Consider the following 54,943-nt stretch of genomic DNA (forward strand, 5'->3'; position numbering starts at 1 on the left):
CCTCGGCAAGAAGAACAAGATCTGGGTCACCAAGGAGAAGCCGCACACGCTGCTGCGCATGGAGATCGAGGAGCTCGCCCCGGTCGAGGGCGGCGACCTCACCACGCGCACCCAGATGAACGTGAGCACGCCCGCGGCGGCCGACATCGAGAAGATGTACGACGACATCGCCTCGACCGTCAAGGACGACCTCGGGAGCTCGCGCGACTCCCGCATCGAGGTCACCTGGGACGGTCAGCTCGACATGAAGTGCCAGACCGGCGGCAAGTGCAGTGTCACCGGCAAGGTCAAGGACAACGGCGTCGCCGCCGACGGCGAGGACAAGATCCAGGTGCGCATGGACGCCAAGTTCACCAACTCCTCGCTGGGCGACAAGAAGTGCGACGACTCCGGGACCCTCGAAGTCGGCGGCACGACCTCGCTCTCGTGCAGCGTCGACTACGCCTTGGCGGCGAGCACCAACCCGCAGAGCTACCAGATCAACGGCGAGGGCCTGCTCTCGACCCGCGGCGTCAGCGGCAAGGGCAAGGACGCGCTGGCGAAGAAGGTCAAGGAGCAGCGCAAGACCACATTGGAGAAGGCGGGCGGCGCCCCCGCGAGCCCGTCCGAGGGCAACTGATCCGGGACCACTCGCGCCACCGGGCCCCCGCGCCCGGTGGCGCAGCGGAGGGAGGTGCCCGGCGCGCGCGTTCCGGGCCCCTCGTCGGCGTCCCGAGCGGATACCCTAGGAAGCCACTCCCGAGATTGAAGGACGGGACACCCTCGTGTTCGAAACGCTTTCCGACCGGCTGACTTCGGTCTTCTCCTCGCTGCGCGGCAAGGGCCGGCTCTCCGAGGAGGACATCGACAAGACGGCGCGCGAGATCCGCCTCGCGCTGCTCGAAGCCGACGTCGCGCTGCCCGTGGTGCGGGCGTTCATCGCGAAGGTCAAGGAGCGGGCCCGCGGCGAAGAGGTCTCCAAGGCGCTCAACCCCGCGCAGCAGGTCATCAAGATCGTCAACGAGGAGCTCGTCGAGATCCTCGGCGGCGAGACCCGCGAGATCCGCCACGCCAAGAACGCCCCGACCGTCATCATGCTCGCCGGCCTCCAGGGCTCCGGCAAGACCACGCTCGCCGGCAAGATCGTCAAGTGGCTCGCCGACCAGCGCAACACCCCGCTGCTGGTGGCGTGCGACCTCCAGCGCCCCAACGCGGTGACCCAGCTCCAGGTCGTGGGGCAGCGGGCGAGCGTGCCGGTGTTCGCGCCGCAGCCCGGCAACGGCGTGGGCGACCCCGTCGAGGTGGCCCGCCAGTCCGTCGAGCACGCGCGGCTCAACAACAACAACTTCGTCATCATCGACACCGCCGGGCGCCTCGGCGTCGACGCCGAGATGATGCAGCAGGCCGCCGACATCCGCGACGCGGTCCAGCCCGACGAGATCCTGTTCGTGGTCGACGCCATGATCGGCCAGGACGCCGTCAACACCGCGCAGGCGTTCCTCGACGGCGTCGGCTACGACGCCGTCGCGCTCACCAAGCTCGACGGCGACGCCCGCGGCGGCGCCGCGCTGTCCATCCGGCACATCACCGGGCGCCCCATCATGTTCGCGTCCACCGGCGAGAAGCTGGAGGACTTCGACCTCTTCCACCCCGACCGCATGGCGTCGCGCATCCTCGACATGGGCGACGTCCTCACCCTGATCGAGCAGGCGCAGCGCACGTTCGAGCAGGACGAGGTCGAGGAGATGGCGGGCGCGCTGGCGTCCGACACCGACTTCACCCTCGACGACTTCCTCAAGCAGATGCAGATGGTGCGGCGCATGGGCCCCATCAGCAACCTGCTCGGCATGATGCCCGGCATGGGGCAGATGCGCGACCAGATCAACGACGTCGACGACAAGGATCTCGACCGCATCACCGCCATCATCCGGTCGATGACCCCGGGCGAGCGGTTGAACCCGAAGCTCATCAACGGCTCGCGGCGGCTGCGCATCGCCAACGGGTCGGGCGTCCAGGTGAGCGACGTCAACGGCCTGGTCACGCGTTTCTTCGAGGCGCAGAAGATGCTGAAGCAGATGAAGAACGGCGGCATGCCCGGTATGCCGGGGATGCCGGGCATGGGCGGCGGCAAGAAGAAGGCCGCCAAGGCCCAGGCCAAGAAGGTGAAGAAGGGCAAGCAGCGCAGCGGCAACCCGCTCAAGGCCAAGCAGCAGGAGGCCGACCGCGCGGCCGAGCGCGAGCGTCGGCGCGAAGAGGGCCCGGCCGAGCAGGGCGGGCCGAAGCTCCCGCCCGGGTTCGGCGGCGGCGCGCCCACGCTGCCCCCGGGGTTCGGCGGCGGCAACGCCCCCGACCTCTCCGACTTCAAGCTGCCCAAGCAGAAGTAGCCCGGCGCCCCCGCGCGGGGGCGCCGGTCACCCGGTGTGTTCGATCCGACCCGCCGAGCCCGCTCAAGTGGCACCTCGGCCCTCTGAACGTCTGGCACAATTGACAGGCGACTAACGGTGCGCGGGACGGCCCTCTACCTTGCCGGCGCATCCACGTCCACAGCCCAGCGGTACTCCACAACCCCACGTGGACGTCGGCGCTGGGCGATCACGCCGTTTTCAGGAGAATCCACACCCGTGGCTGTCAAGATCAAACTCAAGCGTATGGGCAAGATCCGTACGCCGCAGTACCGCATCGTCATCGCCGACTCGCACACGAAGCGCGACGGCAAGGCCATCGAGGAGATCGGCCACTACCACCCGCAGGAGGAGCCGAGCTTCATCCAGGTGAACTCCGAGCGGGTGCAGTACTGGCTGTCCGTGGGCGCGCAGCCCACCGACCCGGTGTCGCACATCCTCAAGCTCACGGGCGACTGGCAGAAGTTCAAGGGCCTCCCGGCCCCCGCGCCGCTGAAGGTCGCCGAGCCGGTCGACGGCGAGGCGAAGGAGGCCGAGTTCCAGGCGGCCCTGAAGGAACTGGTCCTGCCCGAGAACTCGGCGAAGGACAAGCGCAACAAGAAGGCCGAAAAGGCCGAGGACAAGCCGGCCGAGGCGGAGAAGAAGCCCGAGGGCGAGGAATAAAGTGCTGGAAGAGGCGCTTGAGCACCTGGTCAAAGGGATCGTCGAGAATCCCGATGACGTCAATGTGCGAGCCCGCAGGCTGCGCAAGGGCAAGGTGCTCGAAGTCCGGGTCCATCCCGATGATCTCGGGAAGGTGATCGGCCGCAACGGCCGTACCGCCAAGTCGCTGCGGACCGTCGTCGGTTCGCTGGCCGGCGGGCGCTACGTCCGTGTCGATCTGCTGGATCTGCACGAAGTCCGCTGATCCGCGCCCACAGACCCGTCGGCTCCGGTCGACGCCCATGCGGTATGCGCTGGTTCGACCGCGCGGCAGGCCCGGCCTGCCGCGCGGTCGATTTGTGCCATCGAGGAGGGACGTGGCGATGCGCCTCGTTGTAGGCAGGATCGGCCGTGCGCACGGGGTGCGCGGCGACGTCGCCGTCGACGTGCGCACCGACGACCCGCGGGCGCGCTTCGCCGACGGTGCGCGGCTGTTCACCGACCCCGAGAGCGCGGGACCGCTGACCGTCGCCGGGTCGCGCTCGCACTCCGGGCGGCTGCTGGTGCGGTTCGAGTCCGTGGCCGACCGCACCGCCGCGGAGCGGTTGGCCGGTGTCACGCTGCTGGTCGACTCCGCCGCCATCGCCCCGGTGGACGACCCCGACGAGTTCCACGACCACGAGCTCGTCGGCCTGGCCGTGCGCACCGTGGCCGGCGCCGAGGTCGGTACGGTGCGCGACATCCTGCACAACGCCCAGGACGTCCTGGTGGTCGAGGGCCCCGGCGGCGAGGAGGTGCTCGTGCCGTTCGTGCGGGCCCTGGTCCCCGAGGTCGACACCGCGGCCGGCCACCTGGTCATCGACCCCCCGCCGGGTCTGCTCGACCTCTCCTAGCCGCCCTGGGGGGCCTATGCGCATCGACATCATCACCATCTTCCCCGAGTACTTCGCGCCGCTGGAGCTGTCGCTCATCGGCAAGGCCCGCGCCTCGGGGCTGCTCGACATCCGCCTGCACGATCTCCGGTCGTGGACCCACGACCGGCACAACACCGTCGACGACACCCCGTTCGGCGGCGGGCCCGGCATGGTCATGAAGCCGGAGCCGTGGGGCGCGGCGCTGGACGACGTCGCGGGCCGCGGGCCCGACGAGCGTCCGCCGCGGCTGGTCCTGCCCACACCGAGCGGGCGCCCGTTCACCCAGGCGGCGGCGGACCGCCTGGCGGGGGAGCCCCGCCTGGTGTTCGCCTGCGGGCGCTACGAGGGCATCGACTCCCGGGTCGCAGCCGACGCTGCGCTGCGGATGCCGGTCGAGGAGCTGAGCGTCGGCGACTACGTCCTCAACGGGGGGGAGTCGGCGGTGCTGGTGATGGTCGAGGCCGTGACCCGGCTGCTGCCCGGTGTCCTCGGCAACGCCGATTCGGCGGCCCAGGACTCGTTCGCCCCCGGCGCAATGCACAACCTGGTCGAAGGCCCGGTGTACACCAAGCCGCGAGTGTGGCGCGACCAGGAGGTGCCGCCGGTACTGCTGTCGGGCGACCACGGCGCCGTCGACCGCTGGCGGCGCGACGAGGCGCTGCGCAAGACCGTGCGCACCCGCCCCGATCTGGCCGAGCGCCTCGCAGCAGAGGGCGACCTCGACCGGCGCGACCGGGAGGTCCTGGAGGAGGCCCGGGTACAGGTCACTCCGGAAGCTGTGGCAGACTAGACGAGTTGCCCCTGTCGTCGGCTTTGTTCGCGTGCGCAGTCAAGACATTCCTGGCTGCCGGCCGCTGAACAGCCGCATCAACCGGGGGCGGCCGAATCCGAGCCCGGCAGATCCGCCCGCGCGCAGCGTTTATGCCCGTCGCCGCGGCGCGCAATCGATGAGGAACCGCTGAGATGCACACCGCAATCCAGGAGCTGGAGAAGGCCCAGCTCCGCACCGACGTCCCCGAGTTCCGTCCCGGCGACACGCTCAACGTCCACGTGCGGGTCACTGAGGGTACCCGCTCCCGGATCCAGGTCTTCAAGGGAATCGTGATCGGTCGCCAGGGCGCCGGCAACCGCGAGACGTTCACCATCCGCAAGATCAGCTACGCGGTCGGCGTGGAGCGCACCTTCCCGGTGCACACCCCGGCGATCGAGAAGATCGAGATCGTCTCCCGCGGCCGCGTCCGCCGCGCGAAGCTCTACTACCTGCGCAACCTGCGGGGCAAGGCGGCGCGCATCCGCGAGCGCCGCTGACCGCCCACCCGCCGCCGCGCACCGCACTGCGGGGCATCCCGGCGGCGGGCGCCGCGCTCGGCTAGGCTTCGCCCCGATGAGCGACGACGAGAACGCGATCCGGCGCCGCGGTACCGGGGCACCGGCTCCGCGTATTCCGGACGCTCCTCCACAGGATTCTGGCTCCTCCGTGTCCACGCACGGGGGGGCCAGTCGTGTATCGGGGCCCGCACGCGCGGGCACCGGCGTCGACACCGGTCCCGATCCGGGCGGCGGCGATGAGCAGGCAGCCGGATCGGCCAATACATGGGGAGAGCACGGACACCGGGATGAGCGCGAAGAGAGCCGCCAAGGGCGCGCAGAAGTCAGGTTCCTTCTGGAAGGAACTGCCGATCCTGATCGTGATCGCCCTGGTGCTGGCGTTCGTCATCAAGACCTGGGTGGTCCAGGCGTTCTACATCCCCTCGCGCTCGATGGAGAACACCCTGCTCATCGGCGACCGGGTGCTCGTCAACAAGCTCGTCTACCAGGTGCGCGACATCAAGCGCGGCGACGTGGTCGTGTTCAACGGCAACGGGTCGTGGGACGAGGAGACCGCTGAGACCCCGCCGTCGCAGAACCCCATCGCCAAGGGGTACCGCTGGGTCGAGCGGCAACTGGGCGTCGAGACGCAGGGCAAGGACTACATCAAGCGCGTCATCGCCCTGCCCGGCGACACCGTCCAGTGCTGCGACGCCGAGAACCGGGTGGTCGTCAACGGGCAGCCGCTGGACGAGCCGTACCTGTTCCCCGGCAGTGTCGAGACCCACCGGGACTTCGAGCCCGTGACGATCCCCCAGGGGCGGGTGTGGCTCATGGGCGACCACCGCGAACTGTCCAAGGACTCCAGGGCGCACCAGCTGGAGACCGGCGACGGCACCGTCGCACAGGACCACGTGGTGGGCCGCGCGTTCGTCCTCGTGTGGCCGCTGAACCGATTCACCACACTGCCCATCCCCGACACGTTCACCAAGGTTAACGGCGGCGCGGCCGCGGCCGCTGCGGGCGCCGCCCCGCTGGCGCTGGGCGCGCTCGGGGCCGTCCCCGTCCACCGGACGGGGCGCGGCCTGCTGCGCAGGCTGCGCCGCCCGTGACGCGCGAATTCCCCCAAATGCCCCCCACCGATTGACACGTGGCCCATCATGGTTGCTACGGGGGTGCCCACGGGCGGCCCCGCCGGGCGCGCAGGCGCAAGGACCGGATCATGAGGAGACAGGACACAGAACCGGGGAAGGCACGACGAAAGCGAGCGGTTGGATGAGTTCTGAGGACCTGGAGAAGTTCGAAGCCGAGATGGAGCTCCAGCTCTATCGCGAGTACCGCGACGTCGTCGGGTTGTTCGGATACGTGGTGGAGACCGAGCGTCGGTTCTACCTCACCAACCAGGTCGACCTGCAACCGCGTACTACCGACAACGGCGAGACCTACTTCGAGGTCACCATGCAGGACGCGTGGGTGTGGGACATGTACCGGCCGGCGAGATTCGTGAAGAACGTCCGAGTGGTCACCTTCAAGGACGTGAACGTCGAAGAGATCACAAAGTCCGACCTTGAAGTGCCGCCCAACGGCCAGCCCGGGGCCGAACCGGGCCCGACCCCCTGAGGTCCGCGGCGCGCGGCCGTTGCCGCGGCGCCGCCGCAATGTCACCCTGCGGCGGCGCCGCGGCTTTGGTGTGGTGGGGCCGCGGGGCCGCGGTCATGGTGTGACCCTGCTGCGGTGTTGCGGCCACGTTGTGATCCCCTCCGCGCGGGTAGGGCGAGGAAGAACCCGCCCACGCCACGAGGGGAGTCACCATGCGCGAACGCGATCCCGGCGACCGCCGGCAGGACCGGCAGGACCGGCAGGACGACGAACCGTCCGCAGCGGCGCAGGAGGACGCGGTCGGCAACCAGGCGCGCGCCGAGCCGATGCCCGCCGCCCCGGAGGAGTCCGGGGGCGCCGCTGTCCGCCGCAACGAGGAACTGGGGGCGCTGGGCACCGCGTCGGACCTGCCGCCGCGCGCTGAGGCGCCGGCCAACGACCAGGCGGCCGACCCGCCCGAGCGCGTCACTGGAGCGGTCCCCGCCGCCCAGGCCCCGCAGAACGCCCCGGGCGTCCAGGTGGCCCAGGGCGAGCCGGAGCACGACGGCGACCAGTGGCGGGTGCGCGATGTCGCCAACGCCGTCCACGGCAGCCCCGACGGCGAGGTCGACACCCGCGCCGACCAGCCGTCAACGGGCTCCGACACCCCGTAGCAGCGGGGTTCGGGCGCGGCGGATCCGGCGGAGGGCCCGGCGGGAGCCGCCGTCCTCTGCGCGACGCGCCTGCGCCGGCCGCCGTCGAAGCCGGTTGCGAGGGCGCGGCCCGCGTCGGCGCGCCGTTGCGGCGACCCGCGCTCGCGCGGCGGTGTGCTGCGCTGCTACACACCGCCCCCACCGGAACCGCCGGCGAGTTCGCGCACGGTGGCCATGTCGCTGAACGGGATCACCCGATCCCCGATGACCTGGTGCGGTTCGCTGCCCTTTCCCGCGACGAGAACGGTGTCGCAGGGGTCGGCGGCGTCGAGCGCGCGGGCGATCGCCCGGCGGCGGTCGGCGAACCGCTCGAATGGCGTGCCCGTCGCCTCCAGTCCCGGAACGATCTGGTCGATGATCGCCTCGATGTCCTCGCCGCGCGGGTTGTCGGACGTGACGATGCACAGGTCGGAGTGGGTTCCGGCGATCTCGCCCATCTCGGCCCGCTTGGTGGTGTCGCGGTCGCCGCCGCACCCGAAGACGGTGATGACCCGGCCGGCGGCGAACCCTCGGATCGTCGCGAGCACCTTCTCCAGAGAATCGGGGGAGTGCGCGTAGTCGACGATCACGGCGGTGCCGGAACGGGTCTCGAAGCGTTCGAACCGGCCGGGGATCGGCGGCATCCGGTCGAGGGCGCCGACGAGTCCGGCGAGGTCGTGGCCGAGGGTGTGGCAGGCGGCGATGGTCGCGAGCGCGTTCGCGACGGAGTACCGGCCGGGCACGGGGATCGCCGCCGGGTACTTCCGGCCGTCGTGGTGCAGGGTGAACCGGGTGCCTGAGGCGTCGATGGTGAGGTCGGTCGCCCGGTAGTCGGCCTCGGCGTCCAAGGCGTAGGTGGTCACCGCGCCCGGCATCATCGCCGGGATCGCGGCCCCCACAGGGTCGTCGACGTTGACGACCGCGTGCCGGCACAGGCCCTCGAACAGGCGCAGTTTGGCGTCGCGGTAGTTGTCCATCGTCCCGTGGTCGTCGAGGTGGTCCTGCGTCAGGTTGGTGAAGATCCCGACGTCGAGGAACGTGTGGTCGACGCGGTGGTTCAGCAGCCCCATCGACGTGGCCTCCAGTACGACGCTGTCGGCCCCGTGGTCGCGCATGCAGCCCAGCAGGTACTGGAGGTCGGGGGATTCCGGGGTGGTCAGGACCGACCGCGGCATCGGGATCAGGTCGTCGCCGATCCGGCTGCCGGCCGTGCCGATGACGCCGACAGTGGAGCCTTCGGCGAGGCGCAGGACCGACTCAACCATGTACGAGACGGACGTCTTCCCGTTGGTCCCCGTGATCGCGACCATGTCCATGTGCCGCCCCGGTTCGCCGTAGTAGCGCGAGGCGACGAGTGCGGCGGCGATCCGCGTGTCGGCGACCCGCACTGCGCACGCGGCCGCAGCGGACGCCGCGGGTTCCGCGGGGTCCGGGGAGTCGCCGTCGACGAGCACCGCCACCGCGCCGCGGGCGAGGGCCGGGCCGATGGACGCCGGCCCGCCCTCCTCGTGGCCGGGCACAGCGACGTAGAGCGCCCCCGGTGAGACCCGGTGCGCGTCGAAGCACGCCCCCGCGGTGATGGGTGTGTCCGGGTCGCCGCGGAGGACGTGGTGGTCGTGGCCTGCCAGCAGTGCGCTGAGCTTCACGGTGGTCCCTTCGGAGGTGCCGCCTCGACCGGTGGCCTCGGCACCGCCGGGCGGCGGCGCCGGCAGGCGGCGGGGCGCCGCGGTCATGAGCGGGAGGTGGGGTGAGCAAATGGGCGGCCCGGGGCGTCCGGGGAGACGGACACGACAGCTCGGCCCGGAGGGGCGGGATTGCGAGGGGGACCTCAGGTGTGGCGCCGCGCGCCGCTGAGAACGCTGAGAACCCTGAGACCGGTGCGGTCGGGAAAGACGGGAAGAGTGGGAACGGCGGGAACGGGGGAGAGCGGGTGAAGGTCGCTAGCCGTGGCCGTGCAACGCCTTGCAGCCGTAGTTCCGCACCTGTGAGCAGACGCCGGACACCGGGTCGGCTGCACTAGCGCCCCCGACGTCCGCGCACCGTACGGGGATGGCCTGGAGCAGGCACTCCCTCACCGCACGTGTGCATCTCATGGATCGAGTGTACGGCCGGGCGCCGCACCCGGGCGCCGCTCGACTCCTACCACTGCCGGTAGCAGGAACCCTGCTCGCGTATTCGGACGGAAAGGCGACGGTCGTCCGCGAACTCATCGCCGAAGCCCGGGCTGCGGCGGCGCAGTCGGCTCCGCTATCGGACGGGGCGGCGGCGGAGCGCCCGCAGACCGCCCCCTAGCCCGCCCCCGTTCCCCCGAAGGCAGCGGCCGGGTGCCAGGGGCCCTGAGGCCGGGGCCGAAACCGGACCCGGTGCTTCGCGCCGCTCGCGTACCGCGCGGAGCGGTCGCCTTCGACGCTGCGGGGTGGAGGGTGGTCGTGGGAGGGGCCGGGCTCCTTATGCCAGCGGGCGGTCACGTCCCGCCGGGCTGTCCCGTCGGGTGGGTATGAGCACTCTGCGCCATCGAACCGCGGTCCTCGGCGCGCGCGTCGGCCGTCGAACCGGCGGGCAGGATCGCGATCGCCGACCTGAACGCCACCCTCGTGGCGCGCACGTACTGTTCCATCCCTCGGGACCGCTGGATCCGCTGCGGGCCCGCCGCCGACCCGGCAGCCGCCCCCTCCGCCCTCACCCCATCCGCCACCTCCGCCCCCATCAGCGCTCCGGGGCGCCGTCCGTTAGGGAATCATGAACATCGTGACACCCGAGAGGATCGACGCGCTCCGTTCGCTGGCGTTCTCCATGGCGTACCGCATGCTCGGCCAGGCGGCCGACGCCGAGGACATCGCGCAGGAGGCCCTCGTCAAGCTGCTCGGCACGCCGAGGGTCGAGAACCAGGAGGCGCTGATCACCACGATCGCGACCCGGCTGAGCATCGACGTGCTCCGCTCGGCCCGCGCGCGGCGCGAGACCTACGTCGGCGATTGGCTGCCCGAACCGCTCGTCGCCGAGGACGCCGCCGGTCCCGCCCACGCCGAACTCGCCGACGACCTGTCGACCGCGTTCCTGGTCCTGCTGGAGACGCTCTCGCCGATCGAGCGGGCGGCGTTCCTGCTCCACGAGACCCTGGGCTTCAGCCACCGCGAGGCCGCCGCTGTCATCGACCGCTCCGAGCAGGCCACCCGCAAGATCGTGTCCAGGGCGCGCGCCCGCATCGCCGACCGCCGCCCCCGGCACGCCGACGCGCCGCGCCAACGCGCCGAACTCGTCGAACGGTTCCTCGCCGCATGCGAGCACGGTCTCGTGGACGAGTTCGTCGAACTCCTCCACGACGACGTCGTGCTGACCGGTGACAGCGGCGGCAACGTCCCACGCGGCGTCGCCATCAGCAAGCCGGTCTCCGGACGGCGGGGCGTGACGAAACTGCTCCTCGGCTTCAGCCGCTACATGGTCCCCGCGCACTTCGAGTCCAGGACCGTCAACGGGACCCCGGGTGCCGTGATCGTCGCCGAACCCGTGGTGGGCGGTGGCCTCATCGCCGTGATCGACTTCGAGTTCACCGAGGGGCGGATCAGCCATATCCGCTCCGTCATCAACCCCGACAAGCTCCGCCACCTCGGCCATCTCGCGGACCTGCACGCCTTCGCCAATGGGCGGACGCTTTGACCCGTCGCGCGACCGCCGTAGCAGCGCAACGGCGGCCTCGGTCAGCGCACTGGTCCGGGCGGGTGCGGGCGTGGGTGTGGCGAGTCCGGGGCCGGGTCCGGTTGGCTTGGTGGGTGCGGGCTCACCGCTGCTGCTCTTTCCCACCGGGGACAGGGCGCCGACAGCGGACAAGGCCGCCCAGCGAACCGGAGCCGCCTTCCGAGGACGGCCAGGACCCCGCTATCCATCGTTCAATGCGGCGGTTGATGGCGGCTTCCTGCTCAGCGAGTTTGCTCGCAGCAGGCGGGCGCCGAGCAGTGCGTACCACCCGAACCCAATGGCCAGGCTGACCCGCTGCCACAGCCCGTGGAACGCCCCTGTCTGGGCTGCGCTGTCGAACTGGTGGGCGGCGATCATCATCGTCGCGGGGGTGAGGACGCCTGCGGCAAGGGTGAGCATCGTCCACGCCCATTCCCCAGGACGCCCCATGGAGCGGTAGGCCGCGGCGAACATGGCGGCGGTCAGCGCTCCGAAGGTGGGGAACATGTTCAGGTCGTGGACCACGCCGTTCAGGGTGGGTTCGGTGGTCCCCTCGCTCCCGGGCGGGTAGCCGACGTAGGGGTCAACGGGGAAGATCCCTTGGACGACCAGGCCGATCCCGAAGAGGCCGGTGAACAGCGGGATCGCCACCGAACCGCGTCCGCCGTCCAGTTCTCGGCGAACGCCCACGGCGAAGGCGGTGGTCAGCAGGCCGACCGCGACGAAGTTGGCGGTCTGCACCCACCCGCCGTCGCCCAAGCTGAGTTCGCTTCCCCAGTGGTGCAGCGGGTCATAGCCGGGCCGCAGTGCGCCCGCGATGAGGAGCACGACGACGAACAGGAGCGGGGCCGCGCCGAAAGCGAGAAGGACCCGGGTCGCCCTGCTTGCCGCGGGGGTCGATGACGGTGGTGACGGCATGGCGGCTCCTTAGCAATGCTCAATCCTTATCGGCGCTAAGGTTCCTTATCGCTGCTAAGCTGTCAAGTCGTGGACGATGAAGGGCAGATCAAACGCACCGGGCTCGCACCCGACACTGTCGCCGCTGCGGCCGTGGAACTGCTCGACGAAGTCGGGCTGGACGGCCTGACAGTCCGTCGCCTGGCTGCTGAGCTGGGGGTCAGGTCACCTGCCCTGTACTGGCATTTCCGCGACAAGCGCGAACTGCTGGACCTGATGGCCCAGCATCTTCAGTCGCCACGGGAGGCACCGGGTCCACGTGATTCGGAAGGCTGGTCAGCGTGGGTCACCCGCCGTGCCCGCGAACGTCGTCACCTCCTCCTCTCACGCCGCGACGGCGCGCGGCTGGTCGTGGGGGCACGGTCCGGCCCCGCTGCGGCCCGGGCTTTCGACGCCGAGTTGACGGTGCTGGTGGGCTTCGGCTTCACCCCGGTCGAGGCGATGCGATCGATCATCTCCATCGGCCACTTCGTCACCGGCTTCGTCATGGAAGAGCAGGGCGCGCAGGGCGGTCGCCACAAAGACGACCCGGGTACCGCAGAGGACAGGCCGCGAGGACGAGGCACCGAGACGCCGTCAGCGTCGAACGCGGATACGCCCATGCTGTCTGCTGCCATCGCCGAAGGCGGCCCACCCGAAAGCGACGAGGCGTTCGAGCAGGGGCTAAGGCTGCTCGTGGATGGCATGGCCGTACTCCTACGCGACACCAAGGGGAGACCCCTTCGGCAGAACGCCCCCGGCCCCGAATAGGGAGTTCGGGGTATCGCATCGCTCGATGCGTTGAGCGACGATGAAGCATGCCGTTCCGCTGAGGCAACGGGGAAAAGCAGACGACCGCGACTGTCCATCACATTTCGATAACACGCCACAAGGCGCCAGGTCATTAACCCCAATCCCCGCGCACGCGGGGGTGAACCGCGTGGCCGCGCGCTCCGGCGAACAGCCCCCGCCGACCTTGGGCCTAGGGCACAGTGGTGTGCCATCACGGATACGAGGGACAGGAAAAGGCCCATGGGGTACGCGCGGCTGCTGGGGACACCCCGGATCGCCGGGCTGTGGGCCGCCCAGCTCCTCGCCGTGCTCGGCGCCCGCCTCTACGCCCTAGCGGTGATGTGGCTGGTATGGGAGACCACCGCCTCCGCGTTCCTCATGGGGTTGGTCGCAGTGCTGGAGTCGGTGCCCTACGTGATCATGGGCGCGGTCGGCCGCCGCGTCCTCGCCCGGATGGCGACGCTGCCCCGGCTGGCCGGGGTGGAGCTGGCGCGGGCGGGGATCGTCGGGGTGCTGCCGCTGCTGTGGGCGGTGCCCGAGGCGCGCACGCCCGCGCTGCTGGCCGTGGCGCTGCTGCTCGGCATCACCGGGGCGCTGATCGACCCGGTGCTGCCCGGCCTGGTCCCGGGCCTGGTGGACCGCGCCGACGCCCAGCCCGTCATGGGCCTGCTCGACCTCACCGGGCGCATCGCGCGCATCCTGGGTCCCGGATCGGCCGGGGCGCTGCTGCTGCTCGTCTCCGAGGTGCAGTTCTACTGGCTGACCGCCGGCGGGTTCGCGGTGAGCGCGGCCGCGCTGTGGGCGATCGGCCGCCACGCGGGCACCGCAGCACCACCCCAGCAGGAGGAGGACAGGGAACTGCCCGCCGCGCTGCCGCTGCTGCGCGCCCACCCCGCGGTGGCGTTCGCGGTCAGCTTGCACGGCTTCGGGATCTTCGCCGGGTCCGCCGCGGCGATCGGCATGCCGATCCTGCTGACCACGACATTCGATGGCGACGCCGCCGATTACGGGGTCATCACCGCGATCACCGCCGCCGGCGCACTGGCCGGCAACCTCGTCGTCGGCAACGCGCGGATCGGCGGCGGGTGGCTCACCGTGTACTGCGGGGCGTGGCTGGCCAGCGGCCTCACCCTGGCGGGGATGGGCGCGGCGCCGAACCTCTGGGCGCTGTGGGGGGTGGCGCTGCTGTCGGGGGCGGCGGCACCGATCTCCGGAGTGGCGCTGCACGGGGTCCTCGCCTCCCAGTTCGACCAGTCCGCGCGTGTGGCGCTGCTGGCCACCGACCAGATGGTCATCCGCGCGGCGGGCACGGCGGGGATGCTCATCGTCCCGCTCTACGTCGTGGTCCACCCGCCGCTGGCGTTCGCGGCCTCAGGACTGGCGCTGGCCGGGTGCGCCGTGGCGGGGCTGGCCATGGCACCCCGGCTCAGCCCTGCGCCGGTGCGGGTTTGAACACGCGGGCAGGCCCGCCCCATCAGGGCGGGCCTGCTGTTCAGCGGATCAGGCGTCCAGGCGCCAGTGGGTGACGGTGACGTCCTCCATGGGCACGCCGAGCTTCTGGTAGATGCGGGTGTGCATCGTGCCGAGCCACGCGTCCTTGCGGTCGGTGTAGAACTCCTCGTCGTACCAGGCCACGCCGAGCAGGACGGTGCCGCCGCCGTTGGGGTTGTCGGATTCGGCCTCCCAGTAGGTGTTCTGCCAGTCCCAGAGCATCGTCTCCTCGGGGCGGGCGCGCAGCCGCTCGTCGGAGTCGCGCAGCGACTCGATGACGCGACGGACGGTGGCCTCGTCGGGGCAGTAGTACCGGCAGTCGGAGAACGCGATGGCCTTCTTGTCGCCGCGACGCTCGTCGTCGCCGTCCTCTCCGACGAGGACGCGCACGCGGGTCACCGGCTCCACCGCCGGGTCGTACATGGTCAGGGTGGACATGGGGGGTTCCCTTCTCTGGCGGTCCGGTCACCGGGCGGCGGCCGGGACGGGTGTGAGGTGGGCGGGGTCGGTGCCGTCGCGCATCCGGCACCCGCCGGGGTGACGAAGCGAATGTTCAGGCCCACGCGCGGCGTCGCGGTCCTGTTGGCGGGGCTGAAGTGGACCAGGCGGGGGTCCATGGCCAGGCCGTGACCGGCCTCCACGGGGGCGGCCGTCCACACCCCCGGGGGCGGGCCCGCGATGGTCAGCGGGCGGCCCGGGGTGTCCGCGCGGCGGGTGCGCCGGTACCCGCCCGCGTGCGAGCCGGGGGCGACCCGCAGGCATCCCGCGTCCGCACTGGCGGGGGTGAGCGCCAGCCACAGGGTGACGGCGCGCGCCGGGTCCAGGGTGAGGTGGTCGTTGGTGCCGTCCTGGTGCGGCGGGACGACCATGTCGGCACCCGGAGCCTTGATGATCAGGAAGGTGTTCTCGATGAGCAGCGCGTCGCCGATGACGGCGCGCGCGGTCGCGGTCACCTCGGGGGAGCACACGAGGTCGCCGATGGCGGGGAGGGTGAGGTGGGGGTTGGCGGTGACCGGCGCCGCCGGGTCGATCCCCGCGCGGAGGGCGTCGACCTCGGCACGGTCGGCCCACGGGCCGACGTGGGCGTAGCCGAGCCGGGTGTAGCGGCTGATGTTGACGGGCCGCACCGATGACACGGGCATAGGGCCACCTTTAGTTACATTTAGTTAGGTAGTGATGTATTAATGGTGCGCTTCCTGCTGACACCGGTCAATAGGTAGTGACCTATCCTGGTGGCCAGAGAACGCAGCCAATGAGAGGAGGCAGCCATGGCGCGTTGGGAGACCATCACCGGGGAACTGCGCGAGGCCATCATCCGAGGGGAGATCGCCCCCGGCACCACGCTGCCGCGCGAGACCGACCTCGAAGAGCGCTACGGCGCCTCACGCACCACGGTCCGCCGCGCCGTCGAGGAACTGGAGGCCGAGGGGCTGGTGGAGAAGGTGCGCCGACGCGGCACCGTCGTGCGCCGGAGCCCGGCGCGCACACGCCTGACCCGGTCCCGCCGCGTCTACCGCGACGACATCGGCTATTTCTTCGACCGGACCGCCCAGGGCTGGCGCGCGCTGGAGACCCCGACCATCACCCGCGTGCCCGCCCCGGCCGACGTGGCGCGCCTCCTCGGGGTCGAGCCGGGCGGCGACGTCACCGCCCGCTCCCGGATCATGGGCGAGCCCGACACGGGCGAGGCTACCCAAGTCGCCGTCTCCTACCTGTCCCCCGACGCGGTCGCCGAACTGCCGGTACTTGCCGAACCCGACACCGGGCCGGGCGGCATCTACGACCGCATGGAGGAAGCCGGACACAGCCCCCTCGAATGGGAAGAGGCCATTTCCGCGCGCATGCCCAGCCCGGAGGAGGCCCGCCTTCTCGCGCTCGCGCCCGGCGTGCCCGTGCTGCGCATCGTCCGCACCACCCGCACCCCCGGCGGGCGCGTCCTGGAGGTGAACGCCACCGTGCTCAGCGCGGAGCGCTTCGAGATCGGGTACGCGATCGACCGCGACACGAGTGCAACCCCCTGATCGCGACCGTGGCCACCTTCGGCGAAACCATGACGTAGCGGGCGAGTCCGGCACAGCATCCCGATCACCTCTGGATGATCGGAGAATCATGAGGGCACTCCCCCTGGTCGGCGCCGCTGTCCTGGTCGTCGTCGCATGCACCAGTCCGCCGCCCGAGAAGGACAAGCCGGACCTCTCTGAGCAGGAGGCGTATGAGGACCAATCCCCGCGCACGCGGGGGTGAACCGGGAAGCGCGATCATGAGCGCGGCCAGCGGACCCCAATCCCCGCGCATGCGGGGATCTCCGGGACAAGTTCACGCGATGATCATCGAAGTGGAGGCGAGGACGGTAGCGGTCGGGGCTGGTCACTGTCGGTCTCCAACTCCGAGCGGCGGACCGCTCCGCCTCCTCTTGACTCCGGGTTCACACGGTGTGGTTGGGTGATCGTCGGCGCCGAGATCCGGATCGGAAGTTTGATGATCAACCGTTCGTTGTCCCCTGTATCCCCTGTCCCTGCTGCGGTCATCGCCGTGATTGCCTGGCTTGCGTCCGCTTTCCTGCTGGTGGGCCCGCTTCCCGCTGTCGGCCTGTACTTCGGGGAATGCCGGACGATGCTGGATCCGGGGATCGAGGGTTGGTGTGCCCGTGGGCAGGTGACCCAGTTGATGTACGCGGGAATTGCACTGCTGGTAGCGGTCCCGGCCACAGCCATGTGGGTGTACCGCGCGCTGTGGCGGGCCGTAATGCGCCGGGATCAGGCGAACTGACCCGACGGCCAGATGCACGCCCAGAGCGAAGGCCACCCACGCCCGAAGGTTCCATCAGGCCCTCCAAGTTCCGCGCATGGGGTGGACCTGCGGTCAGTCCGACCCGTGCGGGCCGATCGCCCTGGGGTATGTGTCCCTGGCCGGGCGGCGACGATTCAGCCCTGGATGGAGGCAGGCGGCATCCCGGCCACGATCCGGTGGGAGCTGCCGGGGGCCGGCGGGGCGGGCTCCGGCGGTCGTCATCGCCACGTGCGACCGGCGCGCAAATGCCTGATGACGTGAGCCGCGTCGCGGCCGGCTCCGCGCAGGGTGGCTGAGGAGAAGCTGCGCTGGAACTCCAGCCCGACGTAGCCCAGTCCGGGCACGGTGGTCGACACACCGCCGGTGTGCAGCGGGGCGCCACCGTCGTCAAGGGCCCCGGTGCCGTGGAGGTAGTCCAGGGCAGGGCGGTAGCCGGTGGCCAGGATGAGGGTGTCGATGCTCTCCCGGGTGCCGTCCGACCACTCGACCTTGCCGTCCTCCAGGCGGGTGAACATCGCGCGGCGGTCGGGGTTGCCGGTGGCGAACGCGGCCCGGTGGCGGCCGTCGTCGTTGACCAGCACCGGTCCCTTGAGCCAGATCTTGCGCAGGGGCGCGGAGTCCAGGCCGGTGCGCACGAACCACCAGTGGATGTCGCGCCCCAGCGGGCGGGCGTTCGCCCAGGCGATCGGGGACCGGCTGGCCAGCGTCACGCGCGCGGTGTCGGCGAGTTCGGTGGCGATCTGCACGGCTGAGTTCCCGGCTCCCACGATCACGACGCGCTGCCCGGCGAACGGGCAGGGGCGGCGGTAGTCGGCGGTGTGCAGGACGGTGCCGGTGAAGTCCGCCAGACCGGGCAGCACGGGCCGGTAGGGGCGGGAGAAACCCCCGGTCGCGGCGACCACGGCACGGGCGGCGAAGCTGCCGCCGTCGTCCGTGATCGCGGTGAAGGCGCCGTGCTCGGCTTGGATCCGGGTGACGCGGTGGCCGTGGCGGATGTCGGCGTCCAGGTGGGTGGCGTAGTCGCGCAGGTAGTCCACGATCTCGTCGCGCCGCGGGTAGCGGTCCCCGTCGCCGCCCAGCGCGCGCCCGGGCAGGGCGGAGAAGCGGGCAGGGGAGAACAGCGCGAGGCTGTCGTAGTAGTGCGGCCAGGACCCGCCGGCGTCCTCAGCGGCGTCCAGGAGGAGGGGGCGGAGACCGCGGCGGTTGGCGGCGCGGGCCGTTGCCAGGCCGGACTGGCCGCCGCCGATGATCAGCAAGGGGTACTCGGGCATCACGTGCTCCTGGTCGTGAGGGGGTTCACGGGCATGGGACAGGGACGGGCGTGCGGCGCGGCCGCCGTCGCCGAGGGCGTCTGCCAATGGACGTGGGCGGGTCGGGTCAGGTGGGGGGAGTGGACGCGGGGTCCCGGGTGGCCAGGGCCGCGCACGCCCCGAGGGCGCCGAGCGCGGCCAGGACGGCGAACACCGCTGGGAAGCCGCCCAAGACCGGTGCCATCGCCGCACCGGCCCAGGGGGCCAGGGCGATGCACAGCATGAGCGGGGTGTGCAGGATCCCGTTGAGGACGGCGTAGTCGTCGGTTCCCCACCGGTCGGTCACCGCGGTGGCCTGCACCAGGGTGAAGATCCCGCGGGCCATTCCGGCGAGTAGGGCGATGAGCAGCAGCACGACCAGCGGGCCGGGCACGGCCGCGAACAACGCCGTACTGATCGCGCAGGTGGCGAGCACCGCCACCGCGCGGGCAACCGGGCCGGTGCGCCGTTCCAGCGGAGCGTAGACCAGCCGCCCCAGCACCTGGCCGAGGCCGCCGATCCCCAGAGCCCACGCTGCCGTCGCGGTATCCAGCCCTCGGGCCTGAAGCAGGGGGACGAGGTTCACCACGACCGCGTACACCCCGAAGGCGCCCAGCGACAACGACGCCGCCAGCGCCACGAAGCCCCGGCTGGTCACCACGCCGCGCACCTGGGAGGTGCGCGTGCGACCGGTGCGGGTGCCGGGGGCCCGCTGCCGCCAGGCGGGGTTCAGGGCCAGGGCGTGCAGCGGCAGCACCACCACGGCCAGGGCACCGGCCAGCACGAGGTAGGTGCCGCGCCAGCCCATTGCGTGCTCCAGGACGGCGGTCAGCGGGGCGAAGATCGTGCTGGCCAGCCCCGCGACGAGCGTGAGTGCGGTCAGCGCCTTCACCCGGCCGCCGCCGTACCAGGCGGTGAGCGCGGCGAAGGCCGGCGGGTAGAACAGTCCGGCCATCGCCGCGCCCGCCGCCAGCCACCCCGCCGCGAACACCCACAGGGACGGTGCAAGGGCGATCGCGACCAGCGCGGGCACGGCCGCCCCCGCGCTCAGGGTCATCACGATGCGCGGGCCGCGCGCCTGCAACCACCGGCCCACAACGGCCCCCGCGAGTCCGGCCACCACCTGTGAGCCCGAGAACGCCGCAGTGAGCGCGCCCAGCGACCAGCCGGTGTCCGCCCTGATCGCCGGAGCGAGCACCGGGAAGGCGTAGAACAGCACCCCGTAGCTGGTGGTCACGGTGACACACAGCGCGACCAGCGCCCGTTCGGCGCCCGGAGCGTCCGCCATCCCGGAAGCCGGGCCGCTCGGTGCCGGGCGACTCATCTCAGCAGTGGCAGGGACGGACGGGTCAGGGCAGGACGGGTCAGGGACGGACGGGTCGGCTCGACCGTCTCAGGGTCCGGACCGCAGCACCCGGCCGCACCCGCTGCCGATTCGGGTGCGTCGAAGAGGCCCGATCCGCCGCACACACCGGTGTCGGGCAGGGTGAGTTCGACCCTCGCGGCGGCCTCGTGGTCGCCCGCGAGTTCGGCGGCGATGCTGCGGACCTGCTCGAACCCTGTCAGCGCGAGGAAGGTGGGCGCCCGGCCGTAGGACTTCATCCCCGCCAGGTAGAAGCCCTGCTCGAGGTGCGACAGCTCCGCCACTCCGTGGGGGTAGACGGTGCCGCAGGAGTGCACGTTGGGGTCGATCAGCGGCGCCAGTTCCACCGGGGCCTGCAAGGTGGGGTCGAGTCCGAGGCGGATCTCGGAGAGGAACGAGAGGTCGGGGCGGAATCCGGTCAGGGTCACGACCTCGTCCACCGCGTCCAGTTCGCGCCCGGTGTCGTCGACCAGCACCACCCGGCCGCCTTCGGCGCGGCGCACCCCGTCGGTGCGGAAGCCGGTGACGACCTCGATGCGCCCGGCCGCCACGGCGGCCCGGGCCCGCTGTCCCAGCGCGCCCCGGGCGGCGAGCTGGTCGGCGGCCCCGCCGCCGAACGCGTCACCGACGTCGCCCCGGCGCAATACCCACACCGCCCGGGTCGCGGGGGCCTGCTCGGCGAGTTCGGCCAGGGCCACCAGCGCGGTCAGGGCCGAATGGCCGCGCCCCACGACCGCGGTGCGCCGGTCGGCGTAGCGGGCCCGCTGCGCCGGTTCGGTGAGGTCGGGGGCGCGGTAGGAGATCCGTTCGGCGGCCGCGGCTTCGCCCAGAGCGGGAAGCCCGTCGCCGCCCACCGGGTTGGGGGAGCCCCAGGTGCCCGAGGCGTCGATCACCGCGCGGGCGATGATCCGCTCCTCCTGTCCACCGGTAAGGCGGACGTGGACGGTGAAGGGCTGCGCGTCCCTCCCGGTGTCCACGACACGATCGCGTCCCTGCCGGCTCACCCCGGTGACCTCGGCGCCGAGGCGCACGCGCGGGCCCAGCGCGGCCGCGAGTGGCGCGAGGTACCGTGCGGCCCACTCGGCGCCGGTGGGATAGGCCGCATCGTCGGGCCGGTCCCACCCAGTGGCGGCGAGCAGCGTGGCGGCGGCAGGGTCCACCAGGTCGCGCCACATGGAGAACAGTCGGACGTGGCCCCACTCGGCCACCGCTGCGCCGGCCCGGTCGCCCTTCTCCAGCACCAGCACCGGCATTCCGCGCTCGGCCAGCTCCGCGGCCGCGGCAAGCCCTACCGGGCCCGCGCCGATCACCACAACCGGACGTTCCTCGCTCACGACAACCTCTTTCATCGATGTGCGTCGATTAAGGGCGACTGTATCGATGGTCATCGATGGACGCAATCATCGATCGTGGTCGATAATGCGTGGGTGACCATCACGACGCACGCGCCACTGCCGACCCTGCCGTCCGGCGACGCCCAGACCTACGCCGCCTGGTTCGCCTGCCTCGCCGACCCCACCCGCGTCCGCCTCCTGCACTCCGTGGCCTCGGCCCCCGGCCCCGCCACTGTCGGGGACCTCGCGTCGGCGCTGGGCATCGGCCAGCCGACCGTCTCCCACCACCTGCGCAAGCTCGCCGAGGTCGGCTTCGTCACGCTCACCAAGGACGGCACCGCCACACGCGTGGCGATCAACCCCGCCTGCTGTAGCGGACTGCCGCACGCCGCCGACGCGGTCATGGGCCTGCTCGACTCCCGCCCCTGCTGCCCCACCGACCTGCCCGCCGACGTCACCGTGCGCCCCATGGACGACCGCGACCTCGACACCGTGCGACGCATCTACGCCGAAGGCACCACCACCGGCCAGGCCGCCTTCGAGATCGAAGCACCGAATCCCCACGATCCCCACGACCTCTCCGAGACCGAAGCACCGGACCCCCACGACCTCACGGCCGCATGGCACGAGGGGCACCGGTGGGTGGCCGAACGCGACGGCGAAGTGGTCGGCTGGGCGGCACTCGCCCCGGTATCCGCACGCGCGGTCTACGCGGGGGTCGCCGAGACCTCCGTCCATGTGCGCGAGACCGCCCGCGGGCGCGGCGTGGGCAAGGCGCTGATCCACCGCCAGGTCACCGCGGCCGACGCCGACGGCCTGTGGACGCTCCAGACCTCGGTGTTCCCCGAGGACAAGGCGAGCCTCGCCCTGCACCGGTCCGCCGGGTACCGCACCGTGGGCATCCGCGAACGCATCGCCCGCCACAACGGCACCTGGCGCGACACCGTCCTCCTCGAACGCCGCCGCAACGACGCCCCCGAAACCCCGGGCCCGGTGTGTGGATAGACGTTCGGCGAGCCGCGGCCTCGCTGCGCGGGCGCGGTGCCTTCGCACGGGTCAGAACTGGTCGCCGCCTACTGCTTGACCGATCGGGAACGTGTGCCGGGTCGCGGCGCAGATCGTCTCCAGCGCGTGAATCGGCACGTCATCGGTGCTGACGCTGACCCGCAGTACCTGTACGACCCACTCGCCCGGGATGTCCAGCAGGTCGGCCTCGTATGGCGTCGGCGGGCGCGCGGTCAGCGTCTCTGTGGCGTGGCTGAAGTGATGTCCGAGATCCTCGATGGCGTCTTGCAGTGTGGGGAGAACGAACCCCTCGCCAGCGAGGCGCGTCCCCTCGGCGACGTCGGTCCGGAAGTAGGACGTCGCGATCCGGACCGGAACATCGTTGGCCCAGAACATCTTGCGCCGCGCGATGACGTCGCCCTCAGCGTCCACGCGCAGGGCCGCCGCGACGTGCTCGTTCGCCGGTTCGGCGCCCACGAACAGCATCTTGCGAGCCGGGGTGAGTCCTTGCCGATCGGCCTCGGTGAGGTAGAGCGACTTCGAGCCCCGCACGCTCGGCGGTGTGGGAAGTGCCCGTTCGACGAGTACGCGCGGGCGCGGGTGCAGCGGCCCAGTTGGCGCCCGGTGATTGGCGTCGCCGCCGGCCTTCTTCATCTGAGACACCCGGCCCGGCGATACGCCGAGACGTTTCGCGATGTCATCCTGCCGCAAGCCGGACTCCTGCGCTTCGATGATCGCGGCCCTGCGGATCCGGGAGAGCTCGACGGACTGACCTTGTAGCGTCCCCATCGCGCCCGAAGCCGCACTGGCTCGGTCGAGTGGGTCAATGATGGCTGCAATGTCGTGCAGCGTCCTCGCATCCACGCTGGTCGTCCCCTACTGGTCGAAACCCGCCCGACTTTAGCCCCCTATTGAGCTTGCTCCGGCCGCGTGGCCTGAAGCATAAGCCTTGGGACCAGGACGAAGCAGTAAGCGATCAAACCCCGCGTACGCGGGGGCGAACCCCTGCACATCCTGTCCGCCAATATGGACGGCTTCCGAGCCCCGCGTGGGCGGGGTGGGTGGCCGTGGTGGTTCGTGCGACGCCGGGTGTGGATCGGGTCGCGCGCCACGTGTGATCCGGGCCGGGGCGTGTCGTCGGCCGATCCTGGCAGTGGGGCGCGGCGATGCGGTTCTGGGGATTCGGTGGGCGGCTAGTCGGTAGGCGCGGGGGTCACGCAGGCGGCCAGGTCATCGTGCAGTCGCCGCTGCTGTGTTTGGGACAGCGGGGAGAACAGCTGCTGTTCGACGGCGCGTACGGCGACGCTGGCCTGATGCAGCGTCGTGCGTCCGGCCGGGGTGAGTTCGGTGGGCAGTTCCCGCCCATGGGCGGGCTGGTCGGGCCTCGTGAGCATGCCCCGCTCTTGGAGGCGGCGGAGGACGAGGTTCATCGACTGGCGGGTGACGAAGGCGCGTCGGGCGAGTTCGGAGTTGGACAGTCCGGGGTGCTGCCCGAGCAGTTCGAGGCATGCGTACTGGGCGACGGTCAGGCCGAGCGGTCGCAGTACCCCGTCCATCGCGGCGTTGAGCGCGGCTTGCACCTGCTTGATGACGTAGCCCACCGACTTGTCCACAGCGCCGACGGTCTCGTGTTGCTTCATGTCAGTAGTCTGACATAGTGTTCTTATGTCAGGAAGCTGACATGTCGAAAGGGGAACGGTTATGAATGGACAGGTCACCTACTTCGAGCTGCCGAGCACCGACATCGATGCGACGCAGCAGTTCTGGGGTTCGCTGTTCGGTTGGAAGTTCAACGAGGGCAACTTCCCGGGCTACTCGATGATCCAGGGGTCCGAGCCCATGGGCGGATCGCCGCACGACGATGCGACGCGACACCCGCGCATCTACTTCGCCGTCGATGACATCGCCGCCGCCGTCTCTCGCGTGCGCGAGCTGGGCGGCACGGCGGAAGACCCGGTCACCATCCCGTCGGGTCTCTTCGCACACTGCAAAGACGACCAGGGTGTGGAGTTCAGCCTGTCCCAGCAGGCATGAGACCGCGCTTGATCGCATCAGGGGTCGGCGGGCGAGACCCGAAGCGATCCGGCCCGCTCTTGAGAGCGTTGCTGCCGCTGGCTGCGTTTGCGGTCGGCGCAGACGCATTCGCGACGGCCGGCCTTCCGCCGGTCATCGCTGAGGGACCCACTGTGGCTGCGACCTGGCCGTTGAGGCGAGCCAGGTCGCGGCCACAGTCCTCAGGGTGAAAAGGAAGCACATGAGGGGACGGGATCTGGGGCTGGGCTGAAACGGTCGGTGTGCGCGGTGGGGAAGCAGCAGCAAGGGCGTGTGGGGGCCGAGGGCTCGGGTGCGTCGGCCGGGGGTGTGCGAGGGCTGGGGCAGGCGACGGGGCAGCGACGGCGGGCGGTGGGTCGGGCGCGCGCGGTAGACCACCGCGGCGTTGGGGGTGGGATCGCTGCGCCGCCGCATTGCGGCGCAGCGCACTGATGCGCAGGTCAGAGAATTGGATGCTGCGCCCCGCAAACCCGGTTGTCTCACATGGTGGGCAGCCATTGGGGGTCGCCATCCAGACAGCACCCGCATGACGGCTGGATGGTTATCCCGCCGCCCGTTTGGTCTGCACGGCCCGCGAAAAAGGGACACTACGCCGGAATTCGGCCGCGCGGCGAGCGCCCCGGTCATATGTCAGTCCGAATGATGGACATGATCTTGCCGCGGGGTCCGAATCAGCGCCCCGTCACCTTGCATCACGAGAACAAAAAGTACATACGCCTCCATTTTGTCCTTCGTGAGTAGCGCTCTGCGCAGGTAGCCGTCGTTTCCGCTTTGCGGGGGTGCGGGTGGGCGCGGGGTGTCCTCCGGGAATTCGCACTCGACCGCCCACTCCGGCCCACCACCGGCCTTCGCTGCCCTGTCGCCTGCTCGGCCCCTGCGCACCCCACCTGAGACCGCCGAGCCCTGGCCCCCGCCCGCTTTTAGTGCTGTTTCTTCCCACTGGGGCCCGGGAGGTGAGAGCGGAGAAGGCCGCACGGCGCCGGAGTCGCCTTCCTGTGGTGAGCGTGCTCGTGGTTCACTCGGAAAGTCGTTCCCGTGAATACGGAAAGGTCTGTTCTTCTCGCAGTGCTCAATCGTGGTTGGGCCAGGATGGAGCACTGCGGCGCGGTTGAGGTGGCGGAGTGCGATAGATGACCATGGACATTCATCACATTTCAATAACGCGCCACAAAGTGCCAGGTCATTAACTCCAAGCCCCGCGCATGCGGGGGTGAACCCAGGAGGAGGGCCTGGATGATCGTCATCAGCAGCCAAGCCCCGCGCATGCGGGGGTGAACCGACGCGACCGCCCTGTTCGACGGCGAGGAGCTGCCAAGCCCCGCGCACGCGGGGGTGGGTGGTCTGATCAGTGGGGTGGGGGGTGGCGTGGGTCGGCGGTGGCCTTGAAGGCGTTGAGGATGCGGGTGCGCACGGCGGTGGGGCCGATGGGCAGGGTGGCGGCGATTTCGCGGTAGCTCTCGCCGTTGGTGTGGCGGGTGAGGAGTTCGGTGTCGGTGGTGCCGATGTCGCGGCGGTTGCGGGGCGCCCGTGCGGGGGCCGGGGTGGCGGGGGTCCCGCTGTCGGATCCCTGGTCGCGGTGGGTGCGTTTGCGGGTGCGTTGGCGGGCGGTGGTGGTGACGTGCTTGGGGCGGTCGCGTCCGGTGCGGACGTCGTTGCCCCAGGCGCGGGTGGGGGTTTCGCCTTCCAGCCACAGGGCGGTGAAGGCGCGCCGGGCGCGGGAGATCAGCGAGTAGAAGCTGGACACCGGCAGGCCGAGGGATTCGGCCGCCGCGGTGTAGTCGCCGTGGTCGTAGAGGGCGCGGATGAGTTGTTGGTTGCGGGGGGTCAGGGCGGCCCAGATCTGGTCCAGGGCCAGGCGTTCCACGACGCGTTCTTCGGGGCTTCCGGTGGGGGTGGCGGCGAGCATCCAGTAGCGGTGGAACTGGGGTGCGGACCCGTGGGGGGTCTGGCCGTGGGTGGAGCGGTGCTTGCGGGTGTGGGTGGTGATGGTGTTCCACCCGGCGCGGATCAGATCCCAGTAGGCGGGGGGTTCGGTGGCGGTGTAGAGGTGTTCGGCGATGGCCGACCAGGCGGCGTCGCGGCGCTCTTCCCACGGAACCGGAGTCGGGTAGCGGTACTGGGTGGCGGCGTAGTTGGCGAGGCGGGCGAGGGCGCGGGCGGTGTAGCCGTGGCGCAAGGGCTGGTCCTCCGGGCCGGTGGATTCCGTGGGGCCATCGGAGTCGGCGGGAGTGGTGTCCCTGGGCTCGGCGAGGTCTCTAGGATCGGCGGTCTCGCCCGGGTCGGCGGCATCGGCGGCGTCGGCGGCGTCGGTGGGTTCGGCCGGGTCCGCAAGGGCTGTGTGCGGGGTGCCGGTGGGCGGGGGCATGCCGGTCTCCCAGGGAGTACGGACGCCCGGCTCCCGGTGGAGGCGGGCGTGGTCGGGTCGGGGTGGGCGCCCGGCCCCGCGTGGGAGGGGTGGAGGCGGGGCCGGGCGCGGTCTGCGGTCAGCCGGGGTGTCCGGCCGGGGTCCGCCGGTGGCAGGGCCGGACGCCTGCTGAGGGGTCAGCGCGGGTGGCGCGCGGTGCCCGGCGGCACGTGGAAGTAGCGCTGGGTGCGGTCGCGCCGGGGCAGTGCGGGACGCAGGCGGGGCAGGACGGCATCACGCTCGTCGGTGTCGATCTGCTCCAGGCGCGTGCGCAGCCCGCGCAGGGTGTGCACGGTGACGGTGTTGGGGCCGCCGGTGCGGGGGCGCAGGCGGGTGGCGGTGTAGGTCCGCCCCGGGTGGGGGCCGGTGATCAGCCAGGCGTGGCCCCACTCCCGCGACAGCCGGGCCCGGGTCAGCGCGCCCACCGCTAGACCCCGGCGTCCGGGGCGGTGCGGACCTCGGCCCAGACCCGGGTGCCCCCGGTGGCGTTGTCCACGCCCCAGGCGTGGGCGACGGCGGCGACCAGGGCCAGGCCCCGCCCGGACTCCTCCGCCTCGGATGCGGGACGCGGGCGGGGGGCGGGGACGGGGCGGGGGCCGGCGTCGGTGACGGTGATGCGCACCCGGTCCTCATACCGCGTCAGGGTGAGGGTGTAGGCGCCGCCCGGCCGCGCCGAGCACGAATGCCGGCAGACATTGGTGGCGAGTTCGGACACGATGAGGGCGAGGTCGGCCGCGGCCTCGCCGTGCAGGTGCGAGGCGGTGACGGCCCAGGAGCGGGCGGCTGCCACCCGGGCGGGTACGGCGGCAAAGACCGCGGTGTGGACCACGGCGAGGACGGAGGCAGCGGCGCTCACGGCTGCACCGCCCCGGCCCGGCGGGGCAGGTAGGGGCGGATCCGGGAGCGCCTACGGCGCCGGGAATCCCGGACGCGGTGGGTCCAGGGCTGATCGGTAGTGTTCGGCATGGTTCCTCTCCTGGGGTTTCAGGGTGGGGAGCAAGGCCCTGCCCGGTGGTCACACACCGGGCAGGGCCGCACTTATGTGCGGCGCCGTTTCCTTTGCGCCGTGTCACAACCTTCAGGGGTGCGCCCTGTGATCCCTAGTGAGTGGGAAGTATCCCTACAGAGATAGATCTCTGTGGAAGAGTGCTTGTAGGTTCCGGCTCATGGAGGAACGCATACGGCAATCTGAGGAACAAACGATCCAGACATTTGGGTCGTACCTGCGCGAAGAACGCGATAATGCAGGTCAGACGTTGCGGGATCTTGCGCAGATCTCCGGGCTCGCTCAGTCGACACTGTCCCGTTGGGAGAACGACAGGGTCACACCTCAGCGTGCGGACGTGGTCAAGCTCGATCGTGGTTTGCAGGCCGGAGGGCGGATACTTGCCGCGTGGGAACTGTCGAAGTCCGTCGGATTTCCTCATTGGATGCGCGACGTGGCCCGTCTCGAAGAAGCGGCAGAATTAATCGAGTTGATCTCTCCGCTATTGGTTCCTGGATTGTTGCAATCACCGATGTACGCCCGGCATGTATTCGAGGAATCACTGATGGGGGGCACCTCCACCGACCTCGACCGTCGGGTCGCGCTGAGGTGCGGGCGCTATACCCAGCTCCGGAAGTCGACTGAAGTCCGGGTTGTCGCCGTGATCCCGCTGACCGCATTGACGTGTGTTCCGCGCGAGATCCGTTCCGAGCAGGTGGCACACCTTCTCGGTTTGATCGAGACCGGACGTGTTCGTACCCACCTGGTTCCCGAAGGTTCCTTGCTGGTGGGGGTGACCTCCATGCTCTTGCTGTTCCACCTTCGGGACGGGGGCAGAGCAGCTATGTCCGACCATGTCGACGGAGCTACGCTGTACGAAGATCGCCGGAGTTATGACAGGCTGGAAAACCTGGTCAAGAACGCTCTGGGATACGCACTCCCTCCCATCCAGTCTCAGAAGGTCTTGGAGGAACTACAGTGAGCAACCGAGACTTTCACAAGTCCAGCTACTCGACTTCGGGCGGGAACTGCGTGGAAGTCGCCGAAGGTCAGCAGGCCCTGATCCGTGACACGCAGCATCGGGAGCTTGGATCTTTGGCGTTCCCCGCCGATCAGTGGGCGGCGCTCCTCCGGGAGATCAAGCGCGGGGCGCTGTAGTCCCCCGAAACAGTCGCAGGCAGTCTTGGAGGAATTGTTGTGAATGAAAGCGTCTTCGTCCGGGGCGGTTGGCACAAGTCGCGCTACTCGGACACGGGTGGCCAGTGCGTAGAGGTCGCCGAGACCACTGCCGGTGCCCTGGTGTGCGACACGCAGAACAGGAAGGCCGGATGCCTGGCGTTCCCCTCGGCGGAATGGGCGGCATTGCTGCACGACATTCGGTCGGGTGACATGTAAGAGAGAACCTGCTGGTCTCCGAAGCTCGTATTCCTTCTCAATGACGAGGCGTTGAGTCGTCCCCGGCATAGGAGCGGCACGATGATTGCACGTGATTGGAATAAGTCCAGCTATTCATCGGGTGGAAACACGAACTGCGTAGAAGCACGGTCTCCTGAGGACCGAATTCATGTGCGTGACACGCAGAATCGGAGCATGGGCCACTTGTCCTTCCCCTCTGTGGAATGGGCGGCTCTGCTGTGTGAGGCAAAAGCTGGAGCGCTGTAACCCCGTATCCCCGTCCCCTGAATCCTCAGACGTTCATTCGTCCGGGGATTCTTGCTGTCTTGGGTCGTGCGGTGTGAGCGGGATTCGGGGTTGTCCACAGGTGGGGAAAGTCGGCTGGCGCGGGTGGTGGTCGGGTACGCAGGGTCGTAGGTATGAACCGGTTCCGGCGGTCCGTCGCCGCCATCCTCCCGACCGCAGCGCTGATCGCAGCCTCGTGCGGCGTTCCGGTCCCCGCCGTGGCCGATACCGGGCCGTGGCGATGGCCGCTTGACGGCACGCCCGAGGTCCTGCGGCGGTTCGAGCCGCCGCCGGAACGATGGTCGCCCGGGCACCGGGGGGTCGATCTCGCGGCGGCTCCCGGCCAGCGCGTCCGCGCGGCAGGCGGCGGCCGGGTCGGCTTTGCCGGGAAGGTCGCGGGGATCGGGGTGGTCAGCGTCGTCCACGGCAAGCTGCGCACCACCTACCTGCCGGTCGACCCCGAGGTGAAGCGGGGAGCGGCGGTCGGCGTGGGCGAATCACTCGGCACCTTGGCGCGCCGGCCCCGGCACTGCGGCGGGCGCGGCTGCCTGCACTGGGGTCTGCTCGACGGTGTCGAGTACCGCGATCCCCTGTCGCTGCTGGGCCTCGGCGAAGTTCGCCTGCTTCCGGTGCCCGGTGCGGGCGGCGTCCACGCGGCATTGCGGTGCGCCCGCGCCCGCATCCCGGCGGCGCGGGTGGACACCGTCACCCGGCCCGCGCCCTCACGCCCTGGGGTGCGCCTGGTTGTAGATGCTGGTCAGGCGTTCGATCGAGACATGTGTGTAGATCTGGGTGCTCGAAAGCGAGCTGTGCCCGAGGAACTCCTGGACGCTGCGCAGGTCGGCGCCCCCGTTGAGCATGTGGGTGGCGGCGCTGTGCCGCAGCCCGTGCGGCGAGACGTCGTGGTCGGCCGATCCGGCACGCATCCGAAGGTGGACGTCGCGCCGGGCGGTGCGCACACCCAGCCGTCCGCCGCGCGCGCCGACGAACAGCGCGGTCCCGCTCGCGTCGGTCGCCAGCGCGGGCCGCCCCTCGTCCAACCACCGGTCGACCACCGCGAGCGCGGGTACCCCCACGGGCACCACCCGCTGCTTGCCGCCCTTGCCGTCGACCCTGACGGTCCGCCGCTCGCGGTCGAGGTCGCCGGTGTCGAGTCCGCACAGTTCCGCCACCCGGATCCCCGTGCTGTAGAGCAGTTCGGTCACGGCGCGACCCCGCAGCGCGAGTGGATCGGTGCCATCGTCGGCCGGGGCGTCGCCCTCGGCCGTGCCGTCGTCCGACGCGCCACCACCACCGGCCACCGCGGAGTCGGGCCGGTCGAGCGCCTGCGCGGTCTGCCGCTCGTCCAGCACGGTGGGCAGTCCGCGGTGCGCCTTCGGAGTGGCGAGCAGCGGGCCGGGGTCGTGCGCCAGCAGCCCCGTGCGGTGCAGGTATGCGGTGAACACCCGGGTCGCCGCGACCCTTCGCGCCAGCGTCGCGCGGCTCACCCCGGCGTCGTGCAGCCCCGCCAGCCAGGCGCGCAGCGCCCCGATGTCGAGCTGCGCGAGCGGGGTGTCGGTGTCGGCGAGGTGGCCGAGCAGCGAGCGGAGGTCGCCGAGGTAGGCCCGCACGGTGTGCGGCGAGCGGTCCAATTCGGTGCCGAGGTGCCGGGCGAAGTCGTCGAGGATCTCGTCGTGGCCGGATCCCGGGGAGCGGGTCATGCGTCCGGGCCGTCCGCCGCGCCGCGCGGCAGGGTGGCGATCGCGTCGATCTCCATGAGGAAGCGGGGGTCGATCAGCCCCGACACCTCGACCAGGGTGCTCGCGGGGCGCGGCTCGCGCAGGAACTCGCCCATCACATTGCGCAGGTCCGCCAGGTCGGAGAGGCGCCGAATGTAGTAGTTGACCTTGACGACGTGGGAGAAGTCGGCGCCGTGGGAGTCGAGGACCGCCCCGATGTTGCGGAACACCTGCCGGGCCTGTTCGACCGCGTCGCCCTCGGCGACACTGCCGTCCGGGGCCGCGGGCACCTGACCGGAGACGAACACCAGCGGCCCGTCGGCGATGAAGCTTGGGCTGTAGATCCGGCTCATGGTCCACCTCTGCTCGGGCTGCGGCGTGCGGCCCCGGCGTCGTGGGCGGGCCCGCGCCGGTCCCGCCTCTCCGACCGCGCCGCATCGCTCGCGCAGCGAATCTCCAAAGCCGGTGTCGGCTCCACGCCCAGACCCTACCGGGGGCACCCCGCCGGACCCCTGCCGTGGTGCGGGATCAGCGCGCCGCAATGCTGTTGAGCCGAGGGGGCGAGGGTGTTCTCGCGGCTCCGGCCCCCGGCGCTGGGTCGTGGAGCGCGCATCCCCCACTGCACTGCTTCCGCCGCCAGCGGAGCCGTGGGGAGATGCGCGCCGACATCCACGAAGCCTTCCGTGCCCGGGGCTGCGCACCCAGCTGCCGGCGGCGCCTGAAGCCGATCCGGTAGGCGGCCTGGTCCCACACCACGGCGAGCCTGCCAGGTTCGGATCAGGAACCGGTGGCCGGTCTGCCACGCGACGCGCGCGTGGTGTGGCGTCCCCCGATTGCAGGAGGTCATCAGGCGGTTCCGGTCAGCTCTCGGTGAGGCCGGTCTGCGCGTGCTGCCGGTAGGTGGGCGAGCCCGCCACGCCGGCGGCGCCTTCGACTGCTCCCTGCCAGGTGGCGGTGCTCGACTTGAGTGCCTGCTCCGCGGACTCGGGGCTGAGGGTCTGCCAGTGCCGCGCTGCCTTGTTCGCTTGCACAGTCAATGCGAGGAACGGGGAGGCCGCGGAGTGGGGGATGCCGAGTTCGTCGGCGCGATCGTCACCTAGGGTGTTGCGGAGGATGCCGTGGATGAGCTCGGTGAATTCGGTGCGCTGCATGAGCGGCTGCGGGCCTGAGGACAACACCTCCACCTGCGCCTGGATCATGGCGGCGGTGAGGGCGCGCGAGTTCTCGTCCGGTGCGCCGATGGTCATGTCGAGCAGGTGTCCCAGTTCCCTCGCGCTGTCGTGGTCGGTGACCTCCTTGTGGAGGTTGTCGTTCTCCAGCCCCAGCAGGTGGGCGACGTACTGCCAGTACCGGTACAGGTCCTGCTGCTCGGCTTTCGTCAGCTCGATGCCGAGTGCGGCGATCGCCCCGAAGCTGCTCAGGGTGAAGTCCAGCCAGGTGCGGGCCAGGTCCACCTGGTTGATCGGAACGCCCCACTCGGCGGTGTCCCAGCCGCGCTTGTTGGCACCGGTTCGCATCCGCGCGTGCAGCAGCCGGACCTGGGCGGTGGATTGGTAACCGGGTGCGCCGCGCAGGAGTCCCCCGGGCATGGTGGTTTGTCCGGCCCACATGGTGGTCTCCATCAGGCGGCGAGGAGCCATGGAGGTCAGTCGGCCGGTCTGGACCAGCAGCCTTGCGATGGCGGGCGACGAATAGGTGTGCACCAGGGCCGAGGTGATGGCCGAGAGCTCGAACCACATCATCGGAATCGACAGCAGCGAGACCTCCCCCTGCCGGAGCATGTCGGGGTTCACCCACTCGGGCACGGTCTCGAGCTGCCGGAGCAGCGCGGTGATGGCAGGCGGGCGCTCGGTCAGGCTGGCCAGGCCGTCGGCGAGTCCGGCATTCAGGATGCGCCGTCCCTCCTTGCCGAGTGTGTCCATTTCGGCGATGACGGCGTCCGCCAGGGGATCTCCTACGGACAGGAGCGCCACCATTCGGTCGGCCCTCTCGCCGTGTCTGTCGCGTGCCTTGTCCAGGTTGACCACGCGTCCAGGAGCTTCCAAACCCTGGTGGGCATGCGTCATGAGTTGCCTCCGCGTTCGACTGTCCTCGGTCTGGGATCCATCATCGATGACTTTCCTATTAAAATGAGAGTAATGTCAAGTAGGGATTCATCCCAAGTTGAGACTTGGCGTTACGATGCCCACGTCCACCCGGCCGACGCAGGGAAGGAGCTGCATGACGTCGGAAGGCATGAGGGCCCTGACGCCGGCGCAGCGGCGCCGGGAGCGCCAGCGCCAGCTGATCATCCGCGAGGCGGCGCGGCTGTTCGAGGAGAACGGCGGCGAGGAGGGCGGCGGCTTCGAGAAGACCACCGCCGAGGCGATCGCCGAGCGCTCCGATATCTCGGTCAGCACCTTCTTCCGGTACTTCAAGACCAAGGCCGACGTCATCTACCTTGATCTCGAAAGCGCCATCGAGAGCCATATGGCCGCACTCGACAGACGGTTGTCCGAAGGACAGGGCGTGACCGAAGCCTGGGTCGAGTGCACGATCGAGGCCGTCAGTCAGTTCGCGGCCGACGAGGACAACAAGGGCCGCTTGCAGCGTGCGCTCAGCTCGCCGCACTTCGTCGCCCCGTGGGCCATGTGGACGAGGCGATGGCACGATCGCCTCACCGCGCTCCTGCGCGACCACCTGCCCGCGAGCGAGGACCGGGACCTCCGTGCTCGGGCCATGGCGTCCACCTGGCTGTACACGACATGGGTCGCCATCGAGCAGTGGGGGGCCCTCGGCCTCGATCAGCCCCTGGCCCCGATCCTGAGGAAGAGCCTCGGATTGGCCACCACTGCCGCACAGCAGGCGCACGAGGCCATCCCGCCCGAGCGCACCTGACCGCCCGCAGCGGCAGCCTCCGCCGTCGCCGGGGTGCAGGGGGTGGTGCGACGGGACGAGGGGTTCGTGCCGCAGAGGTGTTTCGCAGTCCTGTCGTGCCTGCCGTGCCTGTCGTGGTCATGCGGTGTCGGGCCGCACCCGCCAGCCGGTGGGGCCGCGTTCGATGAAACCGCCCGCGGCGAGCAGCCCCAGGCGGCGCAGGGCGGTGTCGAGCGGGAGGTCGTTGGCCGCGGCGATGGACGCCGCGCCGGCCCCGCCGCGGCGCGGCACGGAGTCGAGGACGGCGCGGGAGTCGGGGTCGAGCAGGTCGCGCGACAGCCCGCTGCCGCCACCCGCGCGGAGATCACTCCCGACGTGGCCGACCTGTTCGATGATGTCGGCCGCGCAGGTGACGCACACGGCCTGGTAGTCGCGGAGCAGCCGGTGGCAGCCCGCCGAGAGCGCGGAGGTCACCGGGCCCGGCACCGCCATGAGGGCACGGCAGAGGTCGCGGGTGTGCGCCGCGGTGCTCATCGCCCCGCTGCGGAGCCCCGCCTCTACGACGACGGTGCCCGCGGAGAGGGCGGCGATCAGCCGGTTGCGGACCAGGAAGCCCCGGCGGGTGGGAGCCGTGCCGGGCGGGTGCTCGCTCACGAGGACCCCGCGGGCGGCGATGTCGGCGAACAGGTTCTCGTGGCCGCGCGGGTAGGCGATGTCGAGCCCGCAGGCGAGGGCCGCGACGGTCGGCGCGCCCCCGGCGAGGGCGCCGCGGTGCGCGGCCGCGTCGATTCCGTAGGCGCCCCCGGATACCAGCGTCCACGTGTGCTCGGCGAGCGCGCAACCGAGGTCGGCCGCGACGTGCAGACCGTAGCCGGTGGCGGCACGGGAACCGACCATGGCGACCGACCGCAGGCAGGCGAAGCGGAGGTCGTGCGACCCGCGGACCCACAGGCACACGGGGCGGCGGTCGGCGAGGTCGTCGAGCTGCCCCGGCCACTCGGGGCCGCCGGGCGGGATCAGCCGGAGCCCGAGGTCGTCAGCGCTCGCGAGCAGGGACTCGGCAACGGTCGCGGCGGCGCGGGCGCTCCAGCGGCGGACCCGGGTGGCGAAGGGGCCCGGTGCGGCATCGGCGGGGCGGCGCAGCGGTCGGCCGGTGCGCAGGGAATCCCACACGACCGTGGCGTCGTGCTCGGCGAGGAGCGCACCGAGGACGGGGTCGCCGGGTTCGACGGCCGCACTGAGGCAGGCGCGCGCCGCGGCGTCGTCGCCGAGTCGGTCGAGTGCCGTGCCGGGCGGTGGGGTGGTCTGGCTGGTGTCTGCGGCGTCGGCGCCGCCGGTCGCGACAGGGCCAGGGCCGGGGTCAGAGCCGCCGGTTTCGGCAGGGCCGGGGTCGGTGTCGCCAGGTTCCGCGGACTTGGGGCCGCATCCGGCCGCGGAGATGTCGTCCATCAGGCGCTCCCGGACCACAGTGCGAAGGCGTAGCCGGTGTCCTCGGGTTCGGGGGTGCGGCGTCCGGCGAGGTCGGCGAGGGTCCACGCCACCCGAAGGACGCGGTCGACGCCGCGGGCGCTGATCTCGCCGCGGTCGAGTGCCGCGGCAAGGACACGGAGCGCCTCGGCGCCGACGGGGAACCGGCGGCGTAGCTCGCCCCCGGGGACGGCGGCGTTGGTGGCCCACGGGGTGTCGGCGAGCCGGTGCGCCGCACGGGCGCGCGCCTCGGCGACCCGTGCGGCCACGGTCGGCGACGACTCGGCGTAGGCGCGGTCGGCCAGGAGTTCGGCACGGGTGACCGGATGCAGCTCGACCTTGAGGTCGACACGGTCGAGCAGCGGCCCGGACAGCCGGGCCAGATAGCGCCGCCGGACAGGGGATGGGCAGACGCAGGAGGTGCCGGGCTTGCCGCACGGACAGGGGTTCGCGGCCATCACGAAGAGGAACCGGGCGGGGAAGCGCGCGGTGGCGGCCGAGCGGGCGACGACGACTTCGCCGCTTTCCAGTGGTTGCCGCAGCGAATCGAGTACGCCCCGGCTGAACTCGGGGGCCTCATCGACGAAGAGGACGCCGCGATGCGCCAGGCTGACTGACCCCGGCCTCAGGTGCATGGTGCCGCCGCCGATGATGGCGGCGCGGGTGGCCGTGTGGTGGGGGTCGCAGAACGGCGGCTCGGTGATGAGCGGTGTACCGCGGGGCAGCGTGCCCGCCACCGAGTGGATCGTGGTGACCTCGATGGACTCGGACTGGGTGAGCGGAGGCAGGACGCTGGGCAGGCGTTCGGCGAGCAGGCTCTTGCCCGTGCCTGGCGGGCCGACGAGGAAGAGGTTGTGCCCGCCCGCGGCGGAGATCTCCACGGCGCGCCGGGCGACCGCTTGGCCGTGGACGTCGGCGAGGTCGGGGCGGGCCGGGTGGTCGGACGCGGGCGGTGCGGGGGCGTCGGGGTCGGGATCGTCGGAAGCGGGATCGGGGTCGTCGTAGGGTTCGCCGCGGAGCCGGGCCAGGAGTTCGGCGAGGGAATCGACCGCGACGACCTCGATGTCGGGCACGAGACGCGCTTCGGCGGCGTTGCCGCGGGCCACGACGACGCACGGGTGCCCGGCGCGGACGGCGGCCAGGACCGCGGGCAGCACCCCGCGGACGGCACGGGTGCGGCCGTCGAGGCCCAGTTCGGCGAAGAGCAGGGAATCGTGGATGCCCTCGGACGGAATGGTGCCGCTGGCCGCCAGGACCGCGGCGGCGATCGGGAGGTCGAACCCGCTGCCGCGCTTGGGCAGGCTGGCGGGGGAGAGGCTGACGGTGATGTGCTCCTCAGGCCAGTACTCTCCCGAGTTCAAGATCGCAGCCCGGATGCGATCGCGGGCCTCGCGCAGGGCGGTATCGGGCAGGCCGACGATGGTCAGGGCGGGCTTGCCGCCGCCGAGATGGGCCTCGACCGCGACCCCGTGACCCTCGACCCCGAGCAGCGCCGCCGAGTTGGTGCGGGCGAGTCCCATCACCCGACCCCGCGGTGGTGCTGGATGTAGCAGCGGCCATCGGCCCCGGCGAGGACGGACACCACGTCGACCCGGATCCTGGGCGCGGGGGTGCTGCGGCGCGATGGGCGCGGTGGGCGTGCAACCGGGGAGAACAGGGAGGCGACGCCGCGCGCGATGCGCCGAAGGCGGGCGAAGCGCCTGCGGATCCCGAGGCGTTCCAGATGCCCGAAGGGCCTGAGGTAGCCGATGCGCCCTGCGTGCTCTCCTTGCCCTGGGCGCTGCTGATGGTTTCCAGGTGGATCCCCGAGCCGGTGGTGGGCACCCGGTGGGGTTCCGGGTCCGCGGCGGTCGCCCGGGGGGCTCCCGCGTCCGGAGGACGCCCACCTTGGATTGGCGCGCCGCCGCGCACCCGTGCGGGGCGGGCCGCCGGGTGCGCGGGCGTCCGTCCACGCCAGCGCGAGGCGCCGCAGCCGCGCGCGTTTCTCCGGGCCGACCGCCTCCAACGGGGACCCGAACCGGCCGCTGGATCGGGTCTTGACCTCGACGGCGACGAGGACGCCACCGTGGCTCGCGACGATGTCGAGCTCGCCGTGGCGGCACCGCCAGTTGCGGGCCAGGATGCGCATGCCCTCGCGCTTCAGGTACGCCGCCGCGGCGTCCTCACCCCATTGCCCCAGCGCCTCGGTGCGGCGCAGTAGCCGTGCGGTCATGATGACCACCTCCACCATCAAGGCTGCGCGGCGGAGCCGGTCGGCCGCCAACCGAATCCAGCGGCCTGTGGACAAGGCGTGCGCGCGCCTCACACCCGCGGACGCGAGGCCCGCGCCTCACACCCGCGGACGCGAGGCCACCGTGTGCGGACACGGTCCTGGTGGACTTGGCCGAAGGGGGTGGGCTGCCGCCGCGGCTGCGAAGCACCCGGCGGCGCGAAGCACCACGCTGGAATTGTCCCGCCGGTCCTGTCCGCCGCGACCGGTGGTGCTGTGCCCGGGGTCTGGAGGTCGAGGCGGGCAGCAGTGCTTCGCGTCTCTTCAATGCCGTTGAGTTCGGGGCAGGTCTTGGCCCGGTGGAGGGGGTGTGGCCTCGGCACCGTGCCGGGGGTGGGGGCCGAGAGCGCCCTTCCCCACAGCGGACCAGGGCAAGGCTGCCGGAAAGCCTGGGCACCGTCCCCTGGGGTCAAGGACGCCCTTGCCCCTGGACGCCGATGCCCTTGCCTCCGGACGCCCACGCCCTTGCCCCTAAGAGTCGGGCCGCCGTCCTCGGGGATGCACGACTGGCGGGGATACTCCAGCGTAGTGCTGAGCATCCGCGGCGGCGGCCTCCCGATGCTCGGCTCATCGGCGGGAAACGGCGGGTGCCCGGTGGTTTCGGGTGGGTGGGGTGCTTGCGTGGGGCTGCCCTTGGCGCTATGGGCGGATCGATGACGGCGCACCGGTTACAATCGTCTGTGGTCCATAACCGGACCGCCAATTACGCACGCCCCCGTGCCTCCTCAGGGAGGGGCCGGCTCTCACGGTCCGCACCACGCGTCCCCACTCGCGGTGCGGCAGAGCCCAGGCAGGAGCGTCAGGAACCAAACCGTGGCGGGCGCGAGCCCGCCGTACAAGGAGGACCGTCATGGCCGCAGTCGTGACTATTCGCCAGCTCCTCGAGAGCGGCGTCCACTTCGGGCACCAGACCCGGCGCTGGAATCCGAAGATGAAGCGCTTCATCTTCACCGAGCGCAACGGCATCTACATCATCGACCTTCAGAAGTCGCTGGCCTACATCGACCGCGCCTTCGAGTTCGTCAAGGAGACCGTCGCCCACGGCGGCACCATCCTTTTCGTCGGTACCAAGAAGCAGGCGCAGGAAGCCATTGACGAGCAGGCCCGCCGTGTCGGCATGCCGTTCGTCAACCAGCGGTGGCTGGGCGGCATGCTGACCAACTTCTCCACGGTCCACAAGCGCCTCCAGCGCCTGAAGGAGCTCGAGGAGATCGACTTCGACGACGTCGCCGCCTCGGGGCTCACCAAGAAGGAGCTGCTCGGCCTGCGCCGTGAGAAGGACAAGCTGGAGCGGACCCTCGGCGGTATCCGCGACATGGCCCGCGTTCCCAGCGCGGTCTGGATCGTGGACACCAAGAAGGAGCACATCGCGATCAGCGAGGCCCGCAAGCTGAACATCCCTGTCGTGGCGATCCTCGACACCAACTGCGACCCCGACGAGGTCGACTACCCGATCCCGGGCAACGACGACGCCATCCGCAGCGTCAGCCTCCTCACCCGTGTGGTCGCCGACGCGGTGGCCGACGGCCTCATGGCCCGCTCCGGCGCGTCCGGCGGGCAGGAGAAGACGGCGGAGGAGCCGCTGCCCGAGTGGGAGCGCGAGCTGCTGACCGGCGCGGACGACAAGGCGGAGACGACCGCGGCCGCACCTGAGGCCGCCGCCGAGGCTCCCGAAGCCGCTGCGGCGCCTGCGGCCGAGGCGGCACCGGAGGCTCCCGAGGCCGAGGCGGCACCGGAGGCCCCCGAGGCAGAGGCCGCTCCCGCGGCCCCCGCCGAAGAGGCCAAGGCCGAGGAGGCCCCCGCCGACGGCGAGGCCCCGACCGCCGAGGCGCAGGAAGCCTGAGGCTTTCCGCAACCGTCGATCCACGTCAAGGGAACTAGAGAAACAACTATGGCGAACTTCACCGCCGCCGACGTCAAGAAGCTCCGCGACCTCACCGGCGCGGGCATGATGGCCTGCAAGAAGGCGCTTGAGGAGTCCGACGGCGACTTCGACCAGGCCGTCGAGGCGCTGCGCATCAAGGGCGCCAAGGACGTCGGCAAGCGCGCCGAGCGCACCGCTGCCAACGGCCTGGTGGCCCTCCAGCAGGACGGCGACACCTCCGCCGTTCTGATCGAGCTGAACTGCGAGACCGACTTCGTCGCGAAGAACGACAAGTTCCAGGAGCTCGCGCAGGAGCTCGCCGCGTTCGCGGCGCGCACCGCGCCCGACGACGTCGCCTCCCTCCTGACCAGCGAGTACTCCGACGGCAAGTCGGTGCAGCAGGTCATCGAGGAGAACAGCGCCGTCATCGGGGAGAAGGTGGAGCTGCGCCGCTACGCCAAGTTCGACGGCGCGTTCGTGGCCAGCTACATGCACAAGTCCGACCCCGACCTGCCCCCGACCATGGGTGTGCTGGTCGAGCTGGACAAGGCCGACGCCGAGGTCGGCAAGGACCTCGCGCAGCAGATCGCCGCGCTCGCCCCGAAGTACGTCGGCAAGGACGAGGTGCCCGCCGACGTCGTCGAGAACGAGCGCCGCGTCGCCGAGGCGACGGCGCGCGAGGAGGGCAAGCCCGAGCAGGCCCTGCCCAAGATCATCGAAGGCCGGGTCAACGGTTTCTTCAAGGACGTCACCCTGCTGGGGCAGCCGTTCGTGAAGGAGAACAAGAAGTCCGTCCAGAAGGTGGTCGACGAAGCCGGTGTGACCGTTCGCCGGTTCGTCCGCTTCAAGGTCGGCCAGGCATAGCAGCCGGAGTTTGACATGATGGAGGTGCCGGGGAGTTCGCCCCCCGGCACCTCCGTCGGATCAGGCGGAGCCGGCCCGCGCCCCGGACCGGTTCCGCGCACGTGCACCATTCGGGGGATCCCAGAAGGAGGCCGACTGCCGTGCCGGAGCTCGAAGGGCAAGCCGAGAACAGCGCGCCCGCAATGCATGACGACGGTTGGCACCGCGTCGTTCTGAAACTCTCCGGCGAGGCGTTCGCCGGCGGCGACGAACTGGGGATCGACCCCAAGGTCGTCTCCTACGTCGCCGACGCGATCGCCGAGGCCGTCGGCCAGGGCATCGAGGTCGCCGTTGTCATCGGCGGCGGCAACATGTTCCGCGGCGTGGAGCTGTCCCAAGGCGGCATGGAGCGGGGCCGCGCCGACTACATGGGCATGCTCGGCACCGTCATCAACTGCCTCGCCCTGCAAGACTTCCTGGAGCGCCTCGGTGTCGACACCCGAGTGCAGACCTCCATCCACATGAGCCAGGTCGCCGAGGCCTACATCCCGCGCCGTGCGGTGCGCCATCTGGAGAAGGGCCGCGTCGTGATCTTCGGCGCCGGGCTCGGCGCTCCGTTCTTCTCCACCGACACCGCCGCGGCGCAGCGCGCGCTGGAGATCGGCGCCCAGGCCGTACTGAAGGGCACCCAGGTCGACGGTGTGTACGACTCCGACCCCCACCGCAACGCCGGAGCCGTCCGGTTCGACCGGCTCAACTACAACGAGGTGCTCACACGCGGCCTGAAGGTCATGGACGCCACCGCTGTGAGCCTGTGCATGGACAACGGCCTGCCGATCGTCGTGTTCGACCTGATGGGGCAGGGCAACATCGTCCGTGCTGTGCGCGGTGAGAAGATCGGCACGATCGTCTGCCCGGCCGATAGCTGATCGCGCGCCGGCGCGAACCTCCACAAGCAGCGACTCACGGGAGCCGAAATGATCGAAGAGACCCTCCTCGAAGCCGAGGAGAAGATGGAGAAGGCCGTCACGGTCGCCAAGGAGGACTTCGCCTCGATCCGCACCGGGCGCCCCTCGCCGGCGACCTTCAACAAGATCGTCGCCGAGTACTACGGCACGCTGACCCCCATCAACCAGCTCGCGTCGTTCCAGGTTCCCGAGCCGCGCATGGTGGTCGTCTCCCCGTTCGACAAGGGGTCGATGCAGGCCATCGAGAAGGCCATCCGCGAGAGCGACCTCGGCGTCAACCCCGCCAACGACGGCACCATCATCCGCGTGGTGTTCCCCGACCTCTCCGAGGAGCGCCGCAAGGAGTACGTGAAGGTCGTCCGCACCAAGGCCGAGGACGGCAAGATCTCCATCCGCAACGTCCGCCGCCACGCCAAGGACGCCATCGACAAGGCCGTCAAGGCCGGCGACATCGGCGAGGACGAAGGCCGCCGGGCGCAGGACGAGCTCGACGAGCTCACCCACAAGTACACCGGCGAGATCGACGAGCTGCTCCGGCACAAGGAATCCGAGCTGCTTGAGGTCTGAATCCTTGTCCCAGCCCGAGCCGGCCTCCGGCCACGACGACCGGCCAGCGGGTCAGGGTCCCGAATCCGACGAGCCCGCGGCGGCCCCCCGGTCCGGCGCCTCGCTGAACGAGGGCGGGCGGAGCGGCCGCTTCGCCCTGCACAAGCCCGACGGCCAGCCGGTGCGCACCGGCCGCAACCTGCCGCTGGCCATCACCAGCGGTGTGCTGCTCGGCGCGCTCGTGCTGGCCGCCATCTACCCGTGGCCGGCGGCGTTCATCGCCATCACGTCCATCGCCACCCTGGTGGGACTGCGCGAGCTGCGGCGGGCGCTCGCCGGGCGCGGCACGGCGATCGCCGCCGTCCCGGTGGCGGTGGGCGGCGTCGCCATGCAGGTGTGCGCCTACTTTGGCGGGCCCGAGTGGGTCGTCGGGGCGTTCGCGCTGACCGTGATCGTGGCCCTGTCGTGGCGGCTGCGCGGCGGCGCGGCCGGCTACGTCCGCGATGCGTCGGCGTCGCTGTTCGCCGCGTCCTACGTGCCGCTGCTGCTGTCCACGTGGCTGCTGCTGCTGGCGGAGGACGACGGGCAGCGGCGGCTCATCGCGTTCATCGTCGTCACCATCAGTAGCGACATCGGGGGCTACTTCGCCGGGATCCTGCTCGGGCGGCACAAGATGGCGCCGGTCATCAGCCCGAACAAGACCTGGGAGGGGTTCGGCGGCTCGGTTCTGGGCTGCATGATCGCCGGCGGCCTCACCGTGTCGCTGATGCTCGACGGACCCGTGTGGGCCGGTGTGGTGCTGGGCCTCGCCGTCGTCGCGGCCGCAACGGTCGGCGACCTCATCGAGTCGCTGGTGAAGCGCGATCTCGGGCTCAAGGACATGGGCCGGTTCATGCCGGGGCACGGCGGCCTCCTCGACCGGGTCGACTCGCTGCTCATCGGCGGCCCCGTGTCGTGGATGGTCCTCACCCTCCTGGTCCCGCCCGCGCTCTGACCCGCTGCCGGTCCCGGCGCGGGGTTCAGTGGCGGACGAGGGTCCGGACGCCGCGGTTCGCCATGGCGGCGAGGGTGGCCGCGACCAGGAGCGCCGCGGCCCCGTAGAGGGTGGCGGCGAAGCCGAACGACTCCGCGATCGGGCCGACCGCGATCTCGCCGACGGGCAGCGCGATGAACGAGCCGAGCATGTCGTAGGAGTAGACCCGCGCCAGCCGGTTCGCGGGGATGTTCTGCTGGAGCGACACCTCCCAGGCGACGTTGAACTGCTCCGTGCAGGCGCCCACGGCGAACATGACGCCCATGAGCAGCCACACCGTCGGCGACTGGGCGAGGACGATCATGGGGACCGCCTCCAGCAGCATGAGCGCGACCCCGAAGAACAGGGCGCGGCGCGGCTGCCATGTCGCGGCGACGAGCCCGCCGACCAGCGCGCCGACGGTCTGCACGCCGAGGATCACGCCCCACGCCTCGCGGCCGAAGGTGTCGTCGGCGATCGCCGCCCCGAGGATCACGATGCCGCCGGAGATGGTCACGTTGACCACCATGAACTGGACGACCACGATCCACACCCACGAGCGGGCCGTGAACTCGCTCCAGCCCTCCTTGAGCTCGCCCAGGACCCGGATCCGCGCGGCCGGCGGCGGCAGCGCCGCGACGCGGACGAAGAGGCAGCACAGCGCCGCGAGCGCGAACATCGCGGCGTTCAGCGCCAGCGCCCACCCCGATCCCAGCAGCCCGGAGAGCGCCCCGCCGAGCGAGAACCCGGTCGTCATCCCGAGCTGGCTGCCGACCCGGACGAGGGCGTTGGCGGGGCGGAGCACTTCCGCGGGCACGGTCTGCGGGGTGAGCGACGCCATGGCCGGCATCCCCGCCGCCGCAGAGGCGCCGTTGAGCAGGCTCAGCGCGCACAGCAGGGGGAGGGACGCCGTGCCGGTCAGGATCGCCGCCGCGATCAGCGCCTGGGTGAGCGCCGCGAGCAGGCAGGCGCCTTGCAGCAGCAGCGGGCGGGGGAGCCGGTCGGCGAGGACCCCGCCGATGAGCAGCAGCAGGACGTTGGCGAGCGACCGGGCGCCGACCACGAGCCCGACGGAGGCCACGGAGCCGGAGAGGTCGAGCACCGCGAAGGCGAGGGCGACGGAGGCGAGTCCGTTCCCGGCGCGGACGAGGAGCTGCCCGGCGAGCAGGGCGCGGAAGGATCCGTGCCGCAGCGGGGCGGCGATCGCGGGCCGCCGCGCGGTCATGGGCGCGGGCGGGGTACCGGGTGGCCGCGCGGCAGGGCGCGGGGGTCCGCGTGGTCGTTCACAGAGGGGAGTGTGGCGCACGCGCAACGGCGGGGCAACGGGATTTCTCGCCGCCCCGGAGGTGCGCCGGGCGGGTCAGAACGCGTCGGCGAGCGTCGAGAGTTCGGCCCACGCGCTGTAGATGACGACGCAGCCGACGACCAGCACCGCGAGCAGGGTGCCGGCCTTGACGCGGCGCAGCCAGAACATGGTGCGGCTCGGTTCGACGGCGTCGGGGTCGCGGAAGCGCCACCGGCCCAGCCGCCAGATGAACCGGGGGAACAGCATCTGGGTGAAGAGGAACACCGCCATCAGCACGACCACTGACGCGGCGAAGAACAGCAGCCAGAACGACGACACGGCGGCGTTACCTCCTGGGGGGAGCGGAGAGGGGGTGTCGGGCTTCTCTTCCTTGGCACTGCCGGGGGTTCAGGGCAGTAGCACTTCAATAGCACGGATCGGCGTCCCTGGGCACCTGGTGCGGCCGACCGGATCCGGCACCGGCGGGTGCCGCGGCACCGGATGGGCGGGGGAGCTCAGCCGAGGACCCAGCTCCGACCCTCCGCTGCGAGCTTGCCAAGGAGGGTCGCCGAGTCGTGCTCCTTGGCGAACAGGTGCTCGGGCCGGGTGATGGGCACCACCCACAGCCAGGTGACCGGGTCGCCGTGGAAGGTGAGCCCTGCGGTGGGCGGCGGGGCGGCGCCGACCGCCAGCGGGGCGGGGTCGTCGAGCAGCAGGACGGCCGCGCTGGACCCGCGCATGGCGCGGTCCTCGTCGTTGTCGAGCCATTTCACGCTGTGCCCCGCGCCGAACCAGGTGACGGCCCGCCACGGGAACGCGCTGAGCCAGCGGAAGATGCGGGCCGCCCGGTGCGCGGGCATGGTGGTGGCGAGCGCCAGTTCGATCCGGGCGTACCGGGAGGTGTCGGCCATGTAGCGGTCGAGCGTGGGCATCCGCTGCCCCGACATCCCGACGGTGCTCAGCACCGTGTACGGGCGCTCGGCGGTCGGCGGGCGCTCGGACACCCGGATCAGGGGCTGGTGGCCGTCCGACACGTCCCAGTAGTGGCCGGGCGGCCCGACGGTCCTCGACAGGTGGCCGAAGACGCTGCGCTGCACGCTGCGCCACGCGCCCGACGCGCCCCGCCAGTCCCAGTACGCCTCGGCGTGCACGACGCGCGGCCACAGTTTCGCGGCGACGTCGTCGAGCGCCCACGCGTAGGGGCTGCGGCCGATGGCGTCGCGCGCGTACCCGGGCAGGCCGCGGTCCGCCTCGGCCCACCCGGGCACGATGGCGAGGAGGCCGTCGCCGTCGAGGAGCGCGACCCCGTCGCCCTCCTCGAACCACACGGCGCGCAGCCCCGCGGTGCCGAGCCGCGAGCGGCCGTGCGGGTGCTTGGTGAACGCCTCGGGCATCAGGGGGGCGCGTCCGGCGTACAGCCCCGCGGGGTCGCTGCTCTCGGGCGCCACCTCGTGGTTGGCGAGCCACACGGGGACGCGGACCTTGCCGCGGGGGTCGAGAAGGTACCCGGCGGTGGTGCGGCCGTCGTACTCGACAACGAGGCGTCGGCTGCGATAGGGGCTCGACTCGTCCAGCAGAACCTCTGTTGCCGCCACCGCGCCTCACTCTCCGTCGACTCGACCGCCCGGCGGGGGCGGGTACCGGGGGCGGCCACCGCCCGTCGGCGCTTCGCACGGTGGTCGGTGCCCCTGCGTAGACTAGGACAGCGGAGACCCGCCGTGGCAGTGGTGCCACCGGTCCTCCGCGGCCGGCCCGGCCGCCCGGCATCGCCCGCCTGGCCCTGGTTTCCGCCGTACTTGAACCTTTCTCCCGTCATCTGGACTTTCATGCCTGCCGAGCTCACATTCGCCGCCCCGCGTCGCGCCAAGCCGCCGCGGCACCTCGCCGACCTCACTCCCGAGGAGCGCGACACCGTGGTCACCGAGCTCGGCGAGAAGCCCTTCCGGGCGAAGCAGATCGCCAAGCACTACTTCGGCCACCTCGAATCCGACACCGCGGCGATGACCGACCTCCCCGAGGCGTCGCGCGAGAAGCTGGGCGCCGCCCTGCTGCCGCGGCTGCTGACCCCGTTGAAGCACATCACCTGCGACAACGGCATGACCCGCAAGACCCTGTGGAAGGCGTTCGACGGGGTGCTGTTCGAGTCGGTGCTCATGCGCTACCCCGACCGCATCACCCTGTGCGTCTCCTCACAGGCCGGCTGCGGCATGAACTGCCCCTTCTGCGCCACGGGGCAGAACGGGCTCACCCGTAACCTGTCGACCGGCGAGATCGTCGACCAGATCGTGTCCGTGTCGCGCGACCTCGCGCGCGGCGAGGTCGTCGGCGGGCCGGGCCGCATCAGCAACGTCGTGTTCATGGGCATGGGCGAGCCGCTCGCCAACTACCGGCGGGTGCTCGACTCTGTGCGCCGCATGACCGACCCCGTGCCCGGCGGCCTGGGCATCTCGCAGCGGGGGGTCACGGTCTCCACCGTCGGCCTCGTCCCCGCCATCGAGAAGCTCATCGCCGAGCGGCTCCGGGTCCGCCTCGCGGTGTCGCTGCACGCACCGGACGACGAGCTGCGCGACGAACTCGTCCCGGTGAACAACCGCTGGAACGTCGCCGAGGTCCTCGACGCCGCGTGGCGCTACGCCGACGTCACCGGCCGTCGGGTGTCCATCGAGTACGCGCTGATCCGCGACATCAACGACCAGGCGTGGCGGGCCGACCTGCTGGGCGAGCTCCTCGCGGGCAACCTGGTGCACGTCAACCTCATCCCGCTGAACCCCACCCCCGGGTCGAAGTGGACCGCGTCGCGGCCCGAGGACGAGCGGGAGTTCGTCCGCCGCCTGGAGTCCCACGGCGTCTCGGTGACCATCAGGGACACCCGGGGCCAGGAGATCGACGGCGCGTGCGGGCAGCTCGCCGCCGCCGAGAGATAAGCCCCCGTTGACCGAGGCGCTGCTGGCACTGGGGGTCGGCCTGGCGTCGGCGGTGCTCCCGTTCATCGCCATCGAGGTCTACCTGCTCGGTGCGGCGGCCCTGGTCGACGACGCCCAGCTCATCGGCATGGCGGTCGGCGCGGCGGCGGGGCAGGCCCTCGGCAAGATCGTCTGGTACTACGTCGGGCGCGGCGCGCTGCGCATCTCCTGGTTCCAGCGCCGGGCCGAGGCCAAGGGGCGCTGGAGCGGGCGCGTGGTCCGCTGGCGCGAGGAGGCCGAGCACCGCCCGTGGTGGACGGCGGGGCTGGTCGCCCTCAGCTCCTTCGCGAGCATCCCGCCGTTCGCCGTGATCTCCGTGCTGGCGGGGACCGTCCGGATGCCGCTGTGGTCGTTCGTGCTGATCACCTTCGTCACCCGGGCGGCCCGGTTCCTGGTCCTGGTGTACGCGCCGGGCGTCGCCGAGGCGCTGTTCCTCGCCTGACCGGCGGCGCGCCGCGGGGGAAACCGGGGGCGGGCATGGCGCGCCGCCGGGCCGGCAGGGACACTTGCCCTATGTCGGAACTGCACCAACGCCACCGTGCCGTGATGCCCTCGTGGCTGTCCCTCTACTACGACTCGCCGATCGAGATCACCGGAGGCAAGGGCGCCCGCGTCACCGACGCTGACGGGCGCACCTACCTGGACTTCTTCGCCGGGATCCTGACCAACATGCTCGGCTACGACGTCGCCGAAGTGCGCGAGGCCGTCGAACGCCAGATCGCCACCGGTGTCGTGCACACCTCCACCCTGTACCTGCTCCGGGGCCAGGTGGAGCTGGCCGAGAAGCTGGCGCGGCTTTCGGGCATCCCCGACGCCAAGGTGTTCTTCACCAACTCCGGGACCGAGGCGAACGAGACCGCCCTGCTCCTCGCGACCTGCGCGCGCGGCTCGGACCAGGTGCTGGCCATGCGCAACAGCTACCACGGGCGCTCCTTCGGGACGGTGGCCGTCACCGGCAACCGCGGGTGGAAGAACTCGGCGCTGTCCCCGCTGAACGTGCACTACCTGCACGGCACCGACCGCTCGGCGCCGGCGTTCCGCGGGATGTCCGACGCCGCGTACATCGAGGCGTGTACGGCCGACCTGCGCGATGTGCTCGCGACCGCAACTGCGCCCGATGTGTCCTGCCTGATCGCCGAGCCCGTGCAGGGTGTCGGCGGATTCACGATGCCGCCGCCCGGGCTGTTCGCGGCCTACAAGGAGGTGCTCGACGAGCACGGCATCCTGTTCGTCTCCGACGAGGTGCAGAGCGGGTGGGGGCGCACGGGCACGGGGTTCTGGGGGATCGACGAGCACGGTGTCACCCCCGACGCCATCACCTTCGCCAAGGGCCTCGGCAACGGCTTCGCCATCGGCGGGGTGATCGCGCGCGGAGACCTGATGGACGGGCTGACGACCAACGGGGTCTCGACGTTCGGCGGCAACCCGATCGCCACGGCCGCGGCGAACGCGACCCTCGACTACGTCCTCGACCACGACCTGCTGTCGCACGCCGCCGCGCTCGCGCCACTGGTCGGCGAGGTCCTCGACCCGCTCGCCGGTTCGGCGGCGTCGGTGGGCGCCGTGCGCGCCAAGGGCCTGATGTTCGCCGTCGACATGGTCGACCCCGCCACCGGCGCCGACAGTCCCGCTCTCGCCTCGCGCGTGCTGGAGGCGGCGCGCGAACGCGGCCTGCTCATCGGCAAGGGCGGGCTGCACGGGAACGTGCTGCGCATGGCGCCGCCGTTGACGGTCGACGCCGAGGAGCTGCGTGAGGGCATGCGGATCCTGGCGGACGCCGTCGGCGCGGTCGACGCAGCGGCGCGGTAGCCGGGCGGCGGTGCCGGCCGATCCCCTCGAGGGAATTGACGTACTTTCAGTCCTGCTACTGCTACACGGAGTATCGTAGAGTCGGAGGCGGCCCTCTCAGCCGGTTCGGCAGCGGGGCCCGCCTCCGAACAGACCATTCAGGATGGCGCGCTCATTCCCCTTCTCCCCCCATGGAAGCGGGCGCGTCGCACAAGGGCGCTCCGGGCCCGGCTCTCCCCCTGGGCCCGGAGCGCCACCACTCGCCCCGCCGGGGTCAGTGGGCCGCGAGCGCGTGCGCGCGGCCCTGGGCCGTGTGCGCCGCCACGAATCCGGCGCACTCGTCGCACCCGTAGACCTCGGGGCCGTCGGGCAGCTCACCCAGCGGATGTCGGGGCCGTGGCCATTTCACGTGGCAGACCGCGCAGGCGTCCCCCATGGCCTGCGCGTGTGTGAGTGAACGCGGATCGAAGACGTAGGTGGTGATCGTGTCGGTGGCGCTCTGATCGCACATGATGCTGAGACCGCTCAACGTCCTTGCTCCCCCCGTGCTTTAGGACAGTCTGGCGGGCCAATAGTTATCGGCACTTAATTCAAGCAGATCGACGTCGTCTCGTGAATAGCTCAGACCGTATTTTGTAACAATGAGCATGCTGATCATAACTCTGTGTAGCCATAAAGTGAATGGGTGCCCCGGACTGTTCGCGAGTAGGGCGACATGTCTGTTTTGCGCTATTGATGGGGCGCTGCGGTAAATCGGGTGGGAACAGCGCTCAGACGCTGCTGCGCGGCTGCGGATGCGAACGGATCAGCATCCGGTCGATCAGCGCCAGCGCCACCGCCGAGACGACGAACGCCAGGTGGATGATGGTCTGCCACAGCATCATCTGCGGTGCGACCCGGTCGGCCTCGATAAAGGTCTTCAACAGGTGGACCGACGAGATGCCGATGATGGCGGTCGCCAGCTTCACCTTCAGCACGTTCGCGTTCACATGGTCCAGCCATTCCGGCTGGTCGGGGTGGCCTTTGAGGTCGATCCGCGACACGAAGGTCTCGTAGCCGCCGACGATCACCATGATTAGCAGGTTGGCGATCATGACGACGTCGACCAGGCCGAGGATGATCAGCATGATCTCGACCTCGTTGATCCGGTCGAGCGAGGCCTCCATGAGCAGATGCCACAGTTCCACCATGAAGAGCCAGACATAGACCCCCTGGGCGACGATCAGCCCGAGGTACAACGGCACCTGGAGGAACCGGCTCAGGAACATGATGTAGCCGAGACTGAGCGACGTCCTGCGGCGCGCAGAGGGGCGGGAAACCTCGGTCATCGGGTGCGGCTTCTTTCCAATCGGCGCATATCAGCGGACTCACTTTAGGGTCAGCCAGGCACTTCTCGGAACAATCCCACCGGGTCCCCGCGCAGCGGCCCCCGCAGGCCCGCACAGAGGGGCCGGCGGGGGCCGCCGCGGACGAGCAGACCGGGCGCCGCGGCCGCGCACGGCGGCCGCGGCGCGCCGTCAGGCGTCGAGGTCGGTCTCCAGCAGGGTGCCGAGTTCGGCGAGGCCCTCGTCCGCCCCCTCCCCGTCGGCGGAGAGGACGACCTTGTCGCCGTGCCCGGCGCCGAGCGCCATGACGGCGAGGAGGCTGCGGGCGTCGACCGGGTCGCCGCCCTCCTTCGCGATGGTGACGGCAAGGCCCGACTTGGTCGCGGCCTGGACGAACAGGGTGGCGGGCCGGGCGTGCAGCCCGACGGACGAGCCGATGGTCGCGGTGCGCTGAGGCATGGTTCTCCTAGATCTCACGAGGATGGCGGGTGCGCGTGCGGGCGGCGCGGGCCGCCCGCCGCACGGGTGCGGGTGTCACAGCTCCTTCACGACCTGGGCCGGTTCGGGCTCCGCGACGATCCGGACGGCGTCCAGGTCGATGGCATCGGGGCCGGGGACGGTCGTGCCGGGCAGCGCCACGGCGGCGCTGCCCCAGGCGACCGCCCGGCGCAGGCGCTCGGCCGGCGGGTCGTCGGCGAACAGGTACCCGGCCAGCGAGCAGTCGCCGGCACCCACGGTGCTGCGCGGGACGACCGACTGCCCCGCCGCCCACCACACGTGGTGGGCGCGTACGAGCAGTGCCCCGTGCGCACCCAGGGTGACCAGTACGGCCTCGGCCCCCCAACCGATGACCTCCCTGGCGGCCTCGGTGACCTCGCCGATCGTACACAGTTCGCGCCCGAGCAGTTCGGCCAGCTCCTCCTGGTTGGGTTTGAGCAGGTCGATCTGCCCGGCGAGCGCCGCCACCTCCAGCGGGGCGCCGGAGGAATCGAGGGCGACCGGCACCCCGCGCGCCGCCGCGATCCGGGCGAGGCGGACGTAGAGGTCGCCGGGTGCCCCGGTGGGCAGGCTGCCCGCCGCGACCAGCCAGCGCGGGCCGCCGTCGAGCTCCGCCCCGACGGCCGTCAGGAGCTCGTCGACCTCGGCCTCGGTGAGGACGGGCCCGGCGGCGTTCAGCTTGGTGGTGGTCCCGTCCCGTTCGGCGACGGTGATGTTGCTGCGCACCGGCGCGGCGATCCGCACCGTCGCGCACGCCACGTCGTGCTCCTCCAGGAGCGTGCTGAGCTGGCGGCCCTCGGCGCCGCCGACCGGCAGCACAGCCGTGGTGGCCGCGCCGTTGCGGCGCAGGGCCCGCGAGACGTTCACCCCCTTCCCGCCCGGCTCGGCGTGCACGTTGCGCGCGCGCAGCACGTCGCCGCGGGTCAGCGTGTCGATCTCCAGGGTGTGGTCGACACTCGGGTTGGGGGTGACGGTGACGATCATGCGAGCTCGATCCGTGGTCCGGAGGCGGTGATCTGTTCTGCGTACCGTGCGTCCAGCCCCGCGTCGCTGAGCACGAGGTCGACCGAGTCGAGGCCGGCGACGTACGCGGGGGCGTCGCTGCCGAAGCGGGTGTGGTCGGCGAGGACGACGGTGCGGCGCGCCGCACCGATGAGCGCGCGCTCGACCTCGGCGGCGCCCGTGCCGGACGCGGTCACCCCGCCGTCGGCGGTGACGCCGGCGGCGGCGATGAACGCCACGTCGACGAACACCGTGCTGACGGCGCGGAGCGCCCAGGGCCCCTCTGCCGTGAGCGTGGCCTCGTTCATGCCGCCGCCCAGGAGGTGCAGTGCCGCCCTGCCGTGCCCGGCGACCAGGGAGGCGATCTCGATCGAAGGTGTGACGACGGTGAGTTCCCGCCCCTCGGGCAGCAGCTCCGCCAGGCGGGCGGTCGCCTCTCCGCCGCCGAGGAAGACGGGGCCGTCGGCGGGGAGCTCGTGGACGGCGCGCTGCGCGATGGCGGCCGCCGCCGCGGCCCGGACCGAGGCGGGCTCGGGGACGGTGTCGCCCGCGGCGATCGCCCCGCCGTGGACGCGCTCGACCAGGCCGTCCCGTTCGAGGAACGCGAGGTCCCTGCGGATGGTCTCGGGGGTGACGGACAGGACCCGCGCGAGGTCCCGGACGTTGGCGCGGCCGTGCTCGCGGGTGCGGTGCAGGATCTCCCGGTGCCGCTCCGGCGGATACATACCCGGTTCTCCTCCCCTCTCATGCCCGTTTCAATGTTGCTTTTTATGTGAGTATGTCTGGTTGTGTGGGAAAGTCAAGACGAACGCACAGCGACCCGCACCGCCCTGATGACCTGGACGGCAGGGGGTCGGCCACCGCCGCGTTCCAGCGGCATTGGACGGTGGGAGGTTGACTGCCGCCGCGTTCCCGTGACCTTGGACGGCGAGGGCAGGCTGCCGTCGTGATTGCGGAGCATCCGGCGGCGCGAAGCACCACGCTGCACTGTCCGCGCCAGACCTGGTCACCGCGGGCCGCTGCCTTCGATGTGTTGCGATTCGGCCGCGGCGGGCATCCCCGGGTCCCGCATGCGCGTCCAACACGCCAGGGCGGGCGCGCCGTCCGGCGGACGTGCGCGCGCAGCGGCGGGCTTCGCGGACTCGGAGGAGAAGCGGCATGGCGGGTGTGCTGAAGGGCGCCGCGGCGCTGGTGGCGGTCGCGGCGGCCGCGTCCTCGGTCCTTGTCGCGGGGGCCGCACCGGCCGCCGCGGACTGCGGGACCGGCCCCACGAGCGCGATCGACTGCGTGAGCGACCAGTCCGAGACGGTCCGCGCCTTCGCGACCGACCCCACGATGTACCCGACGATCTACGTGGCGCCGTCCGTGACCGACACGTTCCCGCACCTCGACGCGGACAAGATCGCCGAGGGTATGGGCGCCGGCTCCGGCGGCCGCTTCGCCGTCGTGCCGGCCGCCACCGAGAGCCCTACCGAACTCGCCGAGGTGATGATCGAGGCGAACCCCGACATCGTCGTCGCGGCCGTGTTCGCCTGGGACGGCGCGGAGTTCGCCGTCGGCGCCGCCACCCAGCCGGACGACCCCTACCCCGGCGACGTGCGCGCCGAGCTGCTGCCGTCCACCGTCTCCGATTCGCTGCTCGCGGGCGAGATGGCGGCCTTGGACGAGCCCTACAGCCTGCTGCTGAAGTACGCCTCAAGCGGTCTGAAGCGGAGCTGGGTCTTCTACGGCTACAAGCCGGACCCGTCGGTACCCGGCCCCGAGTACGTGACCGCGCTCGAAGGCGGCCAGCCGAACCTGGTGGCGCCGAACAACGCCATGAGCGAGACCGACACCCCGGTCCGGGTCGCGTTCCTGCCCGCCTCGCAGGCCGAGGCGCTCATGTACCGGCACAACGGCACCCGCGCCGAGACCGCGGCGTTCCTGCGCGACCTGAAGAAGGTCGAGGAACCGGTGGTGGCCTACTTCGTCGACGCCGACGGCGAGGTGGTCGGCGTCTCGACCGACGGCAAGATCCCGGTGCAAGGGGGCGGCGACGGCGGCGACGAGCTCGCCCGCCGCGCCAACGCCGCGATCGGCACCACGGGCCCGGCGACCTTCGACGCCCTGGTGAAAGAACTCGGCGGCCCGGCGTCCGACCGCGAACCGGACAACGGCGGCGGCTCCCGGGCGCTGCTCTACGGCGGGGCGCTCGGCGGGCTGCTGCTGCTGCTCGTCGCCGTCGCGGTGATCGCGCTGCGCCGGCGGCGGTCGGCGCCCACCGCCGCCGCGGCGGCCCCGGACCCGGCCCCCGCCGACCCCGCGATGGAGGAGCGCCGCGCGAAAGCCCACGCGGCGATCGACCGCATCGGCGCGCAGCTGACCGGTGAGGAGGCCCCCGGTTCGGGCGCGGAGTCCCGGGAGGTCGCCGCGGCGCTCGCCGACTACGAGCGGCTGCGCGCTGCGGCCGACACCGCTGAGACCGCCGCCGAACTCGCCGACCTGCTCATCGAGGTGACCGAGGTGCAGGCGCTGCTCGCGCGGCGGGCCGAGGAGCGGTCGGGGTAGTCCGCTGCGCCGCCCGGGCTGCCTGCGTCGGGTGCGCCGGGTGCGCCGCCTGAGCGGCGTGCGCGGCGGGTCGCGGCCTGCTTCACCGGTGACCACCGGTCTGACGTGCATAATCACCCATAGCTATTGACAACGTTGTCAGTCGCGGGTTTACGTGTCTTTTACATCGATGCACCGTCCCCCTCACTCCGCCGAACCGCAGTCCCCCGGCCCCTCCCACCTGCACCCGCGCAGGCACTCCGCCGCGCCGGCGCCCTTTGCCGTGCCACGTGCCGGCCCCCGTGTGCCCCATCACCCCGCCGAGCCTCCTCGGAGAGCGCATGCCGGACCGCAGTGACCGAAGCCGCCCCCGGCGCAGAGCCGCCGTTGTCATCGGAGCCGTCATGGCACTCTTGGTGCCCATGACCGCGAACGCCCCCGCCGCAGCACTCGCCCCGCCCACGGCCGAGACCGACGGCACCGACTTCCACACCTCATTCGAGACCGGCGACCAGGAGCCCGACTGGCGCGACACCGCCGAGACCGGAGCCGACGGCACCCCCCGCCACTCCGGTGTGGCGGCGCCCGGCGGGTCCGGCGAATCCGCCATGCACAGCAGGATCGGCACCGGCCCCAAGGGCGGCTACACGAACAAGCACGGCGCCGGCTACACGGGGGCGCAGGCCTTCGGCTACGGCGGCA

At 71.3% G+C, this 54,943-nt stretch carries 59 protein-coding genes and 1 pseudogene (2 of these 60 cut by a window edge); 34 read left to right on the plus strand and 26 right to left on the minus strand.

Annotated elements, in window-relative coordinates:
* From CLV63_RS19325 to CLV63_RS19370, 10 genes are all read left to right on the plus strand, one after another.
* Window positions 1–619: the 3' portion of a hypothetical protein gene (locus tag CLV63_RS19325; RefSeq protein ID WP_245928911.1), read on the plus strand. Its footprint begins 578 nt before the window's first position; 619 of the gene's 1,197 nt are visible here — the last part of the coding sequence; the start codon falls outside the window, past its left edge; the stop codon is at window positions 617–619.
* A 145-nt stretch (window positions 620–764) separates the two neighbouring features.
* Complete coding sequence (gene ffh, locus CLV63_RS19330; RefSeq protein ID WP_106584560.1) at window positions 765–2,363, plus strand: signal recognition particle protein; 1,599 nt, start codon at window positions 765–767, stop codon at window positions 2,361–2,363.
* Between the two features lie 237 nt (window positions 2,364–2,600).
* The gene (gene rpsP, locus CLV63_RS19335; RefSeq protein ID WP_106584561.1) at window positions 2,601–3,044 is read left to right on the plus strand and encodes a 30S ribosomal protein S16; all 444 of its coding nucleotides are present in this window, start codon (window positions 2,601–2,603) and stop codon (window positions 3,042–3,044) included.
* A 1-nt stretch (window position 3,045) separates the two neighbouring features.
* Window positions 3,046–3,288, plus strand: coding sequence for an RNA-binding protein (locus CLV63_RS19340; RefSeq protein WP_106584562.1), 243 nt, complete (start codon window positions 3,046–3,048; stop codon window positions 3,286–3,288).
* Between the two features lie 118 nt (window positions 3,289–3,406).
* Window positions 3,407–3,916, plus strand: coding sequence for a ribosome maturation factor RimM (gene rimM, locus CLV63_RS19345; protein WP_106584563.1), 510 nt, complete (start codon window positions 3,407–3,409; stop codon window positions 3,914–3,916).
* 16 nt (window positions 3,917–3,932) lie between these two features.
* Entirely contained in the window at window positions 3,933–4,727 is a 795-nt protein-coding gene (gene trmD, locus CLV63_RS19350) for a tRNA (guanosine(37)-N1)-methyltransferase TrmD (protein WP_106584564.1), read from the plus strand.
* A gap of 173 nt (window positions 4,728–4,900) precedes the next feature.
* Window positions 4,901–5,245 (plus strand): 50S ribosomal protein L19, encoded by a 345-nt coding sequence (rplS, locus tag CLV63_RS19355; protein WP_106584565.1) that lies wholly within the window; start codon window positions 4,901–4,903, stop codon window positions 5,243–5,245.
* A gap of 308 nt (window positions 5,246–5,553) precedes the next feature.
* A complete protein-coding gene (gene lepB, locus CLV63_RS19360; RefSeq protein ID WP_245928912.1) occupies window positions 5,554–6,357 on the plus strand; it encodes a signal peptidase I in 804 nt (267 codons plus the stop codon).
* Window positions 6,358–6,520: 163 nt separating this feature from the next.
* On the plus strand, window positions 6,521–6,865 hold the full coding sequence (locus CLV63_RS19365) for a DUF2469 domain-containing protein (protein ID WP_106584567.1): 345 nt from the start codon (window positions 6,521–6,523) through the stop codon (window positions 6,863–6,865).
* Window positions 6,866–7,056: 191 nt separating this feature from the next.
* Window positions 7,057–7,497 (plus strand): hypothetical protein, encoded by a 441-nt coding sequence (locus CLV63_RS19370; RefSeq protein ID WP_106584568.1) that lies wholly within the window; start codon window positions 7,057–7,059, stop codon window positions 7,495–7,497.
* Between the two features lie 164 nt (window positions 7,498–7,661).
* On the opposite strand, the gene CLV63_RS19375 is transcribed toward CLV63_RS19370, so the two are convergent.
* Complete coding sequence (locus CLV63_RS19375; RefSeq protein ID WP_106584569.1) at window positions 7,662–9,161, minus strand: UDP-N-acetylmuramoyl-L-alanyl-D-glutamate--2,6-diaminopimelate ligase; 1,500 nt, start codon at window positions 9,159–9,161, stop codon at window positions 7,662–7,664.
* Window positions 9,162–10,254: 1,093 nt separating this feature from the next.
* Here CLV63_RS19375 and sigJ point away from each other — a divergent pair.
* Window positions 10,255–11,172, plus strand: coding sequence for an RNA polymerase sigma factor SigJ (gene sigJ, locus CLV63_RS19385; protein WP_106584571.1), 918 nt, complete (start codon window positions 10,255–10,257; stop codon window positions 11,170–11,172).
* A 219-nt stretch (window positions 11,173–11,391) separates the two neighbouring features.
* Here the strand turns inward: sigJ and CLV63_RS19390 are convergent, their stop codons facing one another.
* The gene (locus tag CLV63_RS19390; protein ID WP_106584572.1) at window positions 11,392–12,108 is read right to left on the minus strand and encodes a DUF998 domain-containing protein; all 717 of its coding nucleotides are present in this window, start codon (window positions 12,106–12,108) and stop codon (window positions 11,392–11,394) included.
* Window positions 12,109–12,177: 69 nt separating this feature from the next.
* Here CLV63_RS19390 and CLV63_RS19395 point away from each other — a divergent pair, with 69 nt between their 5' ends.
* Both CLV63_RS19395 and CLV63_RS19400 read left to right on the plus strand, forming a co-directional pair.
* Window positions 12,178–12,897, plus strand: coding sequence for a TetR/AcrR family transcriptional regulator C-terminal domain-containing protein (locus CLV63_RS19395; protein ID WP_245928913.1), 720 nt, complete (start codon window positions 12,178–12,180; stop codon window positions 12,895–12,897).
* Window positions 12,898–13,158: 261 nt separating this feature from the next.
* Window positions 13,159–14,370, plus strand: coding sequence for an MFS transporter (locus CLV63_RS19400; protein ID WP_106584573.1), 1,212 nt, complete (start codon window positions 13,159–13,161; stop codon window positions 14,368–14,370).
* Between the two features lie 48 nt (window positions 14,371–14,418).
* Here the strand turns inward: CLV63_RS19400 and CLV63_RS19405 are convergent, their stop codons facing one another.
* Together CLV63_RS19405 and CLV63_RS19410 are read right to left on the minus strand one after the other, a co-directional pair.
* Window positions 14,419–14,847 carry a hypothetical protein gene (locus CLV63_RS19405; protein ID WP_211301381.1) on the minus strand — a complete coding sequence of 143 codons (429 nt, stop codon included), beginning with the start codon at window positions 14,845–14,847 and terminating at the stop codon, window positions 14,419–14,421.
* Entirely contained in the window at window positions 14,835–15,551 is a 717-nt protein-coding gene (locus CLV63_RS19410; RefSeq protein ID WP_106584574.1) for a phytanoyl-CoA dioxygenase family protein, read from the minus strand. Before CLV63_RS19410 ends, CLV63_RS19405 begins: the two co-directional genes overlap by 13 nt.
* Before the next feature lie 126 nt (window positions 15,552–15,677).
* Here CLV63_RS19410 and CLV63_RS19415 point away from each other — a divergent pair, with 126 nt between their 5' ends.
* The 3 genes from CLV63_RS19415 to CLV63_RS19420 all read left to right on the plus strand — a co-directional run bounded on the left by CLV63_RS19415 (window position 15,678) and on the right by CLV63_RS19420 (window position 17,178).
* On the plus strand, window positions 15,678–16,430 hold the full coding sequence (locus tag CLV63_RS19415; protein WP_106584575.1) for a GntR family transcriptional regulator: 753 nt from the start codon (window positions 15,678–15,680) through the stop codon (window positions 16,428–16,430).
* Between the two features lie 88 nt (window positions 16,431–16,518).
* Window positions 16,519–16,653 carry a hypothetical protein gene (locus CLV63_RS35045; protein WP_281260746.1) on the plus strand — a complete coding sequence of 45 codons (135 nt, stop codon included), beginning with the start codon at window positions 16,519–16,521 and terminating at the stop codon, window positions 16,651–16,653.
* A gap of 198 nt (window positions 16,654–16,851) precedes the next feature.
* On the plus strand, window positions 16,852–17,178 hold the full coding sequence (locus tag CLV63_RS19420; RefSeq protein WP_106584576.1) for a hypothetical protein: 327 nt from the start codon (window positions 16,852–16,854) through the stop codon (window positions 17,176–17,178).
* Between the two features lie 239 nt (window positions 17,179–17,417).
* Here the strand turns inward: CLV63_RS19420 and CLV63_RS19425 are convergent, their stop codons facing one another.
* From CLV63_RS19425 to CLV63_RS19435, 3 genes are all read right to left on the minus strand, one after another.
* Complete coding sequence (locus tag CLV63_RS19425; RefSeq protein WP_106584577.1) at window positions 17,418–18,470, minus strand: flavin-containing monooxygenase; 1,053 nt, start codon at window positions 18,468–18,470, stop codon at window positions 17,418–17,420.
* A gap of 106 nt (window positions 18,471–18,576) precedes the next feature.
* Window positions 18,577–19,776 carry an MFS transporter gene (locus tag CLV63_RS19430; RefSeq protein ID WP_245928914.1) on the minus strand — a complete coding sequence of 400 codons (1,200 nt, stop codon included), beginning with the start codon at window positions 19,774–19,776 and terminating at the stop codon, window positions 18,577–18,579.
* 32 nt (window positions 19,777–19,808) lie between these two features.
* Complete coding sequence (locus tag CLV63_RS19435) at window positions 19,809–21,185, minus strand: FAD-dependent oxidoreductase (protein ID WP_106584579.1); 1,377 nt, start codon at window positions 21,183–21,185, stop codon at window positions 19,809–19,811.
* A 93-nt stretch (window positions 21,186–21,278) separates the two neighbouring features.
* Between CLV63_RS19435 and CLV63_RS19440 the strand changes: the two genes are divergently transcribed.
* On the plus strand, window positions 21,279–22,190 hold the full coding sequence (locus CLV63_RS19440) for a helix-turn-helix domain-containing GNAT family N-acetyltransferase (protein ID WP_245928915.1): 912 nt from the start codon (window positions 21,279–21,281) through the stop codon (window positions 22,188–22,190).
* A gap of 51 nt (window positions 22,191–22,241) precedes the next feature.
* Here the strand turns inward: CLV63_RS19440 and CLV63_RS19445 are convergent, their stop codons facing one another.
* Together CLV63_RS19445 and CLV63_RS19450 are read right to left on the minus strand one after the other, a co-directional pair.
* Window positions 22,242–23,054 (minus strand): UTRA domain-containing protein, encoded by an 813-nt coding sequence (locus CLV63_RS19445; RefSeq protein ID WP_106584580.1) that lies wholly within the window; start codon window positions 23,052–23,054, stop codon window positions 22,242–22,244.
* A gap of 329 nt (window positions 23,055–23,383) precedes the next feature.
* Complete coding sequence (locus CLV63_RS19450) at window positions 23,384–23,830, minus strand: MarR family winged helix-turn-helix transcriptional regulator (RefSeq protein ID WP_106584581.1); 447 nt, start codon at window positions 23,828–23,830, stop codon at window positions 23,384–23,386.
* Window positions 23,831–23,891: 61 nt separating this feature from the next.
* Here CLV63_RS19450 and CLV63_RS19455 point away from each other — a divergent pair, with 61 nt between their 5' ends.
* On the plus strand, window positions 23,892–24,224 hold the full coding sequence (locus CLV63_RS19455; RefSeq protein ID WP_106584582.1) for a VOC family protein: 333 nt from the start codon (window positions 23,892–23,894) through the stop codon (window positions 24,222–24,224).
* A 1,363-nt stretch (window positions 24,225–25,587) separates the two neighbouring features.
* Here CLV63_RS19455 and CLV63_RS19460 read toward each other — a convergent pair.
* The 3 genes from CLV63_RS19460 to CLV63_RS19470 form a co-directional block, all read right to left on the minus strand.
* A complete protein-coding gene (locus tag CLV63_RS19460) occupies window positions 25,588–26,607 on the minus strand; it encodes an RNA polymerase sigma factor (protein ID WP_106584583.1) in 1,020 nt (339 codons plus the stop codon).
* A 176-nt stretch (window positions 26,608–26,783) separates the two neighbouring features.
* Complete coding sequence (locus tag CLV63_RS19465; protein ID WP_106584584.1) at window positions 26,784–27,071, minus strand: hypothetical protein; 288 nt, start codon at window positions 27,069–27,071, stop codon at window positions 26,784–26,786.
* Between the two features lie 2 nt (window positions 27,072–27,073).
* The gene (locus CLV63_RS19470) at window positions 27,074–27,502 is read right to left on the minus strand and encodes an ATP-binding protein (protein WP_106584585.1); all 429 of its coding nucleotides are present in this window, start codon (window positions 27,500–27,502) and stop codon (window positions 27,074–27,076) included.
* Between the two features lie 310 nt (window positions 27,503–27,812).
* On the opposite strand from CLV63_RS19470, the gene CLV63_RS19475 reads away from it, so the two are divergent.
* From CLV63_RS19475 to CLV63_RS19495, 5 genes and pseudogenes are all read left to right on the plus strand, one after another.
* Entirely contained in the window at window positions 27,813–28,613 is an 801-nt protein-coding gene (locus CLV63_RS19475; protein WP_106584586.1) for a helix-turn-helix domain-containing protein, read from the plus strand.
* Window positions 28,610–28,789, plus strand: a complete 180-nt coding sequence (locus CLV63_RS19480; protein WP_106584587.1) for a DUF397 domain-containing protein — start codon at window positions 28,610–28,612, stop codon at window positions 28,787–28,789. The genes CLV63_RS19475 and CLV63_RS19480 overlap by 4 nt, the downstream gene beginning before the upstream one ends.
* A gap of 39 nt (window positions 28,790–28,828) precedes the next feature.
* The gene (locus CLV63_RS19485; protein ID WP_106584588.1) at window positions 28,829–29,026 is read left to right on the plus strand and encodes a DUF397 domain-containing protein; all 198 of its coding nucleotides are present in this window, start codon (window positions 28,829–28,831) and stop codon (window positions 29,024–29,026) included.
* Window positions 29,027–29,107: 81 nt separating this feature from the next.
* Window positions 29,108–29,293 (plus strand): DUF397 domain-containing protein, encoded by a 186-nt coding sequence (locus CLV63_RS19490; RefSeq protein ID WP_106584589.1) that lies wholly within the window; start codon window positions 29,108–29,110, stop codon window positions 29,291–29,293.
* Window positions 29,294–29,445: 152 nt separating this feature from the next.
* Window positions 29,446–29,871, plus strand: a pseudogene (locus tag CLV63_RS19495) (peptidoglycan DD-metalloendopeptidase family protein); the annotation flags it as partial.
* A gap of 162 nt (window positions 29,872–30,033) precedes the next feature.
* On the opposite strand, the gene CLV63_RS19500 reads toward CLV63_RS19495, so the two are convergent.
* From CLV63_RS19500 to CLV63_RS19510, 3 genes are all read right to left on the minus strand, one after another.
* Window positions 30,034–31,011, minus strand: a complete 978-nt coding sequence (locus CLV63_RS19500) for a tyrosine recombinase XerC (RefSeq protein WP_106584590.1) — start codon at window positions 31,009–31,011, stop codon at window positions 30,034–30,036.
* The gene (locus CLV63_RS19505) at window positions 31,008–31,382 is read right to left on the minus strand and encodes a RidA family protein (RefSeq protein ID WP_106584591.1); all 375 of its coding nucleotides are present in this window, start codon (window positions 31,380–31,382) and stop codon (window positions 31,008–31,010) included. The genes CLV63_RS19500 and CLV63_RS19505 overlap by 4 nt, the downstream gene beginning before the upstream one ends.
* 507 nt (window positions 31,383–31,889) lie before the next feature.
* Window positions 31,890–33,095, minus strand: coding sequence for an oxygenase MpaB family protein (locus tag CLV63_RS19510; protein WP_106584592.1), 1,206 nt, complete (start codon window positions 33,093–33,095; stop codon window positions 31,890–31,892).
* A 154-nt stretch (window positions 33,096–33,249) separates the two neighbouring features.
* Here CLV63_RS19510 and CLV63_RS19515 point away from each other — a divergent pair, with 154 nt between their 5' ends.
* On the plus strand, window positions 33,250–33,906 hold the full coding sequence (locus CLV63_RS19515) for a TetR family transcriptional regulator (RefSeq protein ID WP_170134276.1): 657 nt from the start codon (window positions 33,250–33,252) through the stop codon (window positions 33,904–33,906).
* Window positions 33,907–34,023: 117 nt separating this feature from the next.
* Here CLV63_RS19515 and dprA read toward each other — a convergent pair whose 3' ends face one another.
* The 3 genes from dprA to CLV63_RS35270 are packed head-to-tail and all read right to left on the minus strand — an operon-like array spanning window position 34,024 to window position 37,564.
* Window positions 34,024–35,334 (minus strand): DNA-processing protein DprA, encoded by a 1,311-nt coding sequence (gene dprA / locus CLV63_RS19520; RefSeq protein ID WP_106584679.1) that lies wholly within the window; start codon window positions 35,332–35,334, stop codon window positions 34,024–34,026.
* Window positions 35,334–36,872 (minus strand): YifB family Mg chelatase-like AAA ATPase, encoded by a 1,539-nt coding sequence (locus tag CLV63_RS19525; RefSeq protein ID WP_106584594.1) that lies wholly within the window; start codon window positions 36,870–36,872, stop codon window positions 35,334–35,336. Before CLV63_RS19525 ends, dprA begins: the two co-directional genes overlap by 1 nt.
* The gene (locus tag CLV63_RS35270; protein ID WP_106584680.1) at window positions 36,872–37,564 is read right to left on the minus strand and encodes a YraN family protein; all 693 of its coding nucleotides are present in this window, start codon (window positions 37,562–37,564) and stop codon (window positions 36,872–36,874) included. Before CLV63_RS35270 ends, CLV63_RS19525 begins: the two co-directional genes overlap by 1 nt.
* A gap of 907 nt (window positions 37,565–38,471) precedes the next feature.
* Between CLV63_RS35270 and rpsB the strand changes: the two genes are divergently transcribed.
* From rpsB to CLV63_RS19555, 5 genes are all read left to right on the plus strand, one after another.
* Window positions 38,472–39,464: a 30S ribosomal protein S2 gene (rpsB, locus tag CLV63_RS19535; protein ID WP_106584595.1), complete on the plus strand. Its 993-nt coding sequence runs from the start codon at window positions 38,472–38,474 to the stop codon at window positions 39,462–39,464.
* 48 nt (window positions 39,465–39,512) lie between these two features.
* A complete protein-coding gene (gene tsf / locus CLV63_RS19540; RefSeq protein WP_106584596.1) occupies window positions 39,513–40,349 on the plus strand; it encodes a translation elongation factor Ts in 837 nt (278 codons plus the stop codon).
* A 182-nt stretch (window positions 40,350–40,531) separates the two neighbouring features.
* Complete coding sequence (pyrH, locus tag CLV63_RS19545; protein WP_245928930.1) at window positions 40,532–41,257, plus strand: UMP kinase; 726 nt, start codon at window positions 40,532–40,534, stop codon at window positions 41,255–41,257.
* 48 nt (window positions 41,258–41,305) lie between these two features.
* Window positions 41,306–41,863 carry a ribosome recycling factor gene (gene frr / locus CLV63_RS19550; RefSeq protein WP_106584598.1) on the plus strand — a complete coding sequence of 186 codons (558 nt, stop codon included), beginning with the start codon at window positions 41,306–41,308 and terminating at the stop codon, window positions 41,861–41,863.
* Between the two features lie 103 nt (window positions 41,864–41,966).
* Window positions 41,967–42,836, plus strand: a complete 870-nt coding sequence (locus tag CLV63_RS19555) for a phosphatidate cytidylyltransferase (RefSeq protein ID WP_245928931.1) — start codon at window positions 41,967–41,969, stop codon at window positions 42,834–42,836.
* 25 nt (window positions 42,837–42,861) lie between these two features.
* On the opposite strand, the gene CLV63_RS19560 is transcribed toward CLV63_RS19555, so the two are convergent.
* From CLV63_RS19560 to CLV63_RS19570, 3 genes are all read right to left on the minus strand, one after another.
* On the minus strand, window positions 42,862–44,079 hold the full coding sequence (locus CLV63_RS19560; protein ID WP_106584600.1) for an MFS transporter: 1,218 nt from the start codon (window positions 44,077–44,079) through the stop codon (window positions 42,862–42,864).
* Between the two features lie 135 nt (window positions 44,080–44,214).
* Window positions 44,215–44,478: a hypothetical protein gene (locus CLV63_RS19565; RefSeq protein ID WP_106584601.1), complete on the minus strand. Its 264-nt coding sequence runs from the start codon at window positions 44,476–44,478 to the stop codon at window positions 44,215–44,217.
* A 176-nt stretch (window positions 44,479–44,654) separates the two neighbouring features.
* Complete coding sequence (locus tag CLV63_RS19570) at window positions 44,655–45,734, minus strand: suppressor of fused domain protein (protein WP_106584602.1); 1,080 nt, start codon at window positions 45,732–45,734, stop codon at window positions 44,655–44,657.
* Window positions 45,735–45,965: 231 nt separating this feature from the next.
* Between CLV63_RS19570 and rlmN the strand changes: the two genes are divergently transcribed.
* The 3 genes from rlmN (at window position 45,966) to CLV63_RS19585 (ending at window position 48,911) form a co-directional block, all read left to right on the plus strand.
* A complete protein-coding gene (gene rlmN, locus CLV63_RS19575) occupies window positions 45,966–47,063 on the plus strand; it encodes a 23S rRNA (adenine(2503)-C(2))-methyltransferase RlmN (protein ID WP_106584603.1) in 1,098 nt (365 codons plus the stop codon).
* A gap of 7 nt (window positions 47,064–47,070) precedes the next feature.
* The gene (locus CLV63_RS19580; protein WP_106584604.1) at window positions 47,071–47,544 is read left to right on the plus strand and encodes a VTT domain-containing protein; all 474 of its coding nucleotides are present in this window, start codon (window positions 47,071–47,073) and stop codon (window positions 47,542–47,544) included.
* 71 nt (window positions 47,545–47,615) lie between these two features.
* Window positions 47,616–48,911, plus strand: a complete 1,296-nt coding sequence (locus CLV63_RS19585) for an aspartate aminotransferase family protein (RefSeq protein ID WP_106584605.1) — start codon at window positions 47,616–47,618, stop codon at window positions 48,909–48,911.
* Between the two features lie 253 nt (window positions 48,912–49,164).
* On the opposite strand, the gene CLV63_RS19590 is transcribed toward CLV63_RS19585, so the two are convergent.
* The 5 genes from CLV63_RS19590 to CLV63_RS19610 form a co-directional block, all read right to left on the minus strand.
* Window positions 49,165–49,401 carry a hypothetical protein gene (locus CLV63_RS19590; protein WP_106584606.1) on the minus strand — a complete coding sequence of 79 codons (237 nt, stop codon included), beginning with the start codon at window positions 49,399–49,401 and terminating at the stop codon, window positions 49,165–49,167.
* A 259-nt stretch (window positions 49,402–49,660) separates the two neighbouring features.
* Window positions 49,661–50,218 carry a TIGR00645 family protein gene (locus tag CLV63_RS19595; protein WP_106584607.1) on the minus strand — a complete coding sequence of 186 codons (558 nt, stop codon included), beginning with the start codon at window positions 50,216–50,218 and terminating at the stop codon, window positions 49,661–49,663.
* 189 nt (window positions 50,219–50,407) lie between these two features.
* Window positions 50,408–50,674, minus strand: coding sequence for an HPr family phosphocarrier protein (locus CLV63_RS19600; RefSeq protein WP_106584608.1), 267 nt, complete (start codon window positions 50,672–50,674; stop codon window positions 50,408–50,410).
* Between the two features lie 75 nt (window positions 50,675–50,749).
* Window positions 50,750–51,697, minus strand: a complete 948-nt coding sequence (pfkB, locus tag CLV63_RS19605) for a 1-phosphofructokinase (protein ID WP_106584609.1) — start codon at window positions 51,695–51,697, stop codon at window positions 50,750–50,752.
* Complete coding sequence (locus CLV63_RS19610; protein WP_106584610.1) at window positions 51,694–52,440, minus strand: DeoR/GlpR family DNA-binding transcription regulator; 747 nt, start codon at window positions 52,438–52,440, stop codon at window positions 51,694–51,696. Before CLV63_RS19610 ends, pfkB begins: the two co-directional genes overlap by 4 nt.
* 433 nt (window positions 52,441–52,873) lie before the next feature.
* Here CLV63_RS19610 and CLV63_RS19615 point away from each other — a divergent pair, with 433 nt between their 5' ends.
* Both CLV63_RS19615 and CLV63_RS19620 read left to right on the plus strand, forming a co-directional pair.
* Window positions 52,874–54,262 (plus strand): hypothetical protein, encoded by a 1,389-nt coding sequence (locus tag CLV63_RS19615; RefSeq protein ID WP_106584611.1) that lies wholly within the window; start codon window positions 52,874–52,876, stop codon window positions 54,260–54,262.
* A gap of 383 nt (window positions 54,263–54,645) precedes the next feature.
* Window positions 54,646–54,943, plus strand: the 5' end (the start) of a protein-coding gene (locus tag CLV63_RS19620) for a GH92 family glycosyl hydrolase (RefSeq protein WP_106584612.1). It continues 3,110 nt past the right edge of the window; the window shows 298 of its 3,408 coding nt (coding positions 1–298); the start codon lies at window positions 54,646–54,648; the stop codon falls past the right edge of the window.

It is taken from the genome of Murinocardiopsis flavida (genome assembly GCF_003014485.1).
Taxonomy (GTDB): Bacteria; Actinomycetota; Actinomycetes; order Streptosporangiales; family Streptosporangiaceae; genus Murinocardiopsis; species Murinocardiopsis flavida.

Coding starts and splice junctions, on each gene's coding strand:
- rimM (WP_106584563.1), top strand. CDS start 3,407: ATGCGCCTCGTTGTAGGCAGGATCGGCCGTGCGCACGGGGTGCGCGGC.
- trmD (WP_106584564.1), top strand. CDS start 3,933: ATGCGCATCGACATCATCACCATCTTCCCCGAGTACTTCGCGCCGCTG.
- rplS (WP_106584565.1), top strand. CDS start 4,901: ATGCACACCGCAATCCAGGAGCTGGAGAAGGCCCAGCTCCGCACCGAC.
- lepB (WP_245928912.1), top strand. CDS start 5,554: ATGAGCGCGAAGAGAGCCGCCAAGGGCGCGCAGAAGTCAGGTTCCTTC.
- CLV63_RS19365 (WP_106584567.1), top strand. CDS start 6,521: ATGAGTTCTGAGGACCTGGAGAAGTTCGAAGCCGAGATGGAGCTCCAG.
- CLV63_RS19370 (WP_106584568.1), top strand. CDS start 7,057: ATGCGCGAACGCGATCCCGGCGACCGCCGGCAGGACCGGCAGGACCGG.
- sigJ (WP_106584571.1), top strand. CDS start 10,255: ATGAACATCGTGACACCCGAGAGGATCGACGCGCTCCGTTCGCTGGCG.
- CLV63_RS19390 (WP_106584572.1), bottom strand. CDS start 12,108: ATGCCGTCACCACCGTCATCGACCCCCGCGGCAAGCAGGGCGACCCGG.
- CLV63_RS19400 (WP_106584573.1), top strand. CDS start 13,159: ATGGGGTACGCGCGGCTGCTGGGGACACCCCGGATCGCCGGGCTGTGG.
- CLV63_RS19405 (WP_211301381.1), bottom strand. CDS start 14,847: ATGTCCACCCTGACCATGTACGACCCGGCGGTGGAGCCGGTGACCCGC.
- CLV63_RS19410 (WP_106584574.1), bottom strand. CDS start 15,551: ATGCCCGTGTCATCGGTGCGGCCCGTCAACATCAGCCGCTACACCCGG.
- CLV63_RS19415 (WP_106584575.1), top strand. CDS start 15,678: ATGGCGCGTTGGGAGACCATCACCGGGGAACTGCGCGAGGCCATCATC.
- CLV63_RS35045 (WP_281260746.1), top strand. CDS start 16,519: ATGAGGGCACTCCCCCTGGTCGGCGCCGCTGTCCTGGTCGTCGTCGCA.
- CLV63_RS19425 (WP_106584577.1), bottom strand. CDS start 18,470: ATGCCCGAGTACCCCTTGCTGATCATCGGCGGCGGCCAGTCCGGCCTG.
- CLV63_RS19430 (WP_245928914.1), bottom strand. CDS start 19,776: ATGGCGGACGCTCCGGGCGCCGAACGGGCGCTGGTCGCGCTGTGTGTC.
- CLV63_RS19450 (WP_106584581.1), bottom strand. CDS start 23,830: ATGAAGCAACACGAGACCGTCGGCGCTGTGGACAAGTCGGTGGGCTAC.
- CLV63_RS19455 (WP_106584582.1), top strand. CDS start 23,892: ATGAATGGACAGGTCACCTACTTCGAGCTGCCGAGCACCGACATCGAT.
- CLV63_RS19460 (WP_106584583.1), bottom strand. CDS start 26,607: ATGCCCCCGCCCACCGGCACCCCGCACACAGCCCTTGCGGACCCGGCC.
- CLV63_RS19475 (WP_106584586.1), top strand. CDS start 27,813: ATGGAGGAACGCATACGGCAATCTGAGGAACAAACGATCCAGACATTT.
- CLV63_RS19490 (WP_106584589.1), top strand. CDS start 29,108: ATGATTGCACGTGATTGGAATAAGTCCAGCTATTCATCGGGTGGAAAC.
- CLV63_RS19500 (WP_106584590.1), bottom strand. CDS start 31,011: ATGACCCGCTCCCCGGGATCCGGCCACGACGAGATCCTCGACGACTTC.
- CLV63_RS19505 (WP_106584591.1), bottom strand. CDS start 31,382: ATGAGCCGGATCTACAGCCCAAGCTTCATCGCCGACGGGCCGCTGGTG.
- CLV63_RS19510 (WP_106584592.1), bottom strand. CDS start 33,095: ATGACGCATGCCCACCAGGGTTTGGAAGCTCCTGGACGCGTGGTCAAC.
- CLV63_RS19515 (WP_170134276.1), top strand. CDS start 33,250: ATGACGTCGGAAGGCATGAGGGCCCTGACGCCGGCGCAGCGGCGCCGG.
- dprA (WP_106584679.1), bottom strand. CDS start 35,334: ATGGACGACATCTCCGCGGCCGGATGCGGCCCCAAGTCCGCGGAACCT.
- CLV63_RS19525 (WP_106584594.1), bottom strand. CDS start 36,872: ATGGGACTCGCCCGCACCAACTCGGCGGCGCTGCTCGGGGTCGAGGGT.
- CLV63_RS35270 (WP_106584680.1), bottom strand. CDS start 37,564: ATGACCGCACGGCTACTGCGCCGCACCGAGGCGCTGGGGCAATGGGGT.
- rpsB (WP_106584595.1), top strand. CDS start 38,472: ATGGCCGCAGTCGTGACTATTCGCCAGCTCCTCGAGAGCGGCGTCCAC.
- tsf (WP_106584596.1), top strand. CDS start 39,513: ATGGCGAACTTCACCGCCGCCGACGTCAAGAAGCTCCGCGACCTCACC.
- pyrH (WP_245928930.1), top strand. CDS start 40,532: ATGCATGACGACGGTTGGCACCGCGTCGTTCTGAAACTCTCCGGCGAG.
- frr (WP_106584598.1), top strand. CDS start 41,306: ATGATCGAAGAGACCCTCCTCGAAGCCGAGGAGAAGATGGAGAAGGCC.
- CLV63_RS19560 (WP_106584600.1), bottom strand. CDS start 44,079: ATGACCGCGCGGCGGCCCGCGATCGCCGCCCCGCTGCGGCACGGATCC.
- rlmN (WP_106584603.1), top strand. CDS start 45,966: ATGCCTGCCGAGCTCACATTCGCCGCCCCGCGTCGCGCCAAGCCGCCG.
- CLV63_RS19585 (WP_106584605.1), top strand. CDS start 47,616: ATGTCGGAACTGCACCAACGCCACCGTGCCGTGATGCCCTCGTGGCTG.
- CLV63_RS19590 (WP_106584606.1), bottom strand. CDS start 49,401: ATGTGCGATCAGAGCGCCACCGACACGATCACCACCTACGTCTTCGAT.
- CLV63_RS19595 (WP_106584607.1), bottom strand. CDS start 50,218: ATGACCGAGGTTTCCCGCCCCTCTGCGCGCCGCAGGACGTCGCTCAGT.
- CLV63_RS19600 (WP_106584608.1), bottom strand. CDS start 50,674: ATGCCTCAGCGCACCGCGACCATCGGCTCGTCCGTCGGGCTGCACGCC.
- pfkB (WP_106584609.1), bottom strand. CDS start 51,697: ATGATCGTCACCGTCACCCCCAACCCGAGTGTCGACCACACCCTGGAG.
- CLV63_RS19610 (WP_106584610.1), bottom strand. CDS start 52,440: ATGTATCCGCCGGAGCGGCACCGGGAGATCCTGCACCGCACCCGCGAG.
- CLV63_RS19615 (WP_106584611.1), top strand. CDS start 52,874: ATGGCGGGTGTGCTGAAGGGCGCCGCGGCGCTGGTGGCGGTCGCGGCG.